This window comes from Mesorhizobium sp. B4-1-4 (assembly GCF_006439395.2).
Classification (GTDB): Bacteria; Pseudomonadota; Alphaproteobacteria; order Rhizobiales; family Rhizobiaceae; genus Mesorhizobium.
Genome location: NZ_CP083950.1, coordinates 1,421,236 through 1,476,338, shown reverse-complemented (window position 1 = coordinate 1,476,338; position 55,103 = coordinate 1,421,236). Strand labels below are relative to the sequence as shown.

Annotated in this window: 61 protein-coding genes and 2 pseudogenes (2 of these 63 only partly in view); 32 read left to right on the top strand and 31 right to left on the bottom strand. The window is 62.6% G+C overall.

Translation table 11 applies throughout. From position 1 onward, the window contains the following. The 5 genes from FJW03_RS07050 to FJW03_RS07030 form a co-directional block, all read left to right on the top strand. Positions 1-450: the final stretch of a N,N-dimethylformamidase beta subunit family domain-containing protein gene (locus FJW03_RS07050; RefSeq protein WP_140762139.1), read on the top strand. The gene continues 1,191 nt to the left of window position 1, outside the view; only the last 450 of its 1,641 coding nucleotides appear in the window; its start codon lies off the left edge, out of view; the stop codon is at positions 448-450. A gap of 1 nt (position 451) precedes the next feature. Further along, positions 452-1,837 (top strand): aspartate aminotransferase family protein, encoded by a 1,386-nt coding sequence (locus tag FJW03_RS07045; protein WP_140762142.1) that lies wholly within the window; start codon positions 452-454, stop codon positions 1,835-1,837. A gap of 4 nt (positions 1,838-1,841) precedes the next feature. Then, complete coding sequence (locus FJW03_RS07040) at positions 1,842-2,771, top strand: 3-keto-5-aminohexanoate cleavage protein (RefSeq protein WP_140762145.1); 930 nt, start codon at positions 1,842-1,844, stop codon at positions 2,769-2,771. 190 nt (positions 2,772-2,961) lie between these two features. Continuing rightward, positions 2,962-3,465, top strand: a complete 504-nt coding sequence (locus tag FJW03_RS07035) for a GNAT family N-acetyltransferase (RefSeq protein ID WP_181173195.1) — start codon at positions 2,962-2,964, stop codon at positions 3,463-3,465. Continuing rightward, positions 3,462-4,490: a histone deacetylase family protein gene (locus FJW03_RS07030; protein ID WP_140762150.1), complete on the top strand. Its 1,029-nt coding sequence runs from the start codon at positions 3,462-3,464 to the stop codon at positions 4,488-4,490. Before FJW03_RS07035 ends, FJW03_RS07030 begins: the two co-directional genes overlap by 4 nt. A gap of 15 nt (positions 4,491-4,505) precedes the next feature. Here FJW03_RS07030 and FJW03_RS07025 read toward each other — a convergent pair. The 3 genes and pseudogenes from FJW03_RS07025 to FJW03_RS07015 form a co-directional block, all read right to left on the bottom strand. Next, a pseudogene (locus FJW03_RS07025) lies at positions 4,506-5,685 on the bottom strand (cysteine desulfurase-like protein). A 48-nt stretch (positions 5,686-5,733) separates the two neighbouring features. Continuing rightward, a pseudogene (locus tag FJW03_RS07020) lies at positions 5,734-6,784 on the bottom strand (aldo/keto reductase). A gap of 115 nt (positions 6,785-6,899) precedes the next feature. Next, on the bottom strand, positions 6,900-7,361 hold the full coding sequence (locus FJW03_RS07015) for a hypothetical protein (protein WP_140762155.1): 462 nt from the start codon (positions 7,359-7,361) through the stop codon (positions 6,900-6,902). 384 nt (positions 7,362-7,745) lie between these two features. Between FJW03_RS07015 and FJW03_RS07010 the strand changes: the two genes are divergently transcribed. Further along, entirely contained in the window at positions 7,746-7,910 is a 165-nt protein-coding gene (locus tag FJW03_RS07010) for a hypothetical protein (protein ID WP_140493788.1), read from the top strand. A 52-nt stretch (positions 7,911-7,962) separates the two neighbouring features. Here the strand turns inward: FJW03_RS07010 and FJW03_RS07005 are convergent, their stop codons facing one another. Further along, positions 7,963-8,469: a DUF1993 family protein gene (locus FJW03_RS07005; RefSeq protein ID WP_140762158.1), complete on the bottom strand. Its 507-nt coding sequence runs from the start codon at positions 8,467-8,469 to the stop codon at positions 7,963-7,965. 142 nt (positions 8,470-8,611) lie between these two features. Between FJW03_RS07005 and FJW03_RS07000 the strand changes: the two genes are divergently transcribed. Beyond that, positions 8,612-9,664: a DUF1176 domain-containing protein gene (locus tag FJW03_RS07000; protein ID WP_140762161.1), complete on the top strand. Its 1,053-nt coding sequence runs from the start codon at positions 8,612-8,614 to the stop codon at positions 9,662-9,664. A 32-nt stretch (positions 9,665-9,696) separates the two neighbouring features. Here FJW03_RS07000 and FJW03_RS06995 read toward each other — a convergent pair whose 3' ends face one another. From FJW03_RS06995 to FJW03_RS06965, 7 genes are read right to left on the bottom strand one after another with little or no spacing between them, the layout of a single operon-like run. Next, the gene (locus FJW03_RS06995; protein WP_140762163.1) at positions 9,697-10,584 is read right to left on the bottom strand and encodes an alpha/beta hydrolase family protein; all 888 of its coding nucleotides are present in this window, start codon (positions 10,582-10,584) and stop codon (positions 9,697-9,699) included. Between the two features lie 32 nt (positions 10,585-10,616). Continuing rightward, positions 10,617-12,227 carry an NTP transferase domain-containing protein gene (locus tag FJW03_RS06990; protein ID WP_140762166.1) on the bottom strand — a complete coding sequence of 537 codons (1,611 nt, stop codon included), beginning with the start codon at positions 12,225-12,227 and terminating at the stop codon, positions 10,617-10,619. Further along, positions 12,224-12,964 carry an XdhC family protein gene (locus FJW03_RS06985; RefSeq protein ID WP_140762168.1) on the bottom strand — a complete coding sequence of 247 codons (741 nt, stop codon included), beginning with the start codon at positions 12,962-12,964 and terminating at the stop codon, positions 12,224-12,226. Before FJW03_RS06985 ends, FJW03_RS06990 begins: the two co-directional genes overlap by 4 nt. Before the next feature lie 6 nt (positions 12,965-12,970). After that, the gene (locus tag FJW03_RS06980) at positions 12,971-13,309 is read right to left on the bottom strand and encodes an XdhC family protein (RefSeq protein WP_140762171.1); all 339 of its coding nucleotides are present in this window, start codon (positions 13,307-13,309) and stop codon (positions 12,971-12,973) included. A gap of 50 nt (positions 13,310-13,359) precedes the next feature. Then, positions 13,360-14,607, bottom strand: a complete 1,248-nt coding sequence (locus FJW03_RS06975) for a vWA domain-containing protein (RefSeq protein ID WP_140762174.1) — start codon at positions 14,605-14,607, stop codon at positions 13,360-13,362. 5 nt (positions 14,608-14,612) lie between these two features. Beyond that, complete coding sequence (locus FJW03_RS06970) at positions 14,613-15,542, bottom strand: AAA family ATPase (RefSeq protein ID WP_140762177.1); 930 nt, start codon at positions 15,540-15,542, stop codon at positions 14,613-14,615. Continuing rightward, the gene (locus tag FJW03_RS06965) at positions 15,539-16,066 is read right to left on the bottom strand and encodes a flavin reductase (protein WP_140762179.1); all 528 of its coding nucleotides are present in this window, start codon (positions 16,064-16,066) and stop codon (positions 15,539-15,541) included. Before FJW03_RS06965 ends, FJW03_RS06970 begins: the two co-directional genes overlap by 4 nt. A 180-nt stretch (positions 16,067-16,246) precedes the next feature. Between FJW03_RS06965 and FJW03_RS06960 the strand changes: the two genes are divergently transcribed. Together FJW03_RS06960 and FJW03_RS06955 are read left to right on the top strand one after the other, a co-directional pair. Further along, positions 16,247-17,320: a branched-chain amino acid ABC transporter substrate-binding protein gene (locus FJW03_RS06960; RefSeq protein WP_140762184.1), complete on the top strand. Its 1,074-nt coding sequence runs from the start codon at positions 16,247-16,249 to the stop codon at positions 17,318-17,320. Next, positions 17,320-18,342: a P1 family peptidase gene (locus FJW03_RS06955; protein WP_140762187.1), complete on the top strand. Its 1,023-nt coding sequence runs from the start codon at positions 17,320-17,322 to the stop codon at positions 18,340-18,342. Before FJW03_RS06960 ends, FJW03_RS06955 begins: the two co-directional genes overlap by 1 nt. An 89-nt stretch (positions 18,343-18,431) precedes the next feature. Here the strand turns inward: FJW03_RS06955 and FJW03_RS06950 are convergent, their stop codons facing one another. Continuing rightward, positions 18,432-18,686, bottom strand: a complete 255-nt coding sequence (locus tag FJW03_RS06950) for a DUF2171 domain-containing protein (RefSeq protein WP_010909112.1) — start codon at positions 18,684-18,686, stop codon at positions 18,432-18,434. A 283-nt stretch (positions 18,687-18,969) separates the two neighbouring features. On the opposite strand from FJW03_RS06950, the gene purB reads away from it, so the two are divergent. Beyond that, the gene (gene purB, locus FJW03_RS06945; RefSeq protein ID WP_140762189.1) at positions 18,970-20,277 is read left to right on the top strand and encodes an adenylosuccinate lyase; all 1,308 of its coding nucleotides are present in this window, start codon (positions 18,970-18,972) and stop codon (positions 20,275-20,277) included. A gap of 286 nt (positions 20,278-20,563) precedes the next feature. Here the strand turns inward: purB and FJW03_RS06940 are convergent, their stop codons facing one another. Then, positions 20,564-21,376 carry a VOC family protein gene (locus tag FJW03_RS06940; RefSeq protein WP_140762195.1) on the bottom strand — a complete coding sequence of 271 codons (813 nt, stop codon included), beginning with the start codon at positions 21,374-21,376 and terminating at the stop codon, positions 20,564-20,566. A 244-nt stretch (positions 21,377-21,620) separates the two neighbouring features. Between FJW03_RS06940 and FJW03_RS06935 the strand changes: the two genes are divergently transcribed. Beyond that, entirely contained in the window at positions 21,621-22,175 is a 555-nt protein-coding gene (locus FJW03_RS06935; RefSeq protein WP_140692503.1) for an RBBP9/YdeN family alpha/beta hydrolase, read from the top strand. A gap of 13 nt (positions 22,176-22,188) precedes the next feature. Here the strand turns inward: FJW03_RS06935 and FJW03_RS06930 are convergent, their stop codons facing one another. After that, complete coding sequence (locus FJW03_RS06930) at positions 22,189-22,962, bottom strand: HpcH/HpaI aldolase family protein (protein ID WP_140762197.1); 774 nt, start codon at positions 22,960-22,962, stop codon at positions 22,189-22,191. A 169-nt stretch (positions 22,963-23,131) separates the two neighbouring features. Then, positions 23,132-23,452 (bottom strand): DUF1476 domain-containing protein, encoded by a 321-nt coding sequence (locus tag FJW03_RS06925; protein ID WP_140609359.1) that lies wholly within the window; start codon positions 23,450-23,452, stop codon positions 23,132-23,134. Here FJW03_RS06925 and FJW03_RS06920 point away from each other — a divergent pair. The 3 genes from FJW03_RS06920 to purS all read left to right on the top strand — a co-directional run bounded on the left by FJW03_RS06920 (position 23,442) and on the right by purS (position 24,796). Next, positions 23,442-23,624, top strand: a complete 183-nt coding sequence (locus FJW03_RS06920; RefSeq protein ID WP_226890608.1) for a hypothetical protein — start codon at positions 23,442-23,444, stop codon at positions 23,622-23,624. The genes FJW03_RS06925 and FJW03_RS06920 overlap by 11 nt on opposite strands. Before the next feature lie 104 nt (positions 23,625-23,728). Then, positions 23,729-24,523 (top strand): phosphoribosylaminoimidazolesuccinocarboxamide synthase, encoded by a 795-nt coding sequence (gene purC, locus FJW03_RS06915; protein WP_140762200.1) that lies wholly within the window; start codon positions 23,729-23,731, stop codon positions 24,521-24,523. A 30-nt stretch (positions 24,524-24,553) separates the two neighbouring features. Next, positions 24,554-24,796, top strand: a complete 243-nt coding sequence (gene purS, locus FJW03_RS06910; protein ID WP_140762203.1) for a phosphoribosylformylglycinamidine synthase subunit PurS — start codon at positions 24,554-24,556, stop codon at positions 24,794-24,796. An 82-nt stretch (positions 24,797-24,878) separates the two neighbouring features. Here purS and FJW03_RS06905 read toward each other — a convergent pair whose 3' ends face one another. Beyond that, positions 24,879-26,048: a hypothetical protein gene (locus tag FJW03_RS06905; RefSeq protein ID WP_140762206.1), complete on the bottom strand. Its 1,170-nt coding sequence runs from the start codon at positions 26,046-26,048 to the stop codon at positions 24,879-24,881. Positions 26,049-26,334: 286 nt separating this feature from the next. On the opposite strand from FJW03_RS06905, the gene FJW03_RS06900 reads away from it, so the two are divergent. The 5 genes from FJW03_RS06900 (at position 26,335) to FJW03_RS06880 (ending at position 29,351) form a co-directional block, all read left to right on the top strand. Continuing rightward, positions 26,335-26,886 carry an RNA 2'-phosphotransferase gene (locus FJW03_RS06900; protein WP_140762209.1) on the top strand — a complete coding sequence of 184 codons (552 nt, stop codon included), beginning with the start codon at positions 26,335-26,337 and terminating at the stop codon, positions 26,884-26,886. Further along, on the top strand, positions 26,883-27,551 hold the full coding sequence (gene purQ / locus FJW03_RS06895) for a phosphoribosylformylglycinamidine synthase subunit PurQ (RefSeq protein WP_140609365.1): 669 nt from the start codon (positions 26,883-26,885) through the stop codon (positions 27,549-27,551). Before FJW03_RS06900 ends, purQ begins: the two co-directional genes overlap by 4 nt. A gap of 85 nt (positions 27,552-27,636) precedes the next feature. After that, a complete protein-coding gene (locus FJW03_RS06890; RefSeq protein WP_140762211.1) occupies positions 27,637-28,302 on the top strand; it encodes a glutathione S-transferase family protein in 666 nt (221 codons plus the stop codon). Beyond that, on the top strand, positions 28,299-28,706 hold the full coding sequence (locus tag FJW03_RS06885) for a hypothetical protein (RefSeq protein WP_140609369.1): 408 nt from the start codon (positions 28,299-28,301) through the stop codon (positions 28,704-28,706). Before FJW03_RS06890 ends, FJW03_RS06885 begins: the two co-directional genes overlap by 4 nt. 3 nt (positions 28,707-28,709) lie before the next feature. Continuing rightward, positions 28,710-29,351, top strand: coding sequence for a Pr6Pr family membrane protein (locus FJW03_RS06880; RefSeq protein WP_140762214.1), 642 nt, complete (start codon positions 28,710-28,712; stop codon positions 29,349-29,351). Positions 29,352-29,358: 7 nt separating this feature from the next. Here the strand turns inward: FJW03_RS06880 and FJW03_RS06875 are convergent, their stop codons facing one another. Further along, the gene (locus FJW03_RS06875) at positions 29,359-29,610 is read right to left on the bottom strand and encodes a DUF1127 domain-containing protein (RefSeq protein WP_140609373.1); all 252 of its coding nucleotides are present in this window, start codon (positions 29,608-29,610) and stop codon (positions 29,359-29,361) included. A 94-nt stretch (positions 29,611-29,704) separates the two neighbouring features. Between FJW03_RS06875 and FJW03_RS06870 the strand changes: the two genes are divergently transcribed. From FJW03_RS06870 to FJW03_RS06845, 6 genes are all read left to right on the top strand, one after another. Further along, positions 29,705-31,117 carry a PLP-dependent aminotransferase family protein gene (locus FJW03_RS06870; protein ID WP_140762217.1) on the top strand — a complete coding sequence of 471 codons (1,413 nt, stop codon included), beginning with the start codon at positions 29,705-29,707 and terminating at the stop codon, positions 31,115-31,117. Positions 31,118-31,268: 151 nt separating this feature from the next. Then, positions 31,269-33,500 (top strand): phosphoribosylformylglycinamidine synthase subunit PurL, encoded by a 2,232-nt coding sequence (gene purL, locus FJW03_RS06865; protein WP_140762220.1) that lies wholly within the window; start codon positions 31,269-31,271, stop codon positions 33,498-33,500. Continuing rightward, the gene (locus FJW03_RS06860; protein ID WP_140762223.1) at positions 33,497-34,021 is read left to right on the top strand and encodes a hypothetical protein; all 525 of its coding nucleotides are present in this window, start codon (positions 33,497-33,499) and stop codon (positions 34,019-34,021) included. Before purL ends, FJW03_RS06860 begins: the two co-directional genes overlap by 4 nt. Before the next feature lie 122 nt (positions 34,022-34,143). Beyond that, positions 34,144-34,377 carry a BolA/IbaG family iron-sulfur metabolism protein gene (locus tag FJW03_RS06855; protein WP_056562227.1) on the top strand — a complete coding sequence of 78 codons (234 nt, stop codon included), beginning with the start codon at positions 34,144-34,146 and terminating at the stop codon, positions 34,375-34,377. Positions 34,378-34,531: 154 nt separating this feature from the next. Further along, complete coding sequence (gene grxD / locus FJW03_RS06850; RefSeq protein WP_140609381.1) at positions 34,532-34,867, top strand: Grx4 family monothiol glutaredoxin; 336 nt, start codon at positions 34,532-34,534, stop codon at positions 34,865-34,867. Between the two features lie 159 nt (positions 34,868-35,026). Beyond that, positions 35,027-36,295: a multidrug effflux MFS transporter gene (locus tag FJW03_RS06845; RefSeq protein WP_140762225.1), complete on the top strand. Its 1,269-nt coding sequence runs from the start codon at positions 35,027-35,029 to the stop codon at positions 36,293-36,295. Between the two features lie 71 nt (positions 36,296-36,366). On the opposite strand, the gene FJW03_RS06840 is transcribed toward FJW03_RS06845, so the two are convergent. From FJW03_RS06840 to rpsD, 4 genes are all read right to left on the bottom strand, one after another. Next, positions 36,367-36,600 carry a hypothetical protein gene (locus FJW03_RS06840; protein WP_226890607.1) on the bottom strand — a complete coding sequence of 78 codons (234 nt, stop codon included), beginning with the start codon at positions 36,598-36,600 and terminating at the stop codon, positions 36,367-36,369. 234 nt (positions 36,601-36,834) lie between these two features. Then, the gene (locus FJW03_RS06835) at positions 36,835-37,662 is read right to left on the bottom strand and encodes an inositol monophosphatase family protein (protein ID WP_140762231.1); all 828 of its coding nucleotides are present in this window, start codon (positions 37,660-37,662) and stop codon (positions 36,835-36,837) included. Continuing rightward, entirely contained in the window at positions 37,652-38,539 is an 888-nt protein-coding gene (ttcA, locus tag FJW03_RS06830; protein ID WP_140609388.1) for a tRNA 2-thiocytidine(32) synthetase TtcA, read from the bottom strand. Before ttcA ends, FJW03_RS06835 begins: the two co-directional genes overlap by 11 nt. A gap of 134 nt (positions 38,540-38,673) precedes the next feature. Beyond that, the gene (gene rpsD, locus FJW03_RS06825) at positions 38,674-39,291 is read right to left on the bottom strand and encodes a 30S ribosomal protein S4 (RefSeq protein WP_140609390.1); all 618 of its coding nucleotides are present in this window, start codon (positions 39,289-39,291) and stop codon (positions 38,674-38,676) included. Positions 39,292-39,668: 377 nt separating this feature from the next. On the opposite strand from rpsD, the gene FJW03_RS06820 reads away from it, so the two are divergent. After that, on the top strand, positions 39,669-39,866 hold the full coding sequence (locus FJW03_RS06820) for a hypothetical protein (RefSeq protein WP_140609392.1): 198 nt from the start codon (positions 39,669-39,671) through the stop codon (positions 39,864-39,866). 97 nt (positions 39,867-39,963) lie between these two features. On the opposite strand, the gene FJW03_RS06815 is transcribed toward FJW03_RS06820, so the two are convergent. Continuing rightward, entirely contained in the window at positions 39,964-40,152 is a 189-nt protein-coding gene (locus FJW03_RS06815) for a DUF3008 family protein (RefSeq protein ID WP_140609394.1), read from the bottom strand. A 320-nt stretch (positions 40,153-40,472) separates the two neighbouring features. On the opposite strand from FJW03_RS06815, the gene FJW03_RS06810 reads away from it, so the two are divergent. Beyond that, positions 40,473-41,699 (top strand): RNB domain-containing ribonuclease, encoded by a 1,227-nt coding sequence (locus FJW03_RS06810; RefSeq protein ID WP_264296517.1) that lies wholly within the window; start codon positions 40,473-40,475, stop codon positions 41,697-41,699. 122 nt (positions 41,700-41,821) lie between these two features. Here the strand turns inward: FJW03_RS06810 and murI are convergent, their stop codons facing one another. Together murI and FJW03_RS06800 are read right to left on the bottom strand one after the other, a co-directional pair. Next, a complete protein-coding gene (gene murI, locus FJW03_RS06805; protein WP_140762237.1) occupies positions 41,822-42,613 on the bottom strand; it encodes a glutamate racemase in 792 nt (263 codons plus the stop codon). Further along, positions 42,606-43,523: an RNA methyltransferase gene (locus FJW03_RS06800; RefSeq protein WP_140762240.1), complete on the bottom strand. Its 918-nt coding sequence runs from the start codon at positions 43,521-43,523 to the stop codon at positions 42,606-42,608. The genes murI and FJW03_RS06800 overlap by 8 nt, the downstream gene beginning before the upstream one ends. A gap of 212 nt (positions 43,524-43,735) precedes the next feature. Here FJW03_RS06800 and FJW03_RS06795 point away from each other — a divergent pair, with 212 nt between their 5' ends. Continuing rightward, complete coding sequence (locus FJW03_RS06795; RefSeq protein ID WP_096445278.1) at positions 43,736-44,947, top strand: NADP-dependent isocitrate dehydrogenase; 1,212 nt, start codon at positions 43,736-43,738, stop codon at positions 44,945-44,947. An 80-nt stretch (positions 44,948-45,027) separates the two neighbouring features. Continuing rightward, positions 45,028-45,654, top strand: coding sequence for a glutathione S-transferase family protein (locus tag FJW03_RS06790; RefSeq protein WP_140762272.1), 627 nt, complete (start codon positions 45,028-45,030; stop codon positions 45,652-45,654). 35 nt (positions 45,655-45,689) lie between these two features. On the opposite strand, the gene FJW03_RS06785 is transcribed toward FJW03_RS06790, so the two are convergent. The 5 genes from FJW03_RS06785 to recA form a co-directional block, all read right to left on the bottom strand. Continuing rightward, positions 45,690-46,169 carry a DUF2269 family protein gene (locus FJW03_RS06785; protein ID WP_140762242.1) on the bottom strand — a complete coding sequence of 160 codons (480 nt, stop codon included), beginning with the start codon at positions 46,167-46,169 and terminating at the stop codon, positions 45,690-45,692. Beyond that, the gene (locus FJW03_RS06780; RefSeq protein ID WP_210240578.1) at positions 46,166-46,756 is read right to left on the bottom strand and encodes a DoxX-like family protein; all 591 of its coding nucleotides are present in this window, start codon (positions 46,754-46,756) and stop codon (positions 46,166-46,168) included. Before FJW03_RS06780 ends, FJW03_RS06785 begins: the two co-directional genes overlap by 4 nt. Beyond that, on the bottom strand, positions 46,753-47,460 hold the full coding sequence (locus tag FJW03_RS06775; protein WP_210240579.1) for an NAD(P)H-binding protein: 708 nt from the start codon (positions 47,458-47,460) through the stop codon (positions 46,753-46,755). The genes FJW03_RS06780 and FJW03_RS06775 overlap by 4 nt, the downstream gene beginning before the upstream one ends. Before the next feature lie 7 nt (positions 47,461-47,467). Then, the gene (gene alaS, locus FJW03_RS06770) at positions 47,468-50,131 is read right to left on the bottom strand and encodes an alanine--tRNA ligase (RefSeq protein WP_140762245.1); all 2,664 of its coding nucleotides are present in this window, start codon (positions 50,129-50,131) and stop codon (positions 47,468-47,470) included. Positions 50,132-50,392: 261 nt separating this feature from the next. Further along, complete coding sequence (recA, locus tag FJW03_RS06765; protein ID WP_140609410.1) at positions 50,393-51,490, bottom strand: recombinase RecA; 1,098 nt, start codon at positions 51,488-51,490, stop codon at positions 50,393-50,395. A gap of 280 nt (positions 51,491-51,770) precedes the next feature. On the opposite strand from recA, the gene FJW03_RS06760 reads away from it, so the two are divergent. Beyond that, entirely contained in the window at positions 51,771-52,715 is a 945-nt protein-coding gene (locus tag FJW03_RS06760) for a carbohydrate kinase family protein (RefSeq protein ID WP_140609412.1), read from the top strand. Positions 52,716-52,786: 71 nt separating this feature from the next. Continuing rightward, entirely contained in the window at positions 52,787-53,704 is a 918-nt protein-coding gene (locus FJW03_RS06755; RefSeq protein ID WP_140762248.1) for a pseudouridine-5'-phosphate glycosidase, read from the top strand. Positions 53,705-53,805: 101 nt separating this feature from the next. Here the strand turns inward: FJW03_RS06755 and FJW03_RS06750 are convergent, their stop codons facing one another. Continuing rightward, positions 53,806-54,129, bottom strand: coding sequence for a TfoX/Sxy family protein (locus tag FJW03_RS06750; RefSeq protein ID WP_140609417.1), 324 nt, complete (start codon positions 54,127-54,129; stop codon positions 53,806-53,808). 88 nt (positions 54,130-54,217) lie between these two features. Here FJW03_RS06750 and FJW03_RS06745 point away from each other — a divergent pair, with 88 nt between their 5' ends. After that, entirely contained in the window at positions 54,218-54,715 is a 498-nt protein-coding gene (locus FJW03_RS06745) for a GFA family protein (RefSeq protein WP_140609419.1), read from the top strand. 182 nt (positions 54,716-54,897) lie between these two features. Here FJW03_RS06745 and sufA read toward each other — a convergent pair whose 3' ends face one another. After that, positions 54,898-55,103: the 3' portion of a Fe-S cluster assembly scaffold SufA gene (gene sufA, locus FJW03_RS06740; protein ID WP_140609421.1), read on the bottom strand. Its footprint extends 175 nt past the window's final position; the window shows 206 of its 381 coding nt (coding positions 176-381); its start codon lies off the right edge, out of view; it ends in the stop codon at positions 54,898-54,900.

Below are 55,103 nucleotides of genomic sequence, written 5' to 3'. Positions count from 1 at the left end.
CACTGGGCCTTTGCCGGCACCGGCATCTATTATGGCGACCTGTTGGGCGCCGACAGCCATGTCTATGGCTATGAGGTCGACGGGCTGGATTTCGAGATACGCGGCGGCCTGCCCTACCCCACCGCGACCAGCGGCGCGCCTGATGGATTGCAGGTTCTTGCCGTCGGCATGGCATCCCAGGTCGAGGAAAGCGCCGACATTCCGATCGAGGACCAGTTCCTCACCGACGAGGATGGCCGCTTCAGCGCCGAAACGCTCTTCGGCGACAGGAGCGACGCCAACCTTGAAAAAGTCAAACGCAGCAACGGCATGATCGTCAACTTCCCACGTGGCAAGGGCGAGGTGTTCCACGCCGGAAGCTGCGAATGGGTCGCCGGCCTGCTAAGACAAGACCCCATGGTCGAACGCGTCACCCAGAATGTCCTCGATCGCTATCTCGGAAAGTCCTGACATGTCGAAACTCCAGACTGCCGTTCAAGACGCCGACGCCCGGCGCCAATCTCATCTGTTCTACCTCTCCAGCCTGCGCCGGCCGTTGATCGACCGCGCCGAAGGCATCTACATGTGGACGCAGGACGGCCGCCGCTTCATCGACGGATCGAGCGGCCCGATGGTTGCCAATATCGGCCATTCCAACCGCAATGTGCTGGACGCCATGAAGCGGCAGATGGACCGCGCCACCTTCGCCTACCGCCTTCATTTCGAGAACGAGCCGGCGGAAGAACTCGCGCGTGAACTCGCGGGAAAACTGCCAGAAGGCATGGACCGTATCTTCTTCGTCTCGGGCGGCTCGGAAGCGACGGAATCCTGCATCAAGCTGGCGCGGCAATGGGCCGTCGCCACCGGCCAGGGCGGCCGCTGGAAGGTGATTACCCGCTTCCCGTCCTATCACGGTGGCACGCTGGGTTCTCTCTCGATCACCGGCGACGATGCACTGGCCGAAACCTTCGAGCCGATGATGCGGGTGATGCCGACGGTGCCGGCCCCGACCGCCTGGCGCGACCGCGACAATCTTTCGATGGAACAGCGCGGCATCCGCTACGCCGACATGCTGGAGGAGAAGATCCTGGCCGAAGGCCCGGACAGCGTCGTCGCCTTCATCATGGAGCCGATCGGCGGAGCGGCTACGGCAGCGCTTGTGGCACCGGACAGCTATTATGCGCGCATCCGCGAGATCTGCGACCGCTACGGTATCCTGCTCATCCATGACGAGGTCATGAGCGGCGCCGGCCGCACCGGCAAATTCCTCGGCGGCGACCATTGGAACTGCAAGCCCGACATTGTCGCGCTGTCGAAAGGGCTGGGCTCGGGCTACGCGCCACTCGGCGCGCTGGCGGCGCCGATGCGGCTTGTACAGCCGCTGCTCGCTTCTGGCGGCTTCCAGCACGGCCACACCTATGCTGGCAATCCGCTGGCCTGCGCCGCCGGGCTTGCCGTGCTCGGCGAAATGGACCGCCTCGACCTGATCGCCAACGCGGCTGCCATGGGCGATGTGCTGATGGATGGGCTGAAGGGGCTAGCGAAGCGCTTCCCCTTCATCGCCGATGTGCGCGGCAAGGGCCTGCTGACCGGCGCCGAGATGGTTGCCGATCCCGAGACGCTGAAGCCGATCGACCAAAGCAACAAGGCCACGCAGCGGCTGCTCGACCTTGCCTATGAGCGCGGGCTGATCATTTATGGCCGCAAGGTCAAGGGCGGTGTCGACGGTGACAATTTCATGGTCGCGCCGCCGATGATCGTCACCGGCGAACAGGTCGGCGAGATCATTTCCATCATTGGCGACTCGCTGGAGGCGTTGGCTTCCGAGCTCGACCTGCCGGTCGAAGGCCGGGGGTAACGAAATGGCGCCGCGAAAAGTCATCATCACCTGCGCCGTCACCGGCTCGGTGCACACGCCATCGATGTCGCCCTACCTGCCTGTGACGCCGGACCAGATCGCGGCTGATGCGATCGCGGCCGCCGAAGCCGGCGCCTCGATCCTGCATCTGCACGCCCGTGACCCCGGGGATGGCCGGCCGAGCGCCGATCCGGACATCTTTATGCAGTTCCTGCCGCGCATCAAGCAGGCGACGTCGGCGGTGATCAACATCACCACCGGCGGCTCGTCGCTGATGACGCTCGACCAGCGGCTGGCGGCGCCACTGAGGGCAGAGCCGGAAATGTGCTCGCTCAACATGGGCTCGATGAATTTCGCGCTGTTCCCGATGCTCGACAAGCCACGGGAATGGCAGCACGAATGGGAGCCCAAGCTGCTGGAAGCCACCCGCGACACCATCTTCAAGAACACCTTCGCCGACATGGAAGGTGTGATCGAGAGACTGGGCAGGGGCTGCGGCACGCGCTTCGAATTCGAGTGCTACGATGTCGGCCATCTCTATTCGCTGGCGCATCTCCACGACCGCGGGCTGGTGTCGGGGCCGCTGTTCATCCAGTTCGTGCTGGGCATTCTGGGCGGCATCGGCGCCGATCCGGACAATCTCATCCACATGAAGCGGATCGCCGACAAATTGTTCGGCGACAGCTACCAGTTCTCCGTACTGGCGGCCGGCCGCAACCAGATGCCGCTGATCTCGATCGCTGCGGCGATGGGCGGCAATGTCCGTGTCGGGCTGGAAGACAGTCTCTACGATGGCCGTCAGCTGGCGAAATCCAATGCCGATCAGGTGCGCCGTATCCGTGGCATTCTCGACGGACTGTCGCTGGAAGTTGCCACGCCGGCCGAAGCGCGCGAGATGCTGGCGCTCAAGGGCGGCGACCGGGTGGCGTTCTGATGTTGGCGCCAGGCACCCCCCTCTGTCCTGCCGGACATCTCCCCCTCAAGGGGGGAGATCAGATGTCGCCTGCGCCTTCGCCAATTCCCGATGTTGCAAGGAAGGCGCCATCGGCGACACTGCCAATCTCCCCCCTTGAGGGGGAGATGTCCGGCAGGACAGAGGGGGGTGCCTTGGCGCCATCCCTGTCGTGAGCGGCATCCTCATCCGCCCCGGCCGGATCGACGATGTGGACGCAATCCACGCCGCGCTTCTTAAACTCGGTACCCATATCGGCGCGCATCAGGAGATCACCTCAACCGCTGATGATCTCCGCCGCTACGGCTTCGGCGAAAAGCCGGCCTTCTCGACCCTCATCGCCGAGATCGACGGCGAATTCGCCGGCCTCTGCCTCTATTTCCCGATCTTTTCGACCTGGATGGGCCGGCCCGGCGTCTATGTACAGGACCTCTATGTCGAGGACCGGTTCCGCGGCCGCAAGATCGGTGAGCGCCTACTGCGACGCGTCGCTGCGGAATGCCGGAAAGAAGGCGGCGTCTATCTCAGGCTCTCGGTCGATACGGATAATGAGGGCGCCAAGGCCTTCTATGAAAGGCTGGGCATTGCCTGGTCGAGCTATGAACAGACGCAGAAGATCATCGGCGAGGCCTTCCTTGCGTTTGCCGACGCGCCGGAGAATGGAGAGCAGGAATGAAAGCCTTCTATGCCGAGGAGCAGAAGCGCCATGATCCCAAGGCCTTTCTTTCCAGCGGCGCGCCGCAGCCCAATCCGGAAAAGCCGGAGCGCGTCGAGATATTGTTAGCCGGCGCAAAATCTGCCGGCTGCACGATCGAACGGCCCCGCGATCATGGGCTCGGTCCGGTCTCGGCGGTGCATACGCCTGAATATCTCGACTTCCTCGAGCACATTTTCGCGCGCTGGCAGCGCATTGAGGGCGCCTCGGCCGAGGTGATCCCCAACATCCACCCGATCGCGCGCAGCGGCTCCTATCCGGCCTCGGCGGTCGGTCAGGCCGGTTACCACATGGCCGACACCGCTTGCCCGATCTCGGGCGAAACCTGGCATAGCGCCCTGTGGAGCGCCTGGAGCGCGGTCGACGCCGCCGAGGCGGTGATGGCTGGCGCACCGGCCGCCTATGCGCTGTGCCGCCCGCCCGGCCATCACGCTTTTGCCGACGTCGCTGGCGGCTTCTGCTTCATCAACAATTCGGCCGTTGCGGCCCAGGTGTTGCGCAAGCAGGCCGCGCGCGTGGCCATCCTCGATGTCGATCTGCACCATGGCAACGGCACGCAAGGCATCTTCTATGCGCGGCCCGACGTGCTCACCGTCTCACTGCATGCCGACCCGGTGCGCTTCTATCCCTTCTTCTGGGGCCATGCCGACGAGCGCGGCGAAGGGCCTGGCCTCGGCTATAATTTCAACCTGCCGCTGCCACGCAAATCCGCCGACGCGGCATTTCTGGAAGGGCTTGCGGTGGCGTTCCAGCGTATTCGCGCCTTCTCGCCCGACGCGCTGGTCGTGGCGCTCGGCCTCGACGCGTTCGAGGGCGATCCGTTCGGCGGACTTTCGGTGACGACGCCAGGCTTCTCGCGCGTGGGCGAGGCCATCGCCGGTCTCGGCCTGCCGACGGTCATCGTCCAGGAAGGCGGCTATCTCTGCGACGCGCTCGGCGACAATCTCACCGCCTTCCTCACCGGTTTTGGCGGCAAGGCGCGGTGACAGTTCAGGCTCGCATCAGGAGCGCTGCTGCCTGAGCATGGCGATCACGCGGTGCACGCTCTCCAGCGTCTCGTCGATCTCAGCCGCCGTGTTGTAGTGCGCGATGCCGATACGCACGACGCCTTGTTCGGCCGGAATGCCGAGTTGTTGGACAATCTCCCAGGCGTAGTTGTGGCCGGACCACAGGAAGATGTTTTCGGCGTTCATCTGCCGCACGATCGTTTCCGGAACGATACCTTCGACGGTGAAGGAGACTGTCGGCACCCGATCACCGAGCCGTTTCGGATCGGTGATGCCGTGGATGGTCAGGCCTGAAATGTCGGACAGGCCATCGATCAGCCTTTGCGCCAGCGGATTTTCATAGGCGATGGACACTTCGAACGCCCTGGCGATTTTTTGCCTTCTCGAGCCGCCCTCGCCCGCCGCCGCACCCAGCCCGGCAAAATAATCGACCGCGGCCGTGAGACCGGCCATCAGTTCGATCTGCGGCGTGCCGAGTTCGAAGCGCTCCGGCAGACCGTTGGACGAACAGCGGCATTTGTAGGCTTTCAGGCCATCGATGACGTCGCGCCGACCCCATAATATGCCCATATGCGGGCCGAAGAACTTGTAGGCCGAGCAGATCAGGAAATCGCAGCCGAGATCCCGCACGTCGATCAGGCCATGCGGCGCGAACTGGACGGCATCGACATAGACCAGGGCGCCGGCCTGTTTTGCAAGTTGGGTCAGAGATTTGACCCTGTTGATCGAACCGGTGAGATTGCTGGCGTAGTTCAAGGCGACGAGCCGTGTCCTGCCGGACAGCAGACCGGCCAGTGTCGCCTCCTCCACCTGCCATGCGGGTGAGGATGATCTCGTCGCCCGGGTTCAACGTGCGGCCGAGTGTGCGCGACATGTGATAGGTCAGCGTCGTCATGTTGGCGCCGATGATGATTTCCTGCGGGCTCTCCGCACCAAGGAAATCGGCCATTGCCTGATGCGCTTCGTCGACGACTGTTTGAGCAGCGACCGTCGTTTCGAAATAGCCGCCGAGATTGGCGTTTGTGGTCAAGAGGCAGTGCGACACGGCGTCAGCGACAGTTTGCGGCACCTGCGTGCCGGCCGGATTGTCGAGATAGATGCGGCGGCGACCCTTGTCAGTCAGTGTGAGGGCGGGAAATTTTCCACGCACGGCCTCGATCGAAAAATCCACCATCATCTCCACCCTTCTATTATGCCTCGATAATTCTGCAACCGGTCCCGATCAAGGACAGGGATTGCCGACCCACCGCCTTCTGCATCTCTTCGGTCCACACCACATCGACGGATGATAGTGCCATCTCCAACTGCGGAATGGTTGTCGCGCCGATGATGTTGGAGGTCACGAAGGGACGGCTCGATACATAGGCATTGGCAAACAGGGCCGGCTCGAACCCGAAACTGCGCGCCAACTCATTGTATTCGAGCTGCGCTTCGGCCGCATTCGGTGTCTCATAACGCTGGCCACGGTTGAACAGCTGCGAGCGCGACCCCGGCGGGCGCGCGCCATGGTCGTATTTGCCGGTCAGATAGCCCTGCGCCAGCGGCGAATAAGCGAGCAGCGACACGTCCTCACGCTCGCAGACCTCGGCGAGATTGACCTCGAAGGTGCGGTTGACGAGATTGTAGGCGTTCTGGAGGGGCGCGACGCGCGGACCGATTCCTTTGTCGGTCTCCGCAAGGAAGGGCATCACGCCCCACGAACTCTCGTTCGACAAACCGAAATGGCGGATTTTTCCAACCTTCACCAGTTCGTCGAACACCGCAAGCGTCTCGGCGACCGGCGTCTCGCCAGCCGGCTCGCCGGCCGCGTCGGCACGACGCGCCACGGCGCCGACGCGTGTTGGGTTGGCGCCCCACGGGATGTCGCGTTCCGGCCAATGGATCTGATAAAGGTCGAGATAGTCCGTGCCGAGCTTGGCCAGCGACTTGTCGATGGCGTCAAAAATATCGGCCCTCACCAATTGCGATGGCCGGCCGCCGCGAAACCAGTTGTTGGCGGTGCGACCGACGACCTTGGAGGCGAGGATCACCTTGTCACGGTTACCTCTCGCCTTCATCCAACTGCCGATGATCTTCTCGGTCCGCCCCTGTGTCTCGGCCTTGGGCGGAATCGGGTAAAGTTCGGCGGTATCGATGAAATTGACGCCGCGCGAAAAGGCCAGATCCATCTGGGCGTGGCCCTCGGCCTCGGTGTTCTGCTGGCCCCAAGTCATGGATCCCAGGCAAATCTGGGTAACAAGAAGATCGGTCCGACCGAGACGGCGTTTGTGCATGAATTTTCTGCTCCGGAGGGAAAGCGTGCGCGGCCGCGCGGGGAGGAAATCGCACCTTACAGGAAAGCGGTGGCGCTCTCCAAGTCTCGCAAGGCCGACTTTTGAGTCGAGGCGTTTAGCGGCGCACGCGGGCTACGGCGCGGCGCTTGGCCTCGTCGATCAGCATGTTGGCCACCTGCATGCGGACCATGGCGCGCTGGCGCAGATGCGGGGCGACACGGTCCGGATGATTGGCGAAGGCAAAGCTGCGGCGCATGCGTCCGAAATCGGCGGCGCCCTTGGGCTGGTCCAGTCCCAGTTCGGCTGCGATCGATTCGGGGTCGATCGGCGGCAATTTTTCCTCGGGTTTCGGTTCCTCGCCGGCCAGTGCAAGCCTGGCGTGGTCCAGCAAGGCGGCAAATTCGCTCGCCAGATCGGCACCTGCCTCGCGATATTCGGCGGCGGATACTTTGATGCGGCCGGAATGGAGTTCATCCGCCACCGAGAGATAGTCGAAGGGAATGGACGGACGCGTGCCCGCCTCGTCGTCCTCTGTGCCGTCACCCTTTTCGGAGGCCACGAAGAGGTCGTCGAGCAACGAAGCGAAATCACGCTTGGCGCCGGTAGCGATGTCAGCCTCCCCCTTGCCCGACTGTTCCGTTATCAGAACATAGAACCGGCTCGTTAAAAATAAATGCCACCGGTCTTGATGAATTTAGCCATTCGGAGGATCGCACCCGGTTCCCAACAAAAGCCGGACTGCACTTTCGTGCAGCCCGGAAATTCGCCAGGAGTGCCGAGGAAAAACTGGCCACGTGCCGGCGTCCAAGCCTACGATTGTGCGGCGCGAAAGTTTCACCGGACCGCGAAGAAATCTCATGAAAATCATCCCGAACATGGCAGGCATGCAAATGCTGCACTGCACAATTGTCACGATTCACCTATATTGGGATTCGTGGAGGACCAATCGGGAGCCTGAACCATGGGTTTCTTCACTGAAATGTTCGCCCGGCCACGGCCACAGGAACATCTGAGATACCGCGCGGCACTTGCGCTGCTTCATTCGATGAGCAATGCCGACCGCGCCGATATCGGCATCAAGCCAGCCGATTTTCCGCGCATCGCCCGCGAAATGTCCGTTCGCTAAGCTGGTTGTGAGATGTCCCGGGTCGATCCGGGACATCTCAAGACCTCAATCCTCAACGCGTTCCGAGGAATGTCGCCTTGCCGAGCGGCACGCCATTGTGGCGCAGAATGTCGTAGGCGGTGGTGAGGTGGAAATAGAAGTTGGGCATGGCCAGATGCAGCAGATACTGCATGCCGCCCATCGTGGTTTCACGTCCGCCGAGCTTCAACTCGATCGTCCTTTCGTCGGAACCGTCGATATCGGCGGCCGAAAACGTCGCCAGATGCGCGACCGTCCTGGCTATCCTCGCCTCGAGGTCGGCAAAGCTTGCCTCATTGTCCTCGTATTTCGGCACTTCGCGGCCGGCCAGCCGCGAGGGCGCGCCTTTGGCATGATCGGTCGCGATCTGCACCTGCCTGGTCAAGGCGAACATGTCGGGCGCCAGCCGCGCCGTCAGAAACACCTGCGGGTCGATCTTGCGGTCAAGTGCATTCTGTTCGGCAGCTGCCAGAACACTGGAAAGTGCTTTCAGCCTGGCCGAGAACACCGGCACGGAAGCCTCATACATCGATATGGTCACGTCAAATCTCCTGTCCGGTCTAAGCGCCGTCGCGAGGAGCTAGCGCCTCAAGGCGCGATTCTTCAAGCGCCATGAGCGCCGCGTCACCACGCCGCCGCAATCGCAATGGTAGAATCTGCGTTATCGAACGCGGAGATTCCCGATGAGACGCGTCCTTCTCGCGGCGACTGCCCTTCTCTCCCTTGCCGCCGTCGGCCATACGGCACGTGCCGCCGGCGATGCTCCCGAAACACCCTATCTCGACGACCGGTCGAGTGCCGAGGCGGTTATCCGTTCGCTCTACAGCGCCATCAGCCGGCACGAATTCGCCCGCGCCTGGGGCTATTTCGGCGATACAAAGCCGGCTAAGGATTTCAACAGTTTCGTCAAGGGCTATGACGGCACCGACAAGGTCGAGGTCGCGACCGGTGCGGTTTCAGACGAGGGAGCCGCCGGCAGCATATACTATAACGTGCCCGTCGCCATCCGTGCCACGGACAAGAACGGCGGCGAAAAGGTCTTTGCCGGCTGCTACACGCTGCGCCAGGTGAATGCCCAGGCCCAGGCGGAGCCGCCTTTCGATCCCATCCATATCGAGAAAGGCGCGCTGAAACCTTCCACCGCCGATTTCGAAGGGGCGTTGCCGCCAAGCTGTGGCGACGGACCGCCGCCGCCCAAGAAGGACACCGCGCTCGAACAGACCAAGAAGGCTTTTCTGGCGACGTATGGCGACCAATGCGACAAGAACCTTTTGGCCAGCGAGCCGGAAACTTTCTCGATCAAGTACAGGGACAAGGATGCGGCCGCCAGCGATCCCGACCGGGAAGCGCGGCTTTTCCATTTCTCCTGCTCGGTCGCCGCCTACAATGAAAACTCCATCTACTACATGAGCGACGATGTATCAGGAGTGCGGCAGTTGCAGTTCACGGAGCCGGAGATGGATATCCGCTACGTGAACAACGACAGCGAGGGCAAGGTCGAATCCATGCACATTGTCGGCTTCCGGACGACAGGCTGGGCGACCAATTCCAGCTATGACAAGGATGCCCACACGATCACCACCTTCAACAAATGGCGTGGCGCTGCAGATGCCTCTTCGTCGGGCACCTATCTGTTCCGCAATGGCGATTTCTCGCTGGTCCAGTATGATGTCGACGCGTCCTATGACGGCGAGCAGAACCCACAGACCGTCGTCGACTACAACACCGCGCCCTGAAATGTCGGTGGGCTTCTCCCAGCCAGCGGCGGTCAAGGTGACTTCGACAGCATCCAGTTGAGCGTTCCCCGCCAGTCGGCCATGCGGATCGGCGTGCCGTGCGTGCCGGTCTCGAAACGGACGAAGCGGGTCGGATAGGTCTTCGATTTGGCCAGGATCGAGCGGAAGAAGGCTTCCTGATTGGCGACGGGAAAGACCACGTCGTGACTGCCCTGGCCGAAGAACACCGGCACGCGGCGTTTGAAAGCGGGGCTGGCGAAAAAGCTGTCGTCCCACAGCGAACCGAGCAGCAACAAGCCGTCGATGCGGGCGCCCGTGTCCTTGCGTCCGGCAAGCTTCCAGCACAGCGCGCCGCCCATGGAGCCGCAGGCGACGAAGATCTTCGCGCCCGGAGACTGTTCGGCATAGTGATCGATCAGGGCCGCGACCTGCGCGGCGCCCTTGTCGCCGAAATCGGGGAAATCCGGAGAGAGATAGAGGCCGCCATTGCCGGCCATCAGGTTCTTGATGCGGTTGAAATTGCCGCCGAAAGTGAAGTCGTCGACGCCCTGCTTGCGGCTGCCGCCCTGTCCGTGCAGATAGAGCACGATGATGGCAGCGCCTTGCGTCTTGCCGACGGCGACATGCCTGACATCGCCGGCGTCCGTCTTCAGCATCAGATCCTGCTGCACCTTGCGTACGCCGGTATCGGCATATTGCGGATGCACGCGTTTTTCCGGCACCTCGTCGCGCTGGTTGATGTCGCGCATTTCGCGGTAGTCGATGACCGTGTAGGCGCCATTGGTGTCAGACGAGAGCGTGGCCGGATAGGCGAAGAGATCGTCCTTGAAGGGTTCTAGTTCAAGCGCATTGGCGGCACTGCAAAGAGCGAATGTCGCGACCAGAAGGCCATGGAGCGGGGAGAGGATACGAAAAGCCATACCTCAGCCATGCGTACTACAGCTTGGGTTTGTCAATCCTGCAGCACGCCGCCGGCATCTTCCAACGCTTCGCGGGTGTCGACATCGACTGACGCGCCCTCGCCGATCTCGACATCGATGACATCGAGCCCTTCGGCCTCGACCAGATGGCGGGCACCGGTATCGCCTTCGAGATGAGCAATCGCCGGGAACAGCGAGCGTGGCAAAAGCACCGGGTTGCCGCGCTTGCCCCCATGCGAGGCGCGAACCACCGAATTGCCTCCAGCCTTGCGGAACGCATCGATCAGCCTGTCGAGGTCTTCGGGCGCGACACCCGGCATGTCTCCCAGCACGATCATCGCACCGGCGATGTCATGTGGCAGATAGGCAATACCGGCTCTCAGCGAAGTGGACAGGCCATCGGCAAAATCGGGATTGTCGGCGAAGGTGACGTCGAGACCCGACAACGCCGCCCGTACCCGCTCGCGCTGATGACCGGTGACGATGATCGTGCCCGATGCCTTCGAGGCAAGCGCACGCTCGGCGGTGCGGCGCACCAGCGGTTGGCCATCGAAGAGCGCCAGAAGCTTGTTCGGCCCTCCCATGCGGCTCGACCGGCCGGCCGCCAGAAGCACGATCCCGACCTTGAGCTTGCTCTTGGCGGGCAGCGGCTCGCGCGGCTGCGGCCGCGTCGGGATTTCCATCAACAGCCCGCCGACCCCCATACCGGCAATGTCGCGGGCGGTGACGTCGAGGCCGGCAATCAATCGGTCAAGCACCCAGTCGAAGCCATTTTCCTTGGGACTGCGGGCGCAGCCGGGCGCACCGATGACGCGCTTGCCGGCAAGCGTGCCGAGCACCAGCAGATTGCCAGGATCGACTGGCATGCCGGCGCGGATGACGGTCCCCCCCGCCATTTCGATCGCCGCCGGAACGACATCGGCGAAATCGCTCATCGCCGAGGCGCCGAAGATCACCACAATGTCGTTGTCGCGCGCCAGCGAGTTGGCAGCATCGGCCAGCGGCGCGATCTCGTGTGCCGTGCGGCGTTCCGCCGTCAGCCTGCCGCCCGTGCGCGCCAGCCGTGCTTCGGTGACGCGCAACGTCTTGTCGAGCACGCTGGACTTGATGCCCGGCAGAACCGTCTGGACGACGCCGACGCGCACCGGTCTGTAGGCGTTGACGGCGAAGATCTCTCCGCCGGCACAGATTTCCGTCACTGCGTCGACAAGTGTGGAGGCAACCGCGAACGGGATGATCTTCACCGTCGCGACCATCCGGCCCTTCTCGACCGGCGCGTGCTGAGCCAGCGTCGCGATGGTAATGGCGGGATCGACTGCGTTGATGGCGTCGATCATGGCGGCATCGACCGTGAAGATGCCGGCCGCCCTGGCATGGAGATTGACCCGACCGGTGGCGGCGGGCCTGGCCTCGACGCCGCTGAAAATCATGCCCTCGGCGATTCTCTGCGCCGCGGCGTCCTCGCCGAGATCACCCGAAGCCAGCACGGCCGCAACGACCTGCGATATCTCTGCCGCTTTGAGTATGGCGACATCTTCGGCGCTCAACCTGTGGGCCTTGCGAAAGCGCTTTTCGCCGGCGGTGGTGGCATGTGCCAGCACCGCGCCTTCGGCCGCCTCAATCGGAATCGGACCGAATTTCACGCCACCGCGCCCGCAGAAGGCCGCGCGTCCACCTGGACGCGCGATGCAGAGGCATCGAGGCCGCGCGAGCGGAAGGCTAAGATGGTTTGCGCGAGAATGGCGACCGCGATCTCGGCGGGGCTCGCGGCGCCGATATCGAGCCCGATCGGCGCGTGGATGCGGGCGACCTGTTCGGCACTCGCGCCAAGCGCCAGCAGGCGCTCGACTCGCTTGGCGTGCGTCTTGCGGCTGCCGAGCGCCCCGACATAGAAGCAGTTGGCGTCAAGCGCGGCTTTCAGCGCGAAATCGTCGATCTTCGGATCATGGGTGACGGCGGCAAGCGCCGTGTAGGCGTCGAGCGGCTGGCGCTTCAATACATCTTCCGGCCACTCGGCATGCAAGGCGACATCGGGAAAACGGTCCGGCGTGGCGAAAGCGGTGCGCGGATCAATGATCTCGAGGGGATAGCCGGCGATCCTTGCCATCGGCGCCAGCGCCTGGCTGATATGGACGGCGCCGATCACCACAAGGCGCGGCTGCGGCAGATGCGCATTGAGGAAGATGGTCCGTCCTTCCGCTTCGACGGAACCGGAGTTGCCTGATCGGAAAGCCCTGGCGATTGCTGTTCCGAGCTCGCCCGCAACCTGATCGCCCTCACGCACGATACGATCGCGGCCGTCACCGAGATCGGTGACGAGGATCGCCGCGCGGCGGGCGCGACGTTCGGCGTTGAGTGTCTTCAGCGCGTAGGGATCCATGGGAGATCAGCCTAGTCTCTCTACATAAACCTTGATGCGGCCACCGCAGGACAGGCCAACCTGCCAGGCGGTGTCATCGGCAACGCCGAACTCCAGCATCCTTGCCTTGCCGGAGCCGATGACGTCCATCGCCTCGGCCACCACGGCGCCCTCGACACAGCCGCCCGAAACGGAGCCGTGGAAATTGCCGTCCGCATCGATGACGAGGTGGCTGCCGACCGGACGCGGCGCGGAACCCCAAGTCTCGACCACGGTCGCGATGGCGACATCCTTGCCGTCCTTCATCCAGCCCTCCGCGATGATCAGCGGATCGCGGGCCTCGTCGAGATAAATGCTGTCGCTCATCGTCGCTTCTCTCAGGGTCTGTTTTTCCAAGGAGCCAAGAAGGCATATGGCTATGCCGCACGCCTCGCGCCAGCATCCATCCATCGCCGCGGATCGACTGAAAGCGCCGACTTCTTGTCCAGCGAGGCGCAGAGGTCGGCGAGCGCATCAAGATTGTGCACAGAGCGGAATTCATCGACATGCGGCAGCATCGCCTTGACGCCACGGGCGCGCGCCTGAAAACCGTCAAAGCGCAGCAACGGGTTCAGCCAGATCAGCCGTCGGCAGGATTTGTGCAGCCGCTCCATCTCCTGCGAGAGGCCGGCGACATCGTCGCGCTCCAGCCCGTCGGTGATCAGGAGCACGACCGCGCCCTGCCCCAGCACGCGCCGCGACCATATCAGGTTGAATTCGGCCAGCGTATCGCCGATGCGCGTGCCGCCCGACCAGTCCTTGACCGCCGCCGAACAGTCGGCGAGTGCCGCATCGGGGTCGCGATGTCGCATCTGCCGCGTCAGATTGGTCAGCCTGGTGCCAAAGACGAAGGTGTGCACGCGCCGGCGTTTTTCCGTCAGCGCGTGCAGGAAATGCAGGAAGATGCGCGTGTATTGGCTCATCGAACCGGAAATGTCGGCCAGCACCACCAGCGGCGGGTGGGCCTCGCGGGCCGAACGGAATTTCGGCAGGATCAACTCGCCGCCGGTGCGCGCGGCCGCGCGCATCGTGGCGCGCGGATCGATGCGGCGGCCATGCGCATCGGCCTTGAAGCGACGGGTCCGTACCAGGTCGACAGGCAGCCTCAGCTCCGCGATCGCCTTCCTGGCGTCGGCCATCTCGGCGGCATTCATCTGGGCAAAATCCTTGTCCCGCAACACCTCGTTACCGGAAAAAGTGAAGCGGGCATCGACCTCGATCTCGGGAACCTCCCGCGACTGGTTCTTCCGATGGCCCTCGAACATCGCCTGGCTGACGCGGTTCTCAGCCGCGCGCGGCTTCTGCTTCTCCCTTGCATCGGGCGCTACCGGCGAAAACATCGCCAGCAGTTTCTCGATCAGTTCGCGCGACTTCCAGAACAGCCGGAAAGCCTCGTCGAAGGTCGGGTGATCCTCATGGCGTGAGACCAGCACGGCATGCAGCGTCCAGTAGAAATCGTCGCGCGAGCCGATGCCGGCGGCGAGCACCGCCTCGATCGCGTCCTTGACCGAGGCCGGCCCGACCCGCATGCCTGCCTTGCGCAAGGCGCGGGCGAAATAGACGATGTTATCGGCGATGCGGCCGTCCGCCGTCGCCTCTCTGGGGTCGGGACGCGGCGCCTTCATTGCCGCTACTCCGCCGCCGCGAGTTCGGCCTTGACTTCGTCGAGGATGCGCCGGCCCTCGCCCGCGCCGATGCGGGCAATGTCGTCCTGATATTTCAACAACACGCCGATCGTGTCGGATACGGTCTCGGGATCGAGCGCCATCTTGTCGAGTTCGGTCAACGCGCCGGCCCAGTCGATGGTCTCGGCGACGCCCGGCACCTTGAACAGTTCCATCCGGCGCAGCTTCTGGATGAAGGAAACCACCTCCGCCGAGAGCCGCTGGTTGGCCTGCGGCACTTTGCGGCGCACGATCTCCAGCTCGCGCTCGGCATTGGGATAATCCACCCAGTGATAGAGGCAGCGCCGCTTCAGCGCGTCATGGATCTCGCGGGTGCGGTTGGTGGTGATGATGACGATCGGTGGTTCTTCCGCCTTGATGGTGCCGAGTTCGGGCACCGTCACCTGGAAGTCGGACAGAATCTCGAGCAGGAAAGCCTCGAAGGCTTCGTCCGTGCGGTCCAACTCGTCGATGAGGAAAACCGGGGCCGCCCCCGCCTTGCCGGTCAACGCGTCGAGCACCGGGCGGCGGATCAGGTACTTTTCGGAGAACACGTTGCGTTCCATGGCGGAGCGATCGACCTTGCCGGCCGCCTCCTCCATGCGGATCTCGATCATCTGCGCGGCATAATTCCACTCATAAACGGCCGAGGAGACATCGAGCCCCTCATAGCATTGCAGCCGGATCAGCCTGCGGCCGAGCGCCCCAGCCAACACCTTGGCGATCTCGGTCTTGCCGACGCCGGCCTCGCCCTCGAGAAATAGTGGCCTGTTCATGCGCAACGACAGGAAAAGCACGGTCGCCAGTGACCGGTCCGCCACATAGTCCGCGCCGGTCAGGAGATCGAGCGTCTCGTCGATCGTCCGCGGCACGGCTCGCGGTCTCAAATCGCTCATTCCTTCTCCGTGGGCGCCGCTGCCCCACTGTCCAGAACGTGGTAGGCGCGTGCGTGATAGATCAGCGGCCGCAAATTATCGCCCATGCGCAGGCCTGTCACCTTGCCAAAAAGCACACGATGGGTCGCCAGATCCTTGGTGTCGATCAGTTCGCAATCGAACACCGCGAGCGCGCCCTTCAGCGTCGGCGCGCCGGTGGAAATCACGTCCCATTCGCCGAGCGCGAAACGCTCCTCGACCGGCAGACCGGTGATGCCGGAAAACCCAATCGACAGCGGCTGCTGGTGCGACGCCAGCGTGTTCAAGGCAAATCTGCCGTTCTTCACGAAAGGCTCGTTCTTGGGATTCTCGCGGTTGAGGCAGACCAGGATGGTCGGCGGCGTGTCCGATACCGAACAGGCAGCAATCACCGTCGCGCCACGCTTGCCCGCCGGCCCGTCCGTGGTGACCACATGGACGTGACCGGCAAAATGGCTCATCGCGTCGCGATAGGCCTGCGGTCCAATATCATTCTTCTTCAGCACCGGAATTTTCCATAGCCAGAAACCCTACCGCTATATATGGCCAGACATGACATGCCACAAGCGAAGTGCTTGGCCCATATCCCTGAATTCGCGTGTTGCACCAAGGCCGGGCACCCTTTAGGTCTTGGCGGGGATTGGTGCCTGCGTGATGTCGCGGGCTTGGAGGGACTCTTCGAAAGGATGCGATCCGGGGCAACGATATCCGCCGCACTGGCCTGCCTGTTCGTGGCCAGCACGGCTAGCGCTGAGACGCTCACCGTCGGCGTCGCCGCGCCCCTGTCGGGACCATCGGTCATCCTCGGCAAGCAGATCGAGACCGGCGCCGAACTTGCGGCGGAAGCAAGCGGCATTGAACTCAAGACCGAGGACGACGCCTGCACCGCCGATGGCGGCGCGGCCGCGGCCAGGAGCTTCGCGGCGGCCAAGGTCGATGTGGTGGTCGGCTTCCTCTGCACAGAGGCGATCGAGGCGGCGTTGCCGATCCTGAAGGACGCCAATATTCCGGTCATCACCGTCGGCGTGCGCACCGAAAGTCTGACCGACCGCCGCGCCAAGACCGGCTGGCCGGTCTATCGCCTCGGGCCGCGCGGCGACGATGAGCGCAATGCCGTTGCCTCCTCCCTGACGCGCCTGTGGCAGAACGAGCTTTTCGCCATCATCGATGACGGCACCATATATGGCCGCGAGATCGCCGAGACATTTCGCGCGGCGGCGGAACAGGCGGCACTGAAACCTGTCTTTGTCGACACGTTCCGGCCACAGCTCGACAACCAGATCGGCCTCGTCGGCCGGCTGAAAAAGGCTGGCGCCACCCACGTCTTTGCCGGGGGTGACGGGGATGACATCGCGATCATGGGCCGCGATGCCGCGCAACTTCAGGCCGGCATCGTCTTTGCCGGCGGTGAAAATCTGCGCACGCCGCCGAGCGACGTTCCCTATGCAACGGGCACGTTGATGATCGCGCCGCCCGAATGGGCCGATGTCGCCGACCCCAAAGTGCTGGAAAGCTTCTCCGCGCGAAAGATCGTGCCGGACGGCTACACCCTGCCGGCCTATGTGGCGGTCGAGATCGCCAAGGCGGCATCGGCCTTGTCCGGGAGCTCGGGCAAGCCGCTGGCCGATGCACTGAACACCAATGATTTCGCCACGGCGATCGGGCCGATCCGCTTCGACGCCAAGGGCGACCTCAGCCAGAGCCTTTACCGCGTCTTCCGCTTCGATGGCACGCGCTTCGTGCCCCTGGAAAGCAACTGATGTTCCGCACCGGTCCGCGCAATCTGATCACCGACGTTGCCGGCCTGCGCGTCGGCAACGCGTCGGATGCCAGGCTGAAGTCCGGCGTGACGGCTGTGCTTTGCGACGAGCCGGCGGTGGCGGGTGTGCAGATCCTTGGCGGTGCGCCCGGCACGCGCGAGACGGACCTGCTCGAACCGCACAATTCGGTGGAGACGGTCCACGCCGTGGTGCTTTCGGGCGGCTCGGCCTTCGGCCTCGACGCGGCGTCCGGCGTGCAGGCCATGCTGCGCGAGCGCGGCATCGGCTTCGAGGTGGGCGGCTTCCGGGTGCCGATCGTGCCGGCGGCGATCCTGTTCGATCTGCGCAATGGCGGCGACAAGGATTGGGGCCGTTATCCCCCATACCGGGATCTCGGCTACGAGGCGGCGCAATCCGCCGCGACCGATTTCCAACTCGGCACTACCGGCGCCGGCACCGGCGCGCTGACCGCGGGGCTGAAGGGCGGCTTGGGTTCCGCGTCGACCCTGCTGGACAGTGGCGTCACCATCGGTGCGCTGGCAGCCGTCAACCCGACCGGATCGGTCACAGTCAGCCACACCCGCCATTTCTGGGCAGCGCCGTTTGAAATCGGTGACGAATTCGGTGGGCTTGGGTATCTCTCACCCGTGCCGGACGATGCGAAGAGCATCTTGCTGAAGTTTCGCGACAGGCATGCCGGGCAGCAGATGGAAACCGGTGGCAACACGACGATCGCCGTGATTGCCACGGATGCCATCCTCACCAAGGCCGCGGCAAAACGCCTGGCGATGTCGGCGCATGACGGCTTCGTGCGCGCCATCTGGCCGACCCACACGCCGGCCGACGGTGATCTGGTGTTCGCGCTGGCAACGGGCAAGAGCGGCATCCGGCTCGAAGCCGATGCGGCAATCGACCTCTATGCCGCGGCCGGCGCCACCATGGCACGCGCCATCAGCCGCGGCGTGTTTGCCGCGACGCCAGCCGACAATGATCTGTTTCCCGTCTGGTCATCGCGTCGCTAAAACGGGTTGCCGTTTCACGCAAACGGCAACCCGTTCTATCTCGTTGTTGTGTTGACGTAATCCCGGATGGGATTGGCCGAAGCCGTCAATCAGACCGGATCCGACTTCTCTTCCTCAAACGTCACCGCGACATCGGAATTCGCCGACAGCCACACCTTCTTGCCATCGACTTCGGCAACCAGGGCCAGAGGAATGTAGTGGTGATGGCCCTTGTGAGCGCCCTCGCCGCTATCAGCCTTGGTCAGTTTGATACGCTGGCCGTCGACCTTGTCGACGGTGCCTAAATGCACGCCATCGGCGCCGACGACTTCCATATGTTCACGAATTTTACTGGTGTCGGTCATGGGGGGTTCTCCATTTGGGGACTGCCGACAATAACAAATGACAATCCGTTTGGATGCATCTTTTGGCCAGACGAGATTTTGATTCGGTCTTTGACCCGACCGCCGGATTGGAAACCTTGCAATCCTACCATGCCGAATGGCAGGCACCCCGTCTTCGCCTCACCGGCTCTGTTTTCCGCCTTGTTTGTCGCGGGCCTCCGCTTTGGGCGGCAGCAACGTTGAGCATTTTGCCCACCTCTGATAGGACGCGGCCAACGCAACGCGAAGCTGGAAATCGATCCATATGATCCCTCGCTATTCCCGTCCGGAAATGGTCGCCATCTGGTCGCCCGAAACCCGGTTTCGCATATGGTTCGAGATCGAGGCCCATGCCTGCGACGCGTTGGCCGAACTCGGCGTCATCCCGAAGGAAGCTGCGAAAACCATATGGGAAAAGGGCGGCGCGGCGAAATTCGACGTCGAAAAGATCGACGAGATCGAGCGCGTCACCAAACATGACGTCATCGCCTTCCTGACCCATCTTGCCGAGTTCGTCGGACCCGACGCGCGTTTCATCCATCAGGGCATGACGTCTTCGGACGTGCTCGACACCTGCCTTGCCGTGCAGCTCACCCGGGCCAGCGACATCCTGCTCGCCGACATCGACGTGCTGCTTGCCGCGCTCAAGCGCCGTGCCTTCGAGCACAAGAACACCGTCACCATCGGTCGCAGCCACGGCATCCACGCCGAGCCGACAACCTTCGGCATCAAGCTGGCGCAGGCCTATGCCGAATTCTCGCGAGGCCGCGAGCGGTTGGTTCACGCGCGGGAGGACATCGCAACCTGTGCCATTTCCGGGGCGGTTGGCACCTTCGCCAACATCGAGCCCTATGTTGAGGAGTATGTGGCGGCAAAGCTCGGGCTGAAGCCGGAGCCGGTGTCGACGCAAGTGATCCCGCGCGACCGCCACGCCATGTTCTTCGCCACGCTTGGCGTCATCGCCTCGTCGATCGAGCGCCTGGCGATCGAGGTCCGGCATCTGCAGCGCACCGAAGTGCTGGAGGCGGAAGAGTATTTTTCCCCCGGCCAGAAAGGCTCGTCGGCCATGCCGCACAAGCGCAATCCGGTGCTGACGGAAAACCTCACCGGCCTAGCCCGCATGGTGCGTTCCATGGCCCTGCCGGCGATGGAAGATGTGGCGCTTTGGCACGAGCGGGACATCTCGCATTCCTCGGTCGAGCGCATGATCGGCCCGGATGCCACGGTGACGCTCGATTTCGCGCTGTCGCGGCTGACCAGCGTCGTCGACAAGCTGGTCGTCTACCCCGAGAACATGCTGAAAAACATGAACAAGTTCCGCGGCCTTGTGCATTCGCAGCGCGTGATGCTGGCGCTGACGCAGGCCGGCCTGTCGCGCGAGGACTCCTACCGGCTGGTTCAGCGCAACGCCATGAAGGTGTGGGAACAAGGCGCTGATTTTCTCGAGGAACTTCTGGCCGACAAAGAAGTGACCGCTGCCCTGCCCGACGCGGAAATCCGCGAGAAGTTCGACCTGGGTTACCACACCAAGCATGTCGACACGATTTTCAGGCGGGTGTTCGGCAAGACCTGAGTTTCCTTCTCCCCGTTCACGGCAGGGCTATCGCATATGGATTCTTGCGAAGAGGAACCCCCACCCTAACCCTCCCCACAAGTGGGAGGGAATGCTGCCGCGCGCATCTTACTTCCGCCCCGGCATCGAAAAACATGCTCAATCAGCCAGGATCGGCATCAACGGAAGTCCCCCTCCCCTTTGTGGGGAGGGGTTAGGGGTGGGGGTACTCGTAGGGCGAAAGTCTCGGCCTCCATATGCGATAGCCCTGCCGTTTACGGGGAGAAAGAAGCTGTGTTGACGGCGATCACGCCTTGCCTGGGACTGTCCTGATAACCGTGCCCCAAGGGTCCTCCCGGGTCGTTTCGCTGGTCACATTGTCCGAGCGCATCTCGACCCAGGCAAGGCCCGAGCGGGCGGGGTCGCGGCGGCCGGCGCCGGCGCTCTGCCAGGCATTGGCGCCGATATGATGATGGTAGTGGCCGGACGACAGAAACACCGCCTGACTGCCATATTTAGCCACCGTGTCGAAGCCGAATTCCTGGTTCCACCAGGCTTCAGCCTCTTCCGGCCTGCCGACGCGCAAATGGACGTGACCAACAATGCTATTTTCCGGCGCGCCTTGCCAGCCCGCATCGCCTGCCGGCACCTCGGCCACGACAGAAGGAATGTTCAGCCGCTCGGTCGCCATGGCGATCCTGTCGCCGTTCCACGTCCAGTCCTGCGGACGGCGGTCGGCGTAGATTTCGATGCCGTTGCCCTCGGGGTCGGTCAGGTAGAGCGCTTCGCTGACCAGATGGTCCGAAGCACCCTCGACGGCGATCTTGTCTGATATGGCGTGGTTGATCCAACGGCCGAGATCGGCACGGCTGGGAAGCAGGAAAGCCGTGTGGAACAGGCCCGCGCTGCGCGGGTCGTCCGGCTTGGCGGAGGCATCCGGCTCGAGGACGAGCAATGCACGGTTGGCTGCGCCCAGTGTGATCGTGCGGCCGGCCCGGCTCAACTCCTGCAGGCCGACAACCCGGCGGTAATAGGCAGCGAGGCTTTCGGCATCGCGCGCCTTCAGCCCGACACGGGCAACGCTCACCGGCGTGGTGGCGGCAAATGGCAGTTCGCTCATCATTGTCTCGGTTGCGATAACGCTTGACGATGGCCCCAAACCAGGAGCCCGGCGCCACCAATCATTGTACGTCGGGTCAGCGCCAAAATCCCGGGCCTCCACGGCTGTTTCTCCTGTGATGAGAGATCGTCGATCATAATCGTTCACACAAGACAGCGAAAAGCGAACATGGTGTTCACCATTACGAGCAAGAGCACGTCCATCAATGGTTGCATGAGGCAATCGCGCTCGCTATCTCACCACCATGAAAGTCAAAGACGCAGATATTCTGATTGTTCCGGGCTACACCAATTCCGGACCAGAGCACTGGCAGACCCGCTGGCAGTCGAAACTGTCGACGGCGCGACGCGTCGAGCAGGCGGAGTGGTCGAAGCCGGTGCGCGAGGACTGGACGGCGAGCGTGGCCAACGCTGTCAACGCGGCCGAGAGGCCGGTGGTCATCGTCGCGCACTCGCTTGGGGTCGCGGCGGCCGTGCAAGCCATTCCGCAATTCGTGAGGCCGGTCGCCGGAGCCTTCTTCGTTGCGCCGCCCGATGTCGCCAATCCGAAGATCAAGCCGAAGCACCTGATGACCTTCGGTCCCTACCCGCGCGAGCCGTTGCCTTTTCCCTCGATCGTGATTGCCAGCCGCAACGACCCCTTCTGCGCCTTCGATGTCGCCGAGGATATTGCCGGCGCCTGGGGCTCGCTGTTCATCGATGCCGGCGAGACCGGTCATCTCAATGCGGATTCAGGCTTCGGCCCGTGGCCCGAAGGATCCATGACCTTCGCCAAGTTCCTGACGGACCTGAAGGCTTAGCGGTCGCGCCGCGTCAGGCGTCGATCGAATCCTTGATGCCCTTCAGCAGGGTCTTTGCCCCCAGCGAAATCAGCGCATGCTCGGACCCGGTGGCGAGCAGACGGTAGCCCATCGACACGACGCGGCCGGCAATTGCTGGCTCGACTACATAGATCGCGGCATGTTTTCCGGCCTTGCGGGTGCGCTCGGCAACAGACGCCACCGTCTCCATCATGCTTTCCAGCGTGGAATTGACCGTGGTGCCATTGGTCCAGGCGATCGAGAAATCCGATGGCCCGAGGAAAATGCCGTCAATGCCCGGCGTGTCGAGGATCCCGTCGAGCGCATCGAGTGCGGCGCGCGTCTCGACCATTGCAAAAGCCATCGTGCGCTGGTTGGTGTCGCGCAGCCATTCGGCTTGGTCGCCCTTGCCATGGCGCGGGAAGGCATAGGTCGGGCCCCACGAGCGCTCGCCGAGCGGCGGATATTTCATGGCCGCGGCGAACAGCCTTGCGTCGGCAACCGAATTCACCATCGGCGCGATGACCGCCTCGGCGCCGAAATCGAGCGCCCGGCTCGCCATGTCGAAACGGCCGACAGGAATGCGCACCAGCGCCGGCTTGTTTGCGGCGAGCACCGGCATGAGGCCGCGAAGCACGCTGTCCTCGTGATGGCCGCCATGCTGCATGTCGAGCGTAACCGCATCGAACCCCTGTTTGGCGAGAATCTCGACGGTCAAGGCATCCGGCACGCCGGACCAGGCGGTAACCAGCGTTTCATCGGCGGCAAGGCGGGACTTCAGGGACATCTAATCTCTTTCCTTGTTAGCATGAGCAGTTCAGCCGGAAAGTGCGACAAAGGCAAAGAAAAACCGCCCGGAACGGCCGGGCGGTCGATTGGTCCAGTCATTCCCAGGTTTGTCGCAGGTTCTGCCGCAAAACCGTGGACACTTTTGCCGAAACCTGCCTCGGCGCGGATCAGGTGTTCTTGATCTGCTCGATGGCCTGCGCCATCAGTTCGTCCATGGTGCGGCGGATCTGATGGTCCGACTGGGCGACGCCCGCGGCATCGAAATCCCTGCGGATCTTGCGGAACACGTCATGATCGCCGGCTTCCTCGATATCCGAAACAACGACTTCCTTGGCGTAGGCATCGGCGTCGGCACCCGATTTTCCGAGCTTTTCGGCGGCCCACAGGCCAAGCGCCTTGTTGCGGCGCGCCGAGGCCTTGAACCGGAGTTCCTCATCGAAGGCAAACTTGCGCTCAAAGCCCTCTTCGCGATCCTTCATGCTGCTCATGGAGTCCCTCCGGGTCAAATCCGATTCGTTGGCAGGTGAATATGTGTATTGCCAAGCACACAAACCAAAAGGTCGCGAGCCGGTCAATATGCTTCGTCGCATGCTGCGCTGCGGCATTTCAGTCCTGAAAGCGGTTGATTGGAAGGATTTGCCGATTGAGCAAACGATGTGATTGGGATAGACCCGGCATTGAACGCCCCGTCGCCGCACTAATTTAGGCAGACGGACATGAACTGGTCGCTTGCCGCCTGCCCGCAAATCCAGAGAAAAAATCAGATGAAAAATCGCCGCCGCATTTATGAAGGCAAGGCCAAGATCCTCTATGAGGGACCCGAGCCGGGCACGCTCATCCAGTTCTTCAAGGATGATGCCACCGCTTTCAACAAGAAGAAACACGAGGTCGTCGACGGCAAGGGTGTGCTCAACAACCGTATTTCCGAGCACATCTTCAACCATCTGAACCGCATGGGCATCCCGACCCATTTCATCCGCCGGCTCAACATGCGCGAGCAGTTGATCAAGGAAGTCGAGATCATCCCGCTCGAAGTGGTGGTGCGCAATGTCGCCGCCGGTTCGCTGTCCAAGCGCCTCGGCATCGACGAAGGCACCGTTTTGCCGCGCTCGATCATCGAATTCTATTACAAGGCGGACGCGCTCGACGATCCGATGGTCTCGGAAGAGCACATCACGGCTTTCGGCTGGGCGAGCCCGCAGGAGATCGACGACATCATGGCGCTCGCCATCCGCGTCAACGACTTCCTCTCCGGCCTGTTCATGGGTGTCGGCATCCAACTCGTCGACTTCAAGATCGAGTGCGGCCGTCTGTTCGAGGGCGACATGATGCGCATCGTCGTCGCCGACGAGATTTCGCCGGACTCCTGCCGCCTGTGGGACGTGGCGACGCAGGACAAGCTCGACAAGGACCGTTTCCGCCGTGACATGGGCGGCCTCGTCGAGGCCTACCAGGAAGTCGCCCGCCGCCTCGGCATCATGAACGAGAACGAGCCGCCTCGCCCGACCGGCCCGGTGCTTGTCGCCTCGACCGATGGCCTCAAGGGCAAGCCGCATTAATATCGATATTCGAACAGGAGCGTGTCCAGCGTGATCAAGGCCCGCATAACCGTCACCCTCAAGAACGGCGTGCTCGACCCACAGGGCAAGGCGATCGAACACGCGCTGTCAGGACTGGGCTTTGATGGCGTCGGCACGGTGCGGCAAGGCAAGGTGTTCGATGTCGAGCTGGCCGGGGCCGACAAGGCCAAGGCCGAGGCCGATCTCAAAGCCATGTGCGACAAGCTGCTGGCGAACACGGTGATCGAGAACTATAGCGTAACGCTGAGCTGAAGCCGCCTTCTCCAATGATTGGGAATTGGCATCGCTGGGGCTGGAAACACGGGCAGGCCCTGCCCATGAGCAATGATCTGCTTTAGACCGGGCGTGAGTTTTGTCTGCGAACCCACAAGAAGTAGATCGCAGCGGCGCCAATGACGATCATGAGCAGCTTGTAGGCCATTCGCCTGATGTCACCATTGTCGAATACCTTGTCGATCCCCTCAGGGCTGGCCGGATTGCGCAGCACCTCGATCTCGGTGCCGACTGACGTCGGGAAATTCACAAAAAAATCTCCGACCACGTCGAACGAATATTGGCCACCGTTCGGAGCACGATAGGCAAGCTTTGCGGTCGGGATTTTCGTGATACGCCAGACACCGGCGCCCGGCGTCAGCGTTGGCGTTGGCGTTTCGGCGTTGGAAGAGCAATCGGCACGGGACCGCTCCACCCATTCGCGCTTGACTTTGACTTCGAGCACACATTGCATGCCGGTCTCGACCACATTCACTTTTTGCCGTTCCCAGGTGAATGTATGAACGAACCGAGCAATGGCGGGCTTCATGGACGACGCGCCGCCATAAAACAGCGCCGCTGCCAGAATGGTCGCAGCGAGCTTGAACGCGATTCGTCCAACTGCCCGGCGGCGTTGAGACCATTTCAAGGTTCGCAGCTGGATTTCCCTGACACGCGGATCGTCCGAAAGCTGGTTCGGATCGCGCCCGTCAATGATAGCGCGCCGCAAGCTCGTCAACACCATCATGCTGGCCCAACCCAGGATCACGACGACGAGAAGGTGCCAGTACAGCCTGTAGAAAATGGTGTAGTGGCTGGCGACGCAGGCGTTCGCGAGATCGATCCGCGACATGCCGTGATGGCCGCCAGCGTACCACCCACCGTCTTTCGAAATAAGCGGCACCAGCAACAATGCCGTAAGGACCGCCCCTGCCAAGAAAAGCCTGCGGTAAGGGCGAAAGTCTCTCTTGTAGCTGAAGACGTCAACTAGATCGGAGACGACCAACCCAGCAGAAATAATTCCCAGACCGACCGAGATGATCGTGGTTGCCAGGATTAGACGTGTGAACGCCTCAGCGCATACACCGAGGTCGGTATCGAGAGAAAGCCAGTTTGAAAAAAGCGTTCCGGCAGAAGGGCTAACGTCCCAGACCAGCATGAACGTAAACGCACAGAGCGATACTATGATCGTTGCCGAGACCCACATGCTGCGTCGAACATTTTCGCGCTCTTTGATCTTGTCGCTGTCCACTCGAGCCTTAGTCCTTTGTATGCAACTTCATCTTGTGAGTAGAGGCGTTAACGCCGGGATTCGTACTGTATAAAATCTTCAATATGGTCTCTCAAAGCCAACATACGTGGGCGTAAACTTAATCAAGAGTAACCGCCTGAAACCTTCGCGGACGCTTTTCAGCAAGAAAACTTGGTATGAGCGGTTTGACCGCCAGGCTCCCACTCGTTAGACCGGCAAGCGATATCTCAAATGGACGGACTGAAATAAAAGCCGACCAATCACAGTGGCGCGACCGCTTCTTACAATGCCAAACGACACGCAAATCCCGAAATTCATGAGCTTGGTCCTGCGGCACGCGCCGCACGAGGCGGGATTGTCGCTCGACGAAAATGGCTGGGCCGATCTTGGCGCGCTTTGCGCGGTCATCCAGACGAAGTTCGGCGCATCAGGCGTCGATGTTTTGCGCATTGTCGAAGAGAATCCGAAAAAGCGCTTTGCTGTCGACGGCGATCACATCCGTGCCGTGCAAGGACACAGCGTCGATGTCGATCTCGGTCTGCCGCCCTCTGTTCCGCCTGATTTGCTTTATCACGGCACCAAGGAAGAGTTTCTCCCCGCCATTCTGCGCGAAGGCCTGACCAGCCAGTCACGCCAGCATGTTCACTTGTCAAAAGATGTCGAAACGGCTCTGATCGTCGCGCGTCGTCGCGCTGGAAAAAGTGTTATCCTGCAGGTCGACTCGGCAGCCATGACGACGGACGGAGCGTCATTCTTTCTCTCCGACAACGGTGTCTGGTTGACCAATCACGTTTCACCCCGGTATCTCACTCAGATGCTCGAACGGGAACTGCCATGAAATCAGCCGTCGTCCTCCTGCCTGGCCTCAATCGCGACCGCGACATGATCGCGGCGCTGACCAAGATTTCGGGACATGCGCCGGCTACCGTCTGGCAGACCGATACCGAAATCCCCGACGTCGACCTTATCGCCATTCCGGGCGGGTTCTCCTTCGGCGATTATCTGCGTTGCGGCGCGATCGCCGCGCGCATGCCGGTCATGCGGGCGGTTGCCGAAAAGGCGGCGAAGGGCGTCATGGTCATCGGCGTCTGCAACGGCTTCCAGATCCTGGTCGAGGCCGGACTGCTGCCGGGCGCCTTGATGCGCAACTCATCGCTGAAATTCGTCTGCCGGCAGGTGAAACTGCAGATTGCCAACGCCAACACCATGTTCACGCGCCGCTATCAGCCCGGCCAGATCATTCGCTCGCCGGTGGCGCACCATGACGGCAACTATTTTGCCGACACAGAGACGCTTGCCCGCGTCGAAGGCGAAGGCCAGGTGGTGTTCCGCTATGCCGAAGGCACCAATCCCAACGGTTCGATCAACGACATCGCCGGCATCATCAACGAACAAGGCAATGTGCTTGGCCTGATGCCGCATCCTGAAAACCTGATCGAGGCCGCCCATGGCGGCAGCGACGGCCGCGCGCTCTTCGAAGGCGCCCTCGGCATCGCCGCCTGATAACCACTGAGGCGAAAGCCTTGAAACAAGCCGGGCATTCCAGCCATTCCAATGGAAAAGTCCGCGTCACTGGGGAGAGACTGTCATGAAACTCTATTCGCGACCGTTGTCGCCCTACTCTTCGATCGTGCGGGCGCTGGCCTATATCAAGGACGTGCCGGTCAAGATCATCGCGCCACCGCCGGGTTTTCCAATCCCCGAAGAATTTCGCGCCATCTCGCCGATGAACCGGATTCCGGTGCTGATCACCGGCTCGGGCGAAACGATCGTCGAATCGGTCGTCATCGCCGAGTATCTGGAGGAACGGTTTCCTGAACCGGCGCTGCTGCCGGCTGATTCCAAGGATCGCGCGCTGGTGCGCATGTTCGCCCGCATCACCGATCTCGATGTGCTGACGCCGACGATGAAGCTGTTCGAGCTGCATTTCGTGCCGAAGCGCAACGACGCCGAGATCGAAGCCCAATTCGCCCGCCTGCACCACGGGCTGGCGGCGATCGAGGCGCGCATGGCGCAAGGTCCCTTCGCGCTCGGCAGCGACATCAGCTTCGCCGACGCCTGGCTGACGCCGACGCGCTTCATCTTCAACAACTTCCGCGCCATGACAGGCCGCCACGACCTGCTCGACGCCTATCCCAAGTTCGATGCCTATGAGCAGATCGCCCTGCAGCATCCGGCATTGTCGCGTGTATGGGGCGAGATGACCGACGGCCTGAAGATCTTTCTGTCCGAACTCGAGATGGGTGCCGCTTGATCAAGAGCAAGACGATCGCCTTCGTTGCCGCAGCGGGCTTTGCCCTGGCATCGTGCCAATCGAGCCCGAAGAGCACGCCCGTGCCCTCGGGCAAAAGTGCGGCGCTGCTGGCCATGGAACAGGTGGCGATCGCGGCCCACAAATGCTGGATCGCCAGCAAGGACCCGGCCTTCAGGCAATATCAGATGGCCAATGAGCTGAACTCGTTCAGCGGCACGCCGCGCTTCCTGCTGGTGCCGGCCAAGCATTATGGCGGCAAGCCTTTGCTGGTCGTGCAGGCGCAAGGCAATTCGAGCCGTGTCGACGTGTTCGGACCGCTGATGAACGACCCGCTTGGCGCACGCATCGGGGCCGACATCGCCCGCTGGCAGGCCGGCAACCCGGCCTGCGCGGCAACTGCCTAATCCATGGGCCGCTTTCTGCAGGTGGCGGGTCTGGCCTTCGGCCTGATCGCGCTCGTCCTGCAGTTCTGCATCACCATTCCGGCGTCGATGGAAGCCGGCCGCGGCCTGCTTGGCTCCATCGTGTTCTATTTCAGCTTCTTCACCATCCTGACCAACATTGGCGCCGTGCTGGTGCACACGTCGCTGCTGTCACCGGCCGGCTATGCGTGGCTGCCGGCCTTCGCTGGACCAAGGATGCGTGCAGGCGTCGCTGTTTCCATCACCCTGGTCTCCATCGTCTACGCCACGGTCCTGGCGCGGCTATGGCACCCGCAGGGCCTCTTTCTGCTCTGCGATGTGCTGCTGCATTACGTGACGCCCGTGCTGTTCGTGCTGTGGTGGCTGATAGCAGGCGCCGACGGCAGAACGCGTTGGCGCGACATTTCGTGGTGGATGCTCTATCCCGTCGCTTATCTGGCCTATGCGCTGACGCGCGCGCCGCTTGCCGGCGAGGTGCCCTACCCCTTCCTCGACGTCGCCAAGAACGGTGCAGCCAGTGTCGCCACGGCGGCGCTGGCCGTCACGGCGATGTTTCTGATGATCTGCGTTGTCGCCGTTTTCGTCGATCACGGCGTCGCGCGTCTGCGGACCAACGATGTCCGCTAAGACCAGCCTACTCCCAGAAAGGCCTGATGGCCTCACGGTGGGCATCGCAGCGGGAGATGCCGATGTCCTTGAGCTGATCGTCGGTCATCTCCAGCAACGCCAGCCGACTGCGTCGGCGCTCCAGCAAATGGTCGATCCATCTCGCCAATGACCTGATCACACGCACCATGCTGCCGACAAAGCCGCGCTGGCCGGACGGGCGTAGCGCCTGGTCTGATAGCTCGGGTCTCGAATGACGGATTGTCGCGATTGTATCCATTTTTATCAACCAGACTTCTCGATTGTACCCCTCTCGGGCACGCTTTTCGATATGTATTGACTCACAATGCGGTGCAATATACAAAATTGTCACCATGACAAGTTGGCTTCCAGACCTCACTGCCGGTTCCGGTCCTCTTTATCAGCGCCTTGCTGACAGCATTGAGTCAGATATCGACCGGGGCGTGATCGATGCCGGCGCGAAACTGCCGCCGCAGCGCGACCTCGCCTATGACATCGGCACCACCGTCGGCACGGTCGGCCGGGCCTACCAATTGCTGCGCGAGCGCGGGCTGGTGAGTGGCGAAGTGGGGCGAGGAACCTATGTGCTCGGTCAGCGTCCCGACGGCCTGAAGCCGGAGGCCCCCGACGTCAGCGTGGAAGGCACGCGCTATGTCGATGCGCCCAAGGACAAGCTGCGTTTCGACAGCACCGCGGCACCCGATATCGGCCAGGGCGCTGATGTTGCCGATGTGCTGTCGCGCACCGCACAGGATCATCCGCACGAAATTTCGAGCTATATGCGCGATTTTCCGGACCGCTGGTACGAAGCCGGCGTCCGCTGGCTGTCGCGCAATTCCTTTCGACCAGCCGCCGACGCCATCGTTCCGACGCTCGGCACCCATGCCGCGGTGATGGGCGCGATCGCTGCGCTGACAACGCCTGGCGACTATGTCGCCTTCGAACACCTCACCTATTCTCAGATATCCCGCAGTGCTGGGCTGATCGGCCGGCGCACCGCGCTGGTGGCATCGGATGACCAAGGCATCGACCCCGACGATTTCGAGCGCGTCTGCACACAAAAGCATCCCAGGATGATCTTCCTGATGCCGACCGCGCAGAATCCGACACTGGCGACACTGTCGGCCGCGCGCCGCGAGGCGATGGCGCGGGTTGCACGCGACTACAATGTCGTCATGATCGAGGATGACCTTTACGGCAATCTGACCGACGATCCGACACCGCTGCTGGCCGAATTCGCCCCCGAACGCACCATCGTTGCCGGCGGCCTGTCGAAATCGGTGGCGGCCGGCATGCGCGGTGGCTGGCTCGCCTGCCCGCCCGCCTATCGCCACCGTATCCGCGTCGCCCACAAGATGATGACCGGCGGCATGCCGTTCCTGCTGGCGGAGGTGAATGCCCGTCTGGTGCTTTCGGGACAGGCCAGCGATATCCGCAAGCGCAGCATCGCCGAAATCAGCGCCCGCATCGCGATCGTTCGCGAAACCTTGGCCGGCTTCGCGTTCAAGTCACATGACAAGGTGCCCTTTGTCTGGCTCACCCTGCCCGACCCCTGGCTTTCCGGCACCTTCAAGAACGCCTGCCTGGAACACGGCGTGCTGATCGACGACGAGGACGAGTTCAAGGCCGGCCGCTCGGAACAGGTCTTTCATGGCGTCCGTTTCGGTGTTTCGCAGCCGAGACGTCGTGGAGACGTCGCCGACGGCGTTGCGGTCATCAGGCGCCTCCTCGATGAGGGCCGCGCGGGCTACGACAGCTTCTCCTGAACCGCAAAGCGCTTCGGAAGCCAGCCATCAGGCTGCCCTGTGGCTTTGTCGGGTTTTCGTGCGTTTTCGCCAATCGACGGGTGTATCGGCCACAAAGCTTGCGATAAGAGGGGACTCAAAATCCAAGCTCCATGGACATACATCGCCGCCCATGACCATTTCCAATTCCGTGCCGATCACCCCAGAACTCATTGCCGCGCATGGGCTGAAGCCCGATGAGTACCAGCGCATTCTCGATCTCGTCGGGCGCGAGCCGAGCTTCACCGAACTCGGCATCTTCTCGGCGATGTGGAACGAGCACTGCTCCTACAAATCTTCCAAGAAATGGCTGCGCACGCTGCCCACCACCGGGCCGCAGGTCATCCAGGGACCGGGCGAGAATGCCGGCGTGGTCGACATCGGCGACGGCGACTGCGTCGTCTTCAAGATGGAAAGCCATAACCACCCGTCTTTCATCGAGCCCTACCAGGGAGCCGCGACCGGCGTCGGCGGCATCCTGCGCGACGTCTTTACCATGGGGGCGCGGCCGATCGCGGCGATGAATGCGTTGCGGTTCGGCGCTCCCGACCACGCCAAGACCAGGCATCTCGTCGCCGGCGTGGTTTCCGGCGTCGGTGGCTATGGCAACTCCTTTGGCGTGCCGACGGTCGGCGGCGAGGTCAATTTCGATGCCCGCTACAACGGCAACATCCTGGTCAACGCCTTCGCGGCCGGCCTTGCCAAGACCAACGCCATCTTCCTGTCGGAAGCCAAGGGCGTCGGCCTGCCGGTTGTCTATCTCGGCGCCAAGACCGGCCGCGACGGCGTCGGCGGCGCCACCATGGCCTCGGCGGAATTCGACGACAAGATCGACGAGAAGCGCCCGACCGTGCAGGTCGGCGACCCCTTCACCGAAAAATGCCTGCTGGAGGCCTGCCTCGAGCTGATGGCCTCCGGCGCCGTCATCGCCATCCAGGACATGGGTGCCGCAGGGCTTACCTGTTCGGCGGTCGAGATGGGTGCCAAGGGCGACCTTGGCATCGAGCTCGACCTCGACAAGGTGCCGGTGCGCGAAGAGCGCATGAGCGCCTACGAGATGATGCTGTCAGAAAGCCAGGAGCGCATGCTGATGGTGCTACGTCCCGAAAAGGAAAAGGAAGCCGAGGCGATCTTCCACAAATGGGGCCTCGACTTCGCCATTGTCGGCAAGACCACCGACGATCTGCGTTTCCGTGTGTTGCATCAGGGGGATCAGGTCGCCGACCTGCCGATCAAGGATCTCGGCGACAAGGCGCCCGAATACGACCGCCCCTGGATCGAACCCAAGAGGCCGGCGCCGCTTGCCGCCAACGATATTCCGCAGGCCGATGTCGCCGATGCACTGCTGAAACTGCTTGGCGGACCGGATCTTTCGTCGCGTCGCTGGGTCTGGGAGCAATACGACACGCTGATCCAGGGCAATTCGCTGCAGCTTCCCGGCGGCGATGCCGGCGTGGTGCGCGTCGAGGGCCATGCCACCAAGGCGCTCGCTTTTTCCTCCGACGTGACGCCGCGCTATTGCGAAGCCGACCCGTACGAGGGCGGCAAGCAGGCCGTGGCCGAATGCTGGCGCAACCTGACCGCCACCGGCGCGTTGCCGCTGGCCGCCACCGACAACCTCAATTTCGGCAACCCGGAACGGCCCGAGATCATGGGCCAGCTGGTCGGCGCGGTGAAAGGCATCGGCGATGCCTGCCGCGCGCTTGGTTTCCCGATCGTGTCGGGCAATGTCTCGCTCTACAACGAGACCAACGGCCAAGGCATCCTGCCGACGCCGACCATCGGCGGCGTCGGACTGATCGCCGACTGGTCTAAGATGGTGCGGATTGGCTTCGCGGCCGAGGGCCAGATGATCCTGCTGGTCGGTGCTCCCGCTTCCTGGGGCACGCATCTTGGCCAGTCCGTCTATTTCAGAGACATCCATGGCCGCACCGACGGCCCGCCGCCGCCGGTCGACCTTGAGCACGAGAAGCGCGTCGGCGACCATGTGCGTTCGCTGATCGCATCCGGCATTGTCACCGCGGCCCACGACGTTTCCGATGGCGGCATTGCCGTGGCGCTGGCGGAAATGGCGATGGCGTCGGGCATCGGTGCGACCGTTCCCGGACTGGTCGGCACCGATCCGATACCGGTCTGGTTCGGCGAGGATCAGGGCCGCTATCTCTTGACGCTGTCGATCGATCCACATGGCGACGAATGGGACGCCATCCGCAAGCAGCAGGGCGAACTCGGCATCTTCGCGCCTTGGATCGGCTCTACCGGTGGCACGACACTGAAGCTCGGCGATGCCAGGGCGATCCCGGTCAACGACTTGACCACCGCGCATGAAGGCTGGTTCCCGCGCTTCATGGACCAGGCCAGTTGACGAGACTGGCCGCCCGGGCGCTGCTCGCAGTCGTCTTCTGGCCGTCGCTGTTCTTCTTCTGGTTCCTCGGACCGTTCGTCTTCTTCCTGCTGTCGACGACCTCGAGCGAGGTTTGTCCGAGGCTGGAAACGCGCGCCGAGTTCCTCGCCGCGGACAATGGCGCGCTTCCGATGCTGGTGCTGCAGAACCTCCTCTACGCGGTTCCGATCATCTGCCTGCTGCTTTGGACCCGGCTTCTGCCAGACAACACGCGAACAGGTCGGGTCGTCATCTGCATCAAGCTTTTCGCCGTCGCGGCGGTGCTGGGGGCATTGTGGGAATATGGCTCTTCGCTTGTCTGCGATGGCTACGGCCAACCGTTCTTTTCGCCCGCCTGGCGGATGACCAGCTACCTGCCAATCGCCAATTTGGCGGTCAATCTTCCACTCTATGTGCTGGTCTTCAGCCTTGGCCGCGCCTTCTCGATGCGCGAAGACGAAACCGCGGACGATGCGATCCATCATGATGAGAATGCCTTGTAGCCGACAATCGCTCCGATGGTGGACGGAACGGCTTCAATCCCGGCTGGAAAGGCTTTAGGTTTACCCCGACTCTCATCGCACTAGCGGCACGCCGCCGCCCGCCCGAAACAGGAAATTCTGCAATGGCAATGGACGCCCGCGACATCGAAAAACTGATCAAGGACGGCATTCCGGACGCCCGCGTGACGATCCGAGACCTCGCCGGCGATGGCGACCATTACGCGGCCGAAGTCGTGGCCGAGAGCTTTCGCGGCAAGAGCCGCGTCCAGCAGCACCAGATGGTCTATGACGCGCTGAAGGGCAATATGGGCGGCGTGCTGCACGCCCTTGCGCTGCAGACCAGCGTTCCCGACTGAGGACCAGCCAACTCGACCCCCGCTTGGCCCAAAACGGCCCATCCTTTGCGCCATTTCGGCCGTGGCATGGCTAAAGTCTTGTTTCGGGCACCCTATGGGTTTATTTGAAGGACATGTTTCGAGCCTGACTCCCACAGGCGGGAAAGGATTTTCTATGAGCGGTATCAACGACTACATCGACAATGAAGTGAAGGGCAACGACGTCGTCCTTTTCATGAAGGGCACCCCCGGTTTTCCGCAGTGCGGATTCTCCGGTCAGGTCGTGCAGATCCTCGACTATATCGGCGCCGACTATAAAGGCGTGAACGTGCTGGACTCAGCCGAACTGCGCCAGGGCATCAAGGATTATTCCAACTGGCCGACCATCCCTCAGCTCTACGTCAAGGGCGAGTTCGTCGGCGGTTGCGACATTGTGCGCGAGATGTTCCAGGCCGGCGAGTTGCAGGACTTCCTGGTCGAAAAGGGCGTCAGCGTCAAAGGCGCCGCCTGATTTCGGTTTCGGGCATGTCGTAACGACTGCGCTGAGCACCGGGGCTGCCCCACCTCAGCAATTTTTTCGTCCTGACGCCATATATCCCTAACGTCGGGACCAAGACGAGCCAATGCGCCGGCCCGCCGGCGCGTTTTCGTTTGAGAGATCGGACTTGCCGTGGACCAGCAATCGATAGCGCCGCAACGGGCAACCATTTTGCCCATCCCGCGCTGGGAGTTCATTGCGCTGTGCGCGGCGCTGATGGCGCTCAATTCACTGGCCATCGACATCATGCTGCCGGCGCTGCAGCAGATCGGCGCCTCGCTCGGCGTCGAGAATGAAAACCACCGGCAATATGTCGTCACCGCCTATATTCTGGGCTTTGGCGGCGGCCAGCTCTTCTTCGGCCCGATCTCGGACCGTTACGGACGCCGCTCGCCACTCGTCGCCGGCCTGATCATCTACGTGGCGGCGGCCGCCGCGGCCGCCATTGCACCAAGTTTTGAAACCCTTCTGCTTTGCCGCGCCGTGCAGGGTATTGGCGCGGCGGCGACGCGCGTCATCGCGGTCTCGATCGTACGCGACACATTCGATGGCCGCCGCATGGCCGAAGTGATGTCGCTGATCTTCATGGTGTTCATGGCGATACCGGTCATTGCTCCCGGCATCGGTCAGTTCATCATGCTATTCGCGACCTGGCATTGGATCTTCGTCACCATGGCTATCGGTGCCCTGATCGTCTCGGCATGGTCGCTGCTGCGTCTGCCCGAGACGCTGCATCCCGAATATCGCCGGCCACTGACGGCCTCCTCCATCCTCGGCGGCTTCCGCATCGTACTCACCAACCGCATCGCGCTCTGCTACGCCTTTGCCAGCACTTTCATTTTCGGCGCCATGTTCGGCTTCATCGCCTCGGCGCAGCAGATCTACGTCAACATCTTCAACGTCGGCGAAATGTTCCCGGTGATCTTCGCCGGGGTCGCCGGCGTGCTCGCCTTCTCCAACTACCTTAACTCGCGTCTCGTCGGTCGGATCGGCATGCGCCGACTATCGCAGAGCGCGCTGCTGCTGTTTCTGGTCATCAGCCTGGCGTGGCTGGTCGTTTCGCTGGAAACGAAGATGCCGCTTTGGCTGTTCATCACCTTCTTTGCCGGCGCCATGCTTCCGTTCGGTGCGCTTGGCGCCAATTTCAACGCGCTGGCCATGGAGCCGCTCGGTCAATTGGCCGGCACGGCGTCGTCAATCCTGGGTTTCATGCAGACTTTTCTCGGCGGCATTCTCGGCACGCTGATCGGCCAGGCTTTCAACGGAACGGTGACGCCGCTTGCCGCCGGCTTCTGCAGCGTCTCGGTCGCGGCACTGTTGATGATTCTTCTTGCCGAGCGCGGCAAGATGTTCCAGCCGCACAACCCGCCCGTTTCAGGGCACGTCACCGACCTGCACTGAATTGTCGTTTTGCGCGTGTCGTTGTCCCAACCACGGCACGCTCTGGGCGACACGCTCTCGAGCGAGGTGCATCAGGATGAGCCTACAAGGGCCGCCGTGAAGCGAGGGGCAAGCATGCGGCCTGCGATTGCCCCGCCCATGCTGTCTGAAACGGGCAATGGCAAGGCCTTGTCGAGAGCCTCGAGAATGGAAGCGACGAAGGCACGGCTGAGCGCGTCGTCGCTTCCCAGCTTGGAATAGGTGGCGCGAGGTTTGCCAAGCAGCGTACCGTTTCGGCGAAGCGAAAACCGCAACGTCAGGGACATGCCTGCTGTTCCAGGCGGCGGCTGCCAACAAGCGAAGATCGCGGCGGACATCTCCTTTATCGTATCGACAGGAGAGGGGCTGCGGCATGGGCGCTCCTGCGCTCTCGCCTGGTTCGAGCCAACAACCAAGGTGATGGCGAGGGCTGCTGCAATCGTGGACCGAGACTTCATTTACGGAACCCTCTCGATTGGATGAGATTGCATCAATCTTGCGGTCGCACAACCCGCTCGATCCTACTCCGCCCAGAGCTCGCGGCGCAGCTCCTGCCAGCTTTCCTTGTCCGGCGCTACCAGCAGGCCGCCGCCGACATGCGCCGGCAGATAGGCACTGCCGTCGAAGCGCGCGGCATGGCCACCGGCTTCTGCGTGGATCAGCACGCCGGCGAGATGATCCCAGGGCATCAGCTTGTTGAAGACGACGAAATGGCCATGGCCGCTTGCCAGCAAGCGGTATTCATGCGCGGCGCAGCGATAGTTGAATTGCGACAGCGTGTTGGTCTGGTTGCAGGCCAGCCGCGTGCGCTCGGGCTCCGCCATGTACTGCCAGGAGACCGCGCCTGTCATCTGTGAAATCGGCGCGGGCGCGGCAACCCGCACTTTCTCCAGCGCGCCGTGTGCGTGGCGGATGTGGCTGCCGGAGCCCCTGGCGCCGATCAGCCAGTCCTTGCCGACGGGATCGTGGATGATGCCGGCGACCGTCTCGCCCTTGACGACGACGCCAAGCATCACGCCGAACAGCGGCACGCCGGATGCGAAGTTGAACGTGCCGTCGACCGGGTCGATGACGAAAGCCAGGTCGGCTTCTCCCAGACCATCAAGCAGCGCCGGATTGTCGGAACAGGCTTCCTCGCCGACAACCATGGCGGAGGGGTAATGGCTGCGCAGCCGGGCCGTGATGAGCCGCTCCGCATTCACGTCCGCTTCCGTCACCAGATCGGCTGCCGAGGTCTTCTGTCTGATGTCGCCGTCGCCCAGCCGGCGAAAGCGGGGCATGATTTCGATGTCGGCCGCCTCGGCCAGCAAGCTGGCCAGCCAGTCGATCGCGTTATCATCAAATGTCATCGGAAGCGTCTTGTCCTGTGATGAGGGTTTGGTTCAGAGCGGCGAAATCGAAAAGGTTCCTGTCAAGGAGATGCGACGGCCTGGTGTTGGACAGCGCGCGGATCATCGTGTCCTTGCGCCCAGGCATGCGTCTTTCTATATCCTCCAGCATCGCCTTCATGGCATTGCGCTGGAGGCCTTCCTGGCTGCCGCAGAGGTCACAGGGAATGATCGGAAACCGCATCGCCGCTGCGAATTTCTCGAGATCTGCTTCGGCGCAATAGCTCAGCGGCCGCAGCACCATGACGTCGCCTTCGTCGTTGAGCAGTTTTGGCGGCATGGCGGCAAGCCGGCCGCCATGGAACAGGTTCATGAAGAAGGTTTCGAGGATGTCCTCTCGGTGATGGCCGAGCACCAGCGCCGAGCATCCCTCCTCGCGTGCGATGCGGTAGAGATGACCGCGCCGCAGCCGCGAGCAGAGCGAGCAATAGGTGCTGCCTTGCGGCAGCTTATCGGTGACGACTGAATAGGTGTCCCGGTATTCGATGCGGTGCGCGATACCGTTGGCGTCGAGATAATCGGGCAGGATGTGCTTGGGAAAATTCGGCTGGCCCTGGTCGAGATTGCAGGCCAGCAGTTCGACCGGCAGCAGGCCACGCCATTTGAGATCGAGCAGCATTGCGAGCAGACCGTAGGAATCCTTGCCGCCCGACAGTGCAACCAGCCAGCGCTGGCCCGGCTTGACCATCGAGAAATCCTCGATCGCCTGGCGGGTCAGCCGCAGCAGCCGCTTGCGCAATTTGTTGAATTCGACCGAGGACGGCACATCGGCGAACAACGGATGGGAGCCGCCCTCGGCGATCGGTTCAAGCGTCTCGATGTCTGGCTGCATGTTCATGGCGCGGCGGCCCCGGATGTGACTTTCGCCCGGATTAGCGCATCGGTTGGAAAATCGAAACGCCAAAGCGAATGCGCGAACAAAAAGGCCGCCTCGAGGGGCGGCCTTTCGATGGTATGGCAAAAGATGTTCGCTTAGCGCGAGTAGAATTCGACGACCAGGTTCGGCTCCATCTGGACGGCGAACGGAACGTCCGACAGGCCCGGGATACGCCCGAAGGTCGCGACCATCTTGTTATGATCGACCTCGATGTAATCAGGCACATCGCGCTCGGCGAGTGCGACCGATTCCAGAACGATCACCAGTTGCTTCGACTTCTCGCGCACTTCGACGACGTCGCCCGGCTTGCAGCGATACGAGCCGATGTTGACGCGCTTGCCGTTGACGTTGATGTGGCCATGGTTGACGAACTGACGGGCGGCAAAAATGGTCGGCACGAACTTGGCGCGGTAGACGACCGCGTCGAGACGCGACTCGAGCAGGCCGATCAGGTTCTCCGAAGTGTCGCCCTTGCGGCGGTCGGCCTCTTCGTAGACCTTGCGGAACTGCTTTTCCGAAACGTCGCCATAGTGACCCTTCAGCTTCTGCTTGGCGCGCAGCTGCAGGCCGAAATCGGAAAGCTTGCCCTTGCGGCGCTGGCCATGCTGGCCGGGGCCGTATTCACGCTTGTTGACCGGGGACTTCGGGCGGCCCCAGATATTTTCGCCAAGACGGCGGTCGATCTTGTATTTCGCGGATTCGCGCTTGCTCATCGCATTCCCTTTTCAAAACAACACACCCGGCACCTCATGGTCCGGGTGAAGGAAACGCGCCCTCCTCTGGCCTCCGTTTTCGAGACCTGACAGGGTTTTCCCACGCAACGCGGCGGAAAACCCACGGGACACGTCAGTTCAAACAAGACCAGAGACAACCGGGGTAACTGATCTTGCGTATACAAAACAAACACCGGACATCGCTGCCCGGCGTTGGCGGCTGGTTAAACCGAGATTTAACCGGTGTCAAGCTTATGACTGGTGCCGGGCAAAACAACGATATAGCGTTTCGCGCGTTGATGCAGTGCCGGATGTGGCGGGAGGTTGTTGCGCCAACGGCACCAGGAAGGGACTGGAGCGAGAGGAGCGCAATTCTTATGAAGAAGTTATTCCTTACCCTGGCAGGCGCCGCGGTACTTGCAGGTTCGATGGCGGTGGCGCCGGAACCGGCAATGGCCCGCCACTGGCACGGGCATAAACAGGTCTGCCGCGTCATCGTGAAAAAGAGGGTGGTGTGGCGGCATGGTCACCGCCGGGTGATCGTCGAAAGAGTGCGGCGCTGCCACCGTTGGTAATCTAGGCGGGAATTTCAGCCTCTGATATGAAGCCCGCAGTTGCGCTGCGGGCTTTCGTTTGTTCGGCGCTACGTCTTCAAACGCAGCCGACAGGATTTCAGTCTTTCGATTTCTTCTCGGGAAGTCCCTTGCGCTTCGTCTCGGCGAACTCCTCGAGCTGCTTCTCGCTCATGGAATCGTACATTCCCTTGGAAGCGCCCTTGAGTTCGCTCTTTTTCGTCTCGCCGCGCTTGGCGGAGAGTGCGGCTCCGGCGGCTTTCTGTTGGGCTTTCGAGGTGGCTGGCATGGCCGTTCTCCTTTGCTGTCAGGAGAAAACGCCGAGCCTCCGGCCTCAGTTCCAGCAGCAGAGGCCCGGTTCCACGTCCGCTGCTGCCAGGCCGGCAGCCGGCCGGCTTTGGCAATTTCCCTGGCGGCCTTCCCGTGTCCAGAGCTCCCGTGTAGGACGGCTGGATGAAATCTCTGACAGATCCCCCTCAAGCTCTTTCCACCGGCCTGGCGAAAATCCGCGACGAACTCCACGTGCCGAATGGATTTCCGGCTGACGTATTGGCAGCGGCGCAGGCGGCGGCCAGGCGTGTGCCGAACCAGCATGCCGATCGAACGGCGATGCCGTTCGTCACGCTCGATCCGGCTGCCTCCACCGATCTTGACCAGGCGTTCTCGATCGAGGTGAGCGGCAGTGATCTTCTGCTGCAGTATGCCATTGCCGACGTGGCTTGGTTCGTCGCGGACGGCGACGCAATAGATCTCGAAGCCTGGACGCGGGGCGAGACGCTGTACTTGCCGGACGGCAAGGCCGGACTCTACCCGCCGATAATTGCCGAGGGGGCGGCGAGTCTGCTGTCGGATGGACCACGCCCAGCGGTCGTCTTCACCGTTCGGGTTGCCGAGGATGGCGCGGCGGCATTGGACGGCGCGGAGCGGTCGATCATTCAAAGCCGCGCTAAGCTCGCCTATGAAAGTGTGCAGTCTTCCGATCTCCCGTTCGGCTTCGCCGAGCTGGCGCGGCGCATGGCGATGAACGAGAAGCGTCGTGGCGCTTCGCGCGTCGACCCTCCCGAGCAAGAGGTTGAAAGGCTGGCAGACGGCACATTCCGGCTTTCATTCAGACCTCTGCTCCAATCCGAACAAGACAATGCCGCGCTTTCGCTGGCGACCAACATGGCGATTGCCGACGCCATGCTTGCGCACCATACCGGGTTGTTCCGGGTGATGTCGGAGCCGGACGCCTTCAAGGTGAAAAGACTGCGCAACGCCGCACAGGCCCTCGGCCTGTCTTGGCCAGACTCCACCAGCTTGCGGGACTATCAGCAAACCCTCGATCCCAGCGATCCGCAACAGGCGGCGCTAATGCTGGAAATCCGACATGCTAGCCCCGGCGCGTCATACCAGCCCTACCAGGAGGGCATTGTCCCCTGGCATGAGGCAATGGCCGCAACCTATGCCCATGCAACCGCGCCACTCAGGCGATTGGCCGATCGCTATGTCGTGCGCTGCGCACTGGCCATCGCAAACGGCCAGCCCGTGCCGCAGGCCGTCATTGATGCGTTCGCCAGATTGCCGAAGGTGATGGGACGTGCGGATAGCCGCGCTTCGCAGATCAACCATGCGGCCATCGACCTTGCGGAGGCGGTAATGCTGAAGGGACGCGAGGGGGAAACGTTCAAAGCCGTTGTCACCGACTTCGTCGACCACGGCGTGCGCGTTCAGCTTTCCGATATGCCTGTCGTTGCGATCGTAAAGGCCACTGGGATCAAACAGGGCGACGGTCTTACGCTGAGGCTGGTCCTGGCCGACCCGGACCGACGCAGCATCGTGTTCGAACCTGTTTGAGCGGCGAACGTTTCCACCACCTAGAGCGGTTCAGCGTTCGATAGAGTCGTTGACCCGCTCTAGCCCTTTGTTTTTACGCAATCCCGGACGGAAAACCGCTACGCACTTTTCCTGGAATTGCTCTAGTGGCGGACGGATAATCCAAAGCCCTGCATCAGCCGGCTGACGGCGAAATCCGCCTTGCCGGAGGTGAATACTGCGATATCGGGCTCGCCTTGCGGCGGCGATCCATCGAGAGGCGGCAACAGCGAAAGGGCTCGCCGGGCAATCGCTTCGGCCGGATCGATCCAGTCGACCGGCCAGGGTGCGGTCTTGCGCATGCGGTTGACCAGAAAGGGGTAGTGTGTGCAGGCCAGCACCACGATATCGGTCCTGAGACCGTCATGTTCCATGAAGCAGGGCGCGATCTCGGCGCGTACGGCCTCCTCGTCGACAAAGCCCTCGCGCATATAGACTTCGGCAAGCCCCGCCAGCCTGTCGCTGCCGACCAGGCGAACATGGCATTTCTGCGCCCATTTGCTGATCAGGTCGCGTGTGTATTGCCGCTTCACGGTGCCCGGCGTCGCCAGTACCGAGACCAGACCCGAACGCGTGCGCTCGGCCGCCGGCTTGACCGCCGGCACGGTGCCGACAAAGGGATGGTCAGGAAATCTGTCGCGTAGCGCATCGATCACCAGCGTCGAGGCGGTGTTGCAGGCGATGACGGAAATTGCCGGCGCAAAGCGGTCGAGCAGCTTGGCGAAGAGATTGAGTATGTGGGTCCGCAGCGCCGGCTCTTCCCAAGCACCGAAAGGAAAGGCCGCATCGTCCGCGACATAGATGAAGCGCCGGTCCGGCATCAGGACGCGCGCCTCGCGCAGCACTGTCAGCCCGCCGACGCCGGAATCGAACATCAGGATCGGCCGCTCAGTCATTGTCGGTTGCCTTGCCGCCCAGCGGCGGTTTGTCGTTGTCGTCGCCATTGGCGTCAGGCGGGCGATCAACCTCCGCCTTGCGTGCACGCGCGGCGGCGGCCGGCAATCGTCTCGGATCATCGCCGGGAGAGCCGTCGCCGCGCGGCATGGCCGGCGAAAACCTGTCGAGGGAGGAAATGATGCCGCGCAGCACTTTCAGTTCCGGCTCGGCAAAGCCGGCCCGCGTCAGCACGGCGCGCAGATTGTCGACCATCTTCGGCTTCTTCGGCGCGGGGCGGAAGTAGCCGCGTGCTTCGAGCGCGCCCTCCAGATAGGCGAACAGGCCATGCAGCTCTTCCTTGCTTGCCGGCTTCATGTCTGGACCCGCAAAATTGGTTTTGGTCTCGTCTTCCAGGCCGGACTTCATCCACTCGTAGGACATCAGCAGGGCCGCCTGGGCGATGTTGAGCGAGGAGAAATCAGGATCGACCGGGAAGGTGACGATCTCGTCGGCGAGGCCAACCTCGTCATTGTAGAGGCCGAAGCGCTCGCGGCCGAACAGGATGCCGGTGCGCTGCCCCATTCCGTGACGGGCGCGTAGCACCCTGCCCGCCTCCACCGGCCCGCGCACGGCTTTGAAGCCATCGCGCTGCCTGGCCGTGGTTGCGAAAACAAAGTTCAGGTCGGCAAGCGCCGAGGCCAGATCGTCGAACACGGTGACGGCATCGATGACATGGTCGGCGCGGCTGGCGGCGGCGCGCGCCTTCTCGCTCGGCCAGCCGTCGCGCGGGTTGACCAGGCGCAGTTCGACCAAGCCGAAATTGGCCATGGCGCGGGCGACCATGCCGATATTCTCGCCGAGCTGCGGCTCGACGAGGATGATCGCTGGACCGGCGGCTGAAGCGTTATCGGGATCTTTGGTGACGGGCATGATTGTCAATGAACTGCTGTTTGCGGCATTTCAGCGTCCCCTGCCATATTCGGCCGCGAAAATGAAGCATTCGCAAATGGCGACCACCCAGGCTCCAATTCGTGACCGATCGCCGTTTGCGCGGCCAAAAGCGCTTTGATATACGGGCGGCATCCCCGGCCGAATGCCATGCTGGCAAGGCCGTTCATTCCCAGCAACGAGGCATTCTTTCCATGGCGAAGATCAAGGTGGCGAACCCGGTCGTCGAACTCGACGGCGACGAGATGACCCGCATCATCTGGCAGTTCATCAAGGACAAGCTGATCCACCCTTATCTCGACCTCAAGCTCGAATATTACGACCTCGGCATCGAGCACCGCGACGCCACCAACGACCAGGTGACCATCGATTCGGCCAATGCCATCAAGAAATACGGCGTCGGCGTAAAATGCGCGACGATCACCCCCGACGAACAGCGCGTCGAGGAATTCAAGCTGAAGAAGATGTGGAAGTCGCCGAACGGCACCATCCGCAACATCCTCGGCGGCACCATCTTCCGCGAGCCGATCATCATGAAGAACGTGCCGCGCCTGGTGCCCGGCTGGACCAAGCCGATCATCGTCGGCCGCCATGCCTTCGGCGACCAATACCGCGCCACCGATTTCCGCTTTCCCGGCAAGGGCAAGCTGACGATCAAGTTCGTCGGCGAGGACGGACAGGTGATCGAGCATGACGTGTTCGACGCGCCCGGTGCCGGCGTCGCCATGGCCATGTACAATCTCGACGAGTCGATCCGCGAATTCGCCCGCGCCTCGCTGAATTACGGCCTGCTGCGCAACTACCCGGTCTATCTGTCGACCAAGAACACCATCCTCAAGGCCTATGACGGCCGCTTCAAGGACATCTTCCAGGAGGTCTACGAGGCCGAATTCGAGGCCGAGTTCAAGGCGAAGAAGCTATGGTACGAACACCGCCTGATCGACGACATGGTGGCCTCGAGCCTGAAATGGTCGGGCGGCTATGTCTGGGCCTGCAAGAACTATGACGGCGACGTGCAGTCCGACACGGTCGCGCAGGGTTTCGGGTCGCTTGGCCTGATGACCTCGGTGCTGATGACGCCGGACGGCAAGACAGTCGAAGCGGAAGCCGCGCACGGCACCGTCACCCGCCACTACCGCCAGCATCAGAAGGGCGAGGAAACGTCGACCAATTCGATCGCCTCGATTTTTGCTTGGACGCGCGGTCTCGCGCACCGCGCCAAGCTCGACGACAACGCCGAACTGAAGCGTTTTGCCGAGACGCTGGAAAAGGTCTGCATCCAGACCGTCGAGTCCGGTTTCATGACCAAGGACCTGTCGCTGCTGATCGGCCCCGACCAGCCCTGGCTCTCGACCACCGGCTTCCTCGACAAGATCGACGAGAATTTACAGAAGGCGATGGCGTAACCCCGAATTTCGGCATGCCGAAGGCTCCGAAAGGAGGCTTCGCTTTTTGGGCCAACGAGAGCAAAGCGATGGCTGGCAGCGTGACCAAACCGGTGCTCTACGGCGCGGATTACAGCGTTTACGTACGCATCGCACGGATGGCGCTGGAGGAGAAGGGTATCGACTACGAGCTCGTACCGCTCGACATCTTCGCCGCTGACGGCATTCCGGCGTGGTTTCTCGAACGCCATCCGTTCGGCCGCATTCCGGCTTTCGAGCACGATGGTTTCCGTCTCTTCGAGACCAGTGCGATCGCGCGCTATGTCGACGAGGCGTTCGACGGTCCGGCGCTTCAGCCGGCGAATGCGCGCGGCCGCGCCAGGATGGGCCAGATCATCGGCATGCTTGATGCTTATGGTTACAAATCGATGGTGTGGGACGTCGCCGTCGAGCGGCTGGAGAAGGAGCGACCGGACGAATCTTTGATCGCTAGCGGTTTGCGCCAAGCAGAAACCGTGCTCACAGTGCTGACCTCCCTCAAGGCCCAAAGATCCTGGCTGCTTGGCGAGCAGCTGACGCTGGCCGATCTGCACGCGGCGCCGATTATCGGCTATTTCGTCAAGGTTGCCGACGGGCGCGAGCTGCTGGCGCGGTTTGCTGACATAAGCGACTGGTATGCGCGCATCGCCGCTCGCCCGAGCTTTGCCAAAACCGAGAAGGTCGGTTAGCACCAAGCCTGGAGGCCACGCTCAGGAGCGGGAGGCTACAATCTGATCTCGGGCCGTGTCACCATCAGCCAGAGGATTGCAAGCACCGCGGCAAAGGCTGGAAAACCGCAGACGAACCAGATGCGGAAGAGGCGCTTTTCCTCGTCCGGCAACGGCGCGTTTTCACGTGCCGCCTGCCGAGCCAGATCACGTATGCGCAACTGTATCCAGACAACCGGCAGCCAGAACGCGCCGGTTACGACATAGAGCAGCAAGGAAAGCACGATCCAGCCCTGCGACAGCGGCCACCCGATCTCGCGGGCCAGAAGCGCGCCGGTGATTGGCTGGACCACAACAGCCGTGGCGGTGAAGATGGCATCGGCGATGACGACGGTGCCTGCGACATGGGCGACGATCTCGGGCCGGCCGGTACGCTGCGCCATGAGCATGAAGAAGGCAATTCCAGCGCCAGTGCCGAACAGCACCGTTGCACCGATGACATGCACCCAGCGCAGAATGTCGGCCCAGAGGTTCATCGCTCTTCCAGGATCGCCAGCGCCACCAGGACGAGGCAGAGCGCGGGTACGGTCTTGACCAACGGTCCGAGCGGATCGAGCCAGATATCGGGAGCAAGCACGGTCGCTGCGCCAAGATAAACCAAGGTGATGGCAATCATCGCCATCAGCCCCGCCCGAGCCAGCCAACGTACCAAAACGGCGGCGCCGACCAGGATGTCGGCGACGCTTCCGGCGAGAACCATCCAGAGCGCAAGAGCGGGCGACAGGCCGCGCGATGCCAGAATGTCCGCAGCTGCATCCTGTCTGATGAAGCCGACGATGCCGGAGGCCAACCAGAACATCGACAGGACGGCAAACACGACCGGTTTCAGCAGCCACAGGCGCGCAAACCACCTCTCCTGAACATGTGCGGGCATTGCCGCCAGCGTAGCTTCCAGCGACTGCGGCGGACGGCCGGTAATTTCGGTCCAGGCCTTGGCGTTGCCGGTAACGCCTTGCTTCAGCGCGGCAAGTGCCGCACTGCGCAAGGGAGACCGCCACCCGAGAGCGCCAAGTCCATCGGCGATGCCGCTGGCGAGCCTCCCGACGATTGCCGGCACCGTCACGACCGGCGCCTTGGGCAGGCCGAGCCAAGCACGAAACTCAAGCAGGACGTCGGCAAGAGGCCTGGCCCGTTGCTCGACCGATCGATAATCTGCCCGCATGCCAGACGTCCGGCGACCGCACGCGATACCGCCTCGGCGACATCCGTTACCGATACGGTCTGGATCGGCCGATCCGCCAACGTTACGGGGATAATTGCTGGACTCGCGGCAAGCGCGCGCAACAAAGCCGTCCCGCCATAGGCGGCGGGCGCGATGACCAGACCGGGCCGCAGGATCGTCCAGTTCAGAGACGACGAAGCGACGGCGCGGTCACCTTCCGCCTTGGTCCGGAAAAAGGTGCTGTCGGAAGCGATATCTGCGCCAATCGCGGAAATCTGTACCAATTGGTTCACACCCACCTGTTCACAGGCGGCGATGAGCGCGGCGACCGAACGCCGGTGGATCGCATCCAGCTGATCACGAGGACCATCCTGCAAAGCGCCTGCGGCGTTCACCACCACTTCCACGCCGGCAAGCAGGGGAATCCAGTCGGCCGCTGAGAGCAGTCGCGACATATCCGCCGCGATCCACTGGACGCGGGGTCTGCGGCGCCGCGCCTGTCCGATATCGCGGCCCAGGCCGAGTAGGTGGTGGCCGTCTTGAAGCAACCGTTCAAGGACGGCCTCTCCGATCAGTCCGTAGCCGCCTAGAACGAGGACGTTCATCGGACTTTCATGCTGCTTCGAGCGCCGCCCTCACCGCCGCGATCGCGTCATTGGCCTTCGACGCGTCCGGGCCGCCAGCCTGCGCCATATCAGGCCGGCCGCCACCGCCCTGCCCGCCCAATGCGGCGGACGCCACGCGCACCAGGTCTACGGCGCTGAAGCGGCCGACGAGGTCATCGGTCACGGCGACGACGACGCTCGCCTTGTTGTCCTCGCTGGCGCCGACAAAGACGACGACGCCGGAGCCGAGCGAGGTCTTGCCGGCATCGGCCAGCGGCTTCAGATCCTTCGGCGAAACACCGGAGACCGCCTTGCCGAGGAAGCCGACGCCCGCCACCACTTCGTTTTCAGCTGGCGCACCAGCCCCCGCACCGCCCAGCGCCAGTTTCTTGCGCGCTTCGGTCAGTTCCTTCTCGAGCTTCTTGCGCTCTTCGAGCAAAGCCTCGACACGCGCCGGCACGTCGGCCGGTGAAATCTTCAGGGTCGCCGCAGCCGTCTTAAGGCGCCGATCCTGCTCGTCGAGATGCTTACGCGCGGCTTCGCCGGTCAGCGCCTCTATCCGGCGCACACCGGCGGCGACCGCGCTGTCCGAGACGATGCGCACAAGGCCGATATCGCCGGTCGCCCTGACATGGGTGCCGCCGCAAAGCTCGACCGAATAGGGCCGGTTGGCCTTGGCGCCATGCAGTCCAGTGCCCATCGACACGACGCGCACCTCGTCGCCGTACTTCTCGCCGAACAGCGCCATGGCGCCCTCGGCAATGGCGTCGTCGACCGACATCAGCCGCGTGGTCACCGGGCTGTTCTGCACGACGATCTCGTTGGCCATGCGCTCGACTTCTTCGAGTTCCTCGGCCGAGATCGGCTTGTTGTGCGAGATGTCGAAGCGCAGCCGCTCGGGCGCGACCAACGAGCCCTTCTGGGCGACATGGGTGCCCAGCACTTCGCGCAACGCCTCATGGATGAGATGCGTCGCCGAATGGTTCGCGCGCAACCTGGAGCGCCTGTTATGGTCGACCTTCAGCTCGACGGCGGCGCCCGTCTTGACCGTGCCGTTAATCACCTTGCCGATATGCACGAACAGCCCATCCGCCTTCTTCTGCGTGTCGGAGACCTCCATCGAGAACCCCTCGCCCGAAATGACGCCGGTGTCGCCCATCTGGCCGCCGGATTCGGCATAGAACGGCGTCTGGTTGACAACCACGGCAACAGCTTCACCCTTGCCGGCGCTGTCCACGGTCTTGCCTTCCCTGACCAGCGCCTGGACGAGACCTTCCGCTTGCTCTGTCTCATAGCCGAGGAATTCGGTGGCGCCGGTCTTCTCGCGGATCGGGAACCAGACCGTCTCGGTCGCGGCCTCGCCGGAGCCTGCCCAGTGAGCGCGCGCCTCGGTCCTCTGCCGTTCCATCGCGTCGGTGAAGCCGGCAAGATCGACCGAGATGTTGCGCTGCCGCAGCGCGTCCTGCGTCAGGTCGAGCGGGAAGCCATAGGTGTCATAAAGTTTGAACGCAGTCTCGCCGTCCAGCATGTCGCCGGCATGGAGCTTTTCCGTCGCCTCCGACAGCAGGCCAAGGCCGCGCACCAGCGTCTTGCGGAAGCGGGTTTCCTCGAGTTTCAGGGTTTCGGTAATCATCTCTTCGCCGCGCACCAGCTCGGGATAGGCCTGGCCCATCTCGCGCACCAGCGCCGGCATCAGCTTCCACATCAGCGGATCGCGGGCGCCGAGCAACTGCGCATGGCGCATGGCGCGGCGCATGATGCGGCGCAGCACATAACCGCGGCCTTCGTTCGACGGCAGCACGCCGTCGGCCACCAGGAAGGAGGACGAGCGCAGGTGATCCGCAATGACGCGGTAGGACGCCACCGTTTCCGCGCCAGGCGCCCGCCCAAGCGCGGACGACGCCGCATCGATCAGGTGGCGGAACAGGTCGGTCTCGAAGACGCTTTCCACCCCTTGCAGGATGGAGGCCATGCGCTCCAGGCCCATGCCGGTGTCGATCGACGGGCGCGGCAGGTCGATGCGCTGCTCCTTCGTCACCTGTTCATACTGCATGAACACCAGGTTCCAGAATTCGAGAAACCGGTCGCCGTCTTCCTCAGGACTGCCGGGAGGTCCACCCCAGATGTGCTCGCCACGATCGATGAAGATTTCCGAGCACGGCCCGCAGGGACCGGTGTCGCCCATCGCCCAGAAATTGTCCGAGGTCGCGATGCGGATGATGCGATCGTCCGAGAAACCGGCAATCTTCTTCCAGAAGCCGGCCGCCTCGTCGTCGGTGTGATAGACGGTGACCAGCAGCTTGTCCTTCTTCAGCCCGAACTCCCGGGTGATCAGGTTCCAGGCAAGCTCGATGGCGCGCTCCTTGAAATAGTCGCCGAAGGAGAAATTGCCGAGCATCTCGAAGAAGGTGAGATGGCGCGCGGTGTAGCCGACATTGTCGAGGTCATTGTGCTTGCCGCCGGCGCGAACGCTCTTCTGGGCGGTGGTGGCGCGCGAATAAGTCCGCTTCTCCAAACCGGTGAAGACGTTCTTGAACTGCACCATGCCGGCATTGGTGAACATCAAGGTCGGATCGTTGCGCGGCACGAGTGGGCTCGAGGCCACGACCTCATGGCCCTCCTTGCGGAAATAGTCGAGAAATGTCGACCGGATCTCGTTCACGCCACTCATGACTGCTGCCTTTTCGCGAAAACCGCCGGCACAGCCGGCGGAAACTGGTCTCTGCGTCTTAGAAAATAGACTTGGCCTTTTAGCGGGCACGCCCGACCCTGTCCAGAAACACGGAATTGGGCCAATCCAGGAGCTTACCGGTCTGCCGAAAACGAAAACCGCCGGCTCGAAGGCCGGCGGTTTGGAACGCGGTATTAAAGAACTCGGTTACTTAAGCATCAGGTGATAGGCTGAATTTATGGCCGAACTCTGGCCATTGCCCTACATCGCGCCGGCTTCGTCCTCAAAACCGTCTTCGCCACCTTCAGAACCGCCATTTTCAAGGAATTTCTCGGCGATCAATCCGGCGTTCTGCCTGAGCGCCAGTTCGATCTCGCGCGCGGTGTCGGGATTGTCGCGCAGGAACAGTTTTGCATTCTCGCGGCCCTGGCCGAGGCGCTGCGAATTGTAGGAGAACCAGGCGCCCGACTTCTCGACCACACCAGCCTTGACGCCAAGATCGACCAGTTCGCCGGTCTTGGACACGCCTTCGCCGTACATGATATCGAACTCGACCACTTTGAAGGGCGGCGCCAGCTTGTTCTTGACCACCTTGACGCGGGTCTGGTTGCCGACGACCTCGTCGCGGTCCTTGACCGAGCCGATGCGGCGGATGTCGAGGCGCACCGATGCATAGAATTTCAAAGCGTTGCCGCCCGTGGTGGTTTCGGGCGAACCGAACATGACGCCGATCTTCATGCGGATCTGATTGATGAAGATGACCATGGTGTTGGAACGTGAGATCGAAGCGGTCAGCTTGCGCAGCGCCTGGCTCATCAGCCGGGCCTGCAGGCCGGGCAGCGAATCGCCCATCTCGCCTTCGATTTCGGCACGCGGCGTCAGCGCTGCCACCGAATCGACCACCAGCACGTCGATGGCGCCGGAGCGCACCAACGTGTCGCAGATCTCCAGTGCCTGCTCGCCGGTGTCGGGCTGTGAAATCAGGAGGTTTTCGAGATCGACGCCGAGCTTGCGGGCATAGACAGGATCGAGCGCGTGCTCGGCATCGACGAAGGCGCAGATGCCGCCCTTCTTCTGGGCTTCAGCCACGGTGTGCAGGGCCAGCGTCGTCTTGCCAGAGCTTTCCGGCCCGTAGATCTCGATGATGCGGCCGCGCGGCAGGCCGCCGACGCCGAGCGCGATGTCGAGGCCGAGCGACCCGGTCGGCACTGTTTCGATCTCGACGACCTGCTCGTTGGCGCCGAGCCGCATGATCGAGCCCTTGCCGAAAGCCCGCTCGATTTGCGACAGCGCCGCATCCAGAGCCTTTGATTTGTCCACTGCCTTATCCTCTACAAGCCGCAAAGTATTCTGAGCCATGATACATCACCCCTTGGTCGTCAATGAAGGCCGGACAATCCGCAATCCCTGTCATTTTGTACCTTTTTTGTTCTCATTTGGCAAGGGGAGACAACCAACTGAAAAACAAGAGATATCCTGATCTGTTCTTTTTTTGTCTCGCAGACCGAGGCAGCGATGTCCTCGCATTGGGCCAGACGGCTCGATTGTATCGATCCGCCGAATCGCTGCCTTGCATGCGAAGCTCTGTCGCGCAGTGTAGCGCTTGTGTGGCGCCAATAACAAAGGTCATATCGCCGCCATGGTGAAATCCGCGAAGATACTGGCCGTGGGCGGCGCCCATATCGATCGGCGTGGCCAGGTGGCCGGTCCGTACGTGCCAGCGGCGTCCAATCCCGGCACAATGCGCGAGGATGTCGGCGGCGGCGTATTCAACGCGTTGCGCAGCACGGTGCGCCGAGGTGTCTCGGCTTCGCTGCTGTCGGTGCGCGGCGGCGATGCCGCGGGCGATACCGTGTCACGCGGTATAGCGGAAGCCGGCATTAAAGACCTGTCGGCAGTGTTCCTCGATCGCACCACGCCGAGCTACACGGCGCTGATTGACCGCGAGGGCGAGTTGATCGTCGGCTTTGCCGACATGGTGCTTTATGATCTGGCCTTCCCCAAGCAGATCAGGCGCTCCAAGATGCGGGAGGTGGTCGCCGACGCCGACGCCATCCTGTGCGACGCCAATCTGCCGGCGTCGGCTCTGGAGCGGCTGGTCTCGCTCGCCGCCGGCAAACCGGTTTTCGCCATTGCCATTTCGCCGGCCAAGGTGACGCGGCTGATACCGGTGCTCGGCGAACTGGCGCAACTCTTCATGAACCGGCGAGAGGCCGTTGTACTGGCTGGCGTCAATTCGAGTGCCTCCGAGCGAGAGATGATCGACGGGTTGCGATGCAACGGCCTTGCCAGTGGCGTGGTCACGGCAGGCAGCGCGCCGGTGCTGGGCTTCGATGAAGCAGGCGCGTTTTCGATCCTGCCGCCTGCCCCGAGGAAAGTCGCCGATGTCACCGGCGCCGGCGACGCGCTGGCGGGTGCGACGGTCGCGGCGCTGTTGCGCGGTCTGCCACTGCGCCAGGCCTTGCGCGAAGGCGTCGCGGCGGCAACGCTGGCCATCGAAAGCGCCAACGCCGTGCCAGAATTCACCGCGGCGAGCTTCGCGGAAGCACTGGCCCTTGTGCCGGATGCGCGGGAAATGGCATGAGACCGGCAAATTCACAGCGCCGCAGGGATGTTTACGCGTCCTGATGGATGCGCCGCGATTGGAGATTCGAGATGACCCCAGAGAGCGCCCACCCCTTCATCGATGTCCATGCTCCCGTGGCGCAAGCCCTGGCTGCCGGGCGTCCCGTGGTGGCGCTGGAAAGCACCATCATCACCCATGGCATGCCCTACCCCGACAACGGTGCCATGGCGGCCAATGTCGAAAAGATCATCAGCGATGGCGGTGCCGTGCCCGCCACGATCGCCGTGGTTGGCGGCCGCATCAAGATCGGTCTTTCCGACGGCGAGCGTGAATCGCTGGCCATGACCGGCGATGCGATGAAGCTGTCGCGCGCCGACCTCGGCTTTGCAGTGGCGCAAGGGCGCACCGGCGGCACCACGGTCGCCGCGACCATGATCGCGGCGCATATGGTGGGGATAAAAGTGTTCGCCACCGGCGGCATTGGCGGCGTGCACAAAGGTGCGGAAAAGAGTTTCGACATTTCCGCCGATCTCGATGAACTGGCGCGCACACCGGTCATCGTCGTCTCGGCCGGCGCCAAGGCCATCCTCGATATCGAAAAAACGCTTGAGGTGCTGGAAACGCGCGGCGTGCCCGTGGTTGGCCATGGCTGCGAGACAATGCCGGCCTTCTGGTCGCGGCAATCGCCGTTCCGCGCGCCGTTGACCTTGCACAAACCGGAAGACATCGCGCATTTCTACAAGACGCGGGCAGCGCTCGGTCTCGGCGGCGGCGTGCTGATCGCCAACCCGGTGCCCGAAAACCATGAAATCTCGGCGGAAGAGATGGCCGGCTATATCGAAGCAGCACAGAAGGCCGCCGAGGCGCTCAACGTGAGCGGCAAGGCGGTGACGCCGTTCCTGCTGGGAAAAATCCTGGAACTGACCGGCGGCCGGAGCCTGAAGACCAACATCGCGCTGGTCGAGAACAATGCAAGATTGGCGGCGAAGATCGCCAAGGCGCTGTAGGGTTCAAATGTGAGGCGGTGCAAGAATTAACTTATCAGCCGAGTTCCCGCCCCCCCTCTGCGCCTCGACATGTCCGAGAAAGCCTGCACTGCCGCAACGTGCTACTTGCCCGCGCGCCGCCCGGCCTCATAGGCTCGCCGGGCCCAGACAGTCATTTCGTCCGGGTCATCAAAAGCGCTGTCGGGAATGCTCCAATAAGGCATGGCGACCAGCTTGCCGTGGCGCGAACCGGTATAGGTCCACTGCCGGCAACCGGCGGCTTCGAAATCGGGCGCGCTTTGCTCGTCGGCCTTGAGCAGCAATTCGCCGCGCAGCACGATGGCGACGATCACACCATCGAAATAGATGCCCTTGCCGCCGAACAGCCTGCGGATGCTGACCGGGCCAAGGCCTTCGAACAGTTCGGCGATGCGTTCATTGTCCATGCCGCGATCATGTCATCGGCATTTGACATTGTCATCGCGCAACCAAATCATGCTGACGGGCTGGGAACATTTCGTCGGAGTTTTTATCATGCCGGTTCTGCTCAAGGGATCCTGCCGCTGCAATGCCGTGCGTTTCGAGGTGGAAAGCCATACGCCCGTGCCGTTCATGCTCTGCTACTGCTCGATCTGCCGCAAGCAGCAAGGCGGCGGCGGGTTCGCCATCAATCTCGGCGCCGACTACAAAACGCTCAACATCAGGGGCAAGAGGAGCCTCGGCGTCTATCGGGCCGAGATCGAGGATGACGAGCATTTGCAATGCGAAATCTCGACGGGGGAACGCAATTTCTGCCGCAAATGCGGATCGGCGTTGTGGCTCTACGATCCGACATGGCCGGATCTGGTGCATCCCTTCGCCTCGGCGATCGACAGCGACCTGCCGAAACCACCTGAGAAGGTGCACCTGATGCTGAAATACAAGGCGAGCTGGGTAGAGCCTGATGTCGGCAAGGGCGACAAGACGTTCGACATCTATCCCGAGGAATCGATCGCCGACTGGCACAAGCGGGTGGGGATGTGGGTTGCGTAACGTTCTTCGCCCATTTACCGGGCGAAGATGCCGGCAGGCAGACTGCGCAAATGTTGGAGAGGCTGGCGCTGCCCCTCATCCGGCCTTCGGGCCCTTCGTCATTCGAAAAGCCAAGCAATTGGCTTTTCGCCCGCTGCGCGGACCACTCCTCACCTCCCCGTAAATGGGGCGAAGGAAGTGCTTTAGGCGGAGGCGCGCGCCTCTGCCAGCGCCTTCAGGTCGGCCGGCTTCAGCTCGACCGATTCGCCGCAGCCACAGGCCGAGCTCTGGTTCGGATTGTGGAAGGTGAAGCCGGTGCGCAAAGTCGTCTGCTCGAAATCCATCTGCGTGCCGAACAGGAACAGCGCCGCTTCCGGCGCGACATAGACGTGTGCGCCGTCGCGCTCGA

Coding starts and splice junctions, on each gene's coding strand:
- FJW03_RS07045 (WP_140762142.1), top strand. CDS start 452: ATGTCGAAACTCCAGACTGCCGTTCAAGACGCCGACGCCCGGCGCCAA.
- FJW03_RS07040 (WP_140762145.1), top strand. CDS start 1,842: ATGGCGCCGCGAAAAGTCATCATCACCTGCGCCGTCACCGGCTCGGTG.
- FJW03_RS07030 (WP_140762150.1), top strand. CDS start 3,462: ATGAAAGCCTTCTATGCCGAGGAGCAGAAGCGCCATGATCCCAAGGCC.
- FJW03_RS07010 (WP_140493788.1), top strand. CDS start 7,746: ATGGGTTTCTTCACTGAAATGTTCGCCCGGCCACGGCCACAGGAACAT.
- FJW03_RS07000 (WP_140762161.1), top strand. CDS start 8,612: ATGAGACGCGTCCTTCTCGCGGCGACTGCCCTTCTCTCCCTTGCCGCC.
- FJW03_RS06995 (WP_140762163.1), bottom strand. CDS start 10,584: ATGGCTTTTCGTATCCTCTCCCCGCTCCATGGCCTTCTGGTCGCGACA.
- FJW03_RS06985 (WP_140762168.1), bottom strand. CDS start 12,964: ATGGATCCCTACGCGCTGAAGACACTCAACGCCGAACGTCGCGCCCGC.
- FJW03_RS06980 (WP_140762171.1), bottom strand. CDS start 13,309: ATGAGCGACAGCATTTATCTCGACGAGGCCCGCGATCCGCTGATCATC.
- FJW03_RS06975 (WP_140762174.1), bottom strand. CDS start 14,607: ATGAAGGCGCCGCGTCCCGACCCCAGAGAGGCGACGGCGGACGGCCGC.
- FJW03_RS06970 (WP_140762177.1), bottom strand. CDS start 15,542: ATGAGCGATTTGAGACCGCGAGCCGTGCCGCGGACGATCGACGAGACG.
- FJW03_RS06960 (WP_140762184.1), top strand. CDS start 16,247: ATGCGATCCGGGGCAACGATATCCGCCGCACTGGCCTGCCTGTTCGTG.
- FJW03_RS06955 (WP_140762187.1), top strand. CDS start 17,320: ATGTTCCGCACCGGTCCGCGCAATCTGATCACCGACGTTGCCGGCCTG.
- FJW03_RS06950 (WP_010909112.1), bottom strand. CDS start 18,686: ATGACCGACACCAGTAAAATTCGTGAACATATGGAAGTCGTCGGCGCC.
- purB (WP_140762189.1), top strand. CDS start 18,970: ATGATCCCTCGCTATTCCCGTCCGGAAATGGTCGCCATCTGGTCGCCC.
- FJW03_RS06940 (WP_140762195.1), bottom strand. CDS start 21,376: ATGAGCGAACTGCCATTTGCCGCCACCACGCCGGTGAGCGTTGCCCGT.
- FJW03_RS06935 (WP_140692503.1), top strand. CDS start 21,621: ATGAAAGTCAAAGACGCAGATATTCTGATTGTTCCGGGCTACACCAAT.
- FJW03_RS06930 (WP_140762197.1), bottom strand. CDS start 22,962: ATGTCCCTGAAGTCCCGCCTTGCCGCCGATGAAACGCTGGTTACCGCC.
- FJW03_RS06920 (WP_226890608.1), top strand. CDS start 23,442: ATGCTGCTCATGGAGTCCCTCCGGGTCAAATCCGATTCGTTGGCAGGT.
- FJW03_RS06925 (WP_140609359.1), bottom strand. CDS start 23,452: ATGAGCAGCATGAAGGATCGCGAAGAGGGCTTTGAGCGCAAGTTTGCC.
- purC (WP_140762200.1), top strand. CDS start 23,729: ATGAAAAATCGCCGCCGCATTTATGAAGGCAAGGCCAAGATCCTCTAT.
- FJW03_RS06900 (WP_140762209.1), top strand. CDS start 26,335: ATGCCAAACGACACGCAAATCCCGAAATTCATGAGCTTGGTCCTGCGG.
- purQ (WP_140609365.1), top strand. CDS start 26,883: ATGAAATCAGCCGTCGTCCTCCTGCCTGGCCTCAATCGCGACCGCGAC.
- FJW03_RS06890 (WP_140762211.1), top strand. CDS start 27,637: ATGAAACTCTATTCGCGACCGTTGTCGCCCTACTCTTCGATCGTGCGG.
- FJW03_RS06880 (WP_140762214.1), top strand. CDS start 28,710: ATGGGCCGCTTTCTGCAGGTGGCGGGTCTGGCCTTCGGCCTGATCGCG.
- FJW03_RS06875 (WP_140609373.1), bottom strand. CDS start 29,610: ATGGATACAATCGCGACAATCCGTCATTCGAGACCCGAGCTATCAGAC.
- FJW03_RS06870 (WP_140762217.1), top strand. CDS start 29,705: ATGACAAGTTGGCTTCCAGACCTCACTGCCGGTTCCGGTCCTCTTTAT.
- purL (WP_140762220.1), top strand. CDS start 31,269: ATGACCATTTCCAATTCCGTGCCGATCACCCCAGAACTCATTGCCGCG.
- FJW03_RS06855 (WP_056562227.1), top strand. CDS start 34,144: ATGGCAATGGACGCCCGCGACATCGAAAAACTGATCAAGGACGGCATT.
- grxD (WP_140609381.1), top strand. CDS start 34,532: ATGAGCGGTATCAACGACTACATCGACAATGAAGTGAAGGGCAACGAC.
- FJW03_RS06840 (WP_226890607.1), bottom strand. CDS start 36,600: ATGTCCCTGACGTTGCGGTTTTCGCTTCGCCGAAACGGTACGCTGCTT.
- FJW03_RS06835 (WP_140762231.1), bottom strand. CDS start 37,662: ATGACATTTGATGATAACGCGATCGACTGGCTGGCCAGCTTGCTGGCC.
- ttcA (WP_140609388.1), bottom strand. CDS start 38,539: ATGAACATGCAGCCAGACATCGAGACGCTTGAACCGATCGCCGAGGGC.
- rpsD (WP_140609390.1), bottom strand. CDS start 39,291: ATGAGCAAGCGCGAATCCGCGAAATACAAGATCGACCGCCGTCTTGGC.
- FJW03_RS06820 (WP_140609392.1), top strand. CDS start 39,669: ATGAAGAAGTTATTCCTTACCCTGGCAGGCGCCGCGGTACTTGCAGGT.
- FJW03_RS06815 (WP_140609394.1), bottom strand. CDS start 40,152: ATGCCAGCCACCTCGAAAGCCCAACAGAAAGCCGCCGGAGCCGCACTC.
- FJW03_RS06810 (WP_264296517.1), top strand. CDS start 40,473: ATGCCGTTCGTCACGCTCGATCCGGCTGCCTCCACCGATCTTGACCAG.
- murI (WP_140762237.1), bottom strand. CDS start 42,613: ATGACTGAGCGGCCGATCCTGATGTTCGATTCCGGCGTCGGCGGGCTG.
- FJW03_RS06800 (WP_140762240.1), bottom strand. CDS start 43,523: ATGCCCGTCACCAAAGATCCCGATAACGCTTCAGCCGCCGGTCCAGCG.
- FJW03_RS06795 (WP_096445278.1), top strand. CDS start 43,736: ATGGCGAAGATCAAGGTGGCGAACCCGGTCGTCGAACTCGACGGCGAC.
- FJW03_RS06785 (WP_140762242.1), bottom strand. CDS start 46,169: ATGAACCTCTGGGCCGACATTCTGCGCTGGGTGCATGTCATCGGTGCA.
- FJW03_RS06775 (WP_210240579.1), bottom strand. CDS start 47,460: ATGAACGTCCTCGTTCTAGGCGGCTACGGACTGATCGGAGAGGCCGTC.
- alaS (WP_140762245.1), bottom strand. CDS start 50,131: ATGAGTGGCGTGAACGAGATCCGGTCGACATTTCTCGACTATTTCCGC.
- recA (WP_140609410.1), bottom strand. CDS start 51,490: ATGGCTCAGAATACTTTGCGGCTTGTAGAGGATAAGGCAGTGGACAAA.
- FJW03_RS06760 (WP_140609412.1), top strand. CDS start 51,771: ATGGTGAAATCCGCGAAGATACTGGCCGTGGGCGGCGCCCATATCGAT.
- FJW03_RS06755 (WP_140762248.1), top strand. CDS start 52,787: ATGACCCCAGAGAGCGCCCACCCCTTCATCGATGTCCATGCTCCCGTG.
- FJW03_RS06750 (WP_140609417.1), bottom strand. CDS start 54,129: ATGGACAATGAACGCATCGCCGAACTGTTCGAAGGCCTTGGCCCGGTC.
- FJW03_RS06745 (WP_140609419.1), top strand. CDS start 54,218: ATGCCGGTTCTGCTCAAGGGATCCTGCCGCTGCAATGCCGTGCGTTTC.